The following is a 55,937-nucleotide window of genomic DNA, read 5'->3' as shown; positions in this document are numbered from 1 at the left end:
GGCGTCGCATCAGCCAAGCCAGAGCCCGCGCCAGTCACTACAAACAACGACATCACAAACTGTCGTTGCAGTATTAGGTGTCGCACCACGAGCGCCACCCGACTGAACAGATCACCCCGCCGGTCGTACACCGGAACGTCGAAGCTGAACTGACCCTCGGTCTCGTGTGGATCGCCCGTCTCGGAGGCCGCCCACACCTGCGGGTGCAGACGCTCGGCGTCGAGCATCAGGGCGGGCAGGGCCGCACCCCCGTACGCGCGGGCGGCGGCGTCCGCGCGACCTGCCTCATCAGTGGTGAGGGTGTCGTACGTCGAGATCCAGTCGGCGACGCGGAATCCTCCCCCGTCGGGCCACCAACTCAGCGCGTGGATGGTCTCGGTCGCGGCGTCGTCACCGTCGGCGGTGACCGTGAACGGAGCGGAGAAGGTCAGGTGGCCCTGCGTGTACGGCGGCTTCACGGCCTGCACACCGAGCGCCGCGGCGTCGTCACTGGTCAGCGCCTGTGCGGCAGCGATTGCGACCGCACCTGCGGCCGGTGAGGCGATGAGCAGCGGCATCTCGGCCAGTCGATCGGCGCGATCGGTCAGCCACTGGCCGACCATCGGCATCTCCGCGCCGGCAGCGAGGTCGCCGGTGGGCACGGCGGCGACGTAGCCGTAGGCGTGAGCGAGCCAGGCCGCCAAGCGCACACCGGTGGACTGCAGATCCGGATTCCAGGCCGCGGCCAGGTCCACCTCGACATGGGAGCGGAGCGCGGCTGCAAGGCGGTTCCGCAGCCACGCGACCGCTTCGGCGTGGTCGGTGACCGCGCTGGCGGCGGCGAGTCGGGCGTCCCAGGTGGGAAGCGCGTGCATGGTCATCGTGGGTGAGCTCCTCGATTCGGAGGTTGGACAGCGTCCGGGACGGCCGGACACCTGAGCAGGGGGAGTGTTGTGCCGGTGGCGAGGATGCGGCGCTGGCGGGTGATGTCTCGAGTGCTCGCTTGGTGGGCAAGCACTACTGCGGCGGCGAGAGCCGCGAACAGCACGGTGAAGGCACCGACGACGAGCGCCACCATGGTGAACGGGAAGCTGGCGTCGGTCCACGTGAGGGACCAGGCTGGATCCCCGGCACCATCTGGTGCGGCGAGGCGGTCGAGGCGGTAGGCCACGCGCATGAGGATCCATCCGACTGTGGCTCCGGTGAGGGCGGCCGCGGCGATGGCTGTGGCGGCGACAGCGTGTGGGGAGGCAGGACGCAGGGCGGTCATGGTGGCGGCGACGGTAGCTGGCGGGTTCACCGCTTCACCGCGTCGGTCGCTGCCTCCCGGATCGGCTACTGGCCCGCCGGTCCGAACCGGTGTGTCACGTAGTTTCCGCCACCGCCTTCGTAGGTGGTGTCTCGGTTGTATTCGTCGTTGCCGACGATCACGCCGCCGGTACCGCGGGTCCAGGTGACGTCGTTGAGATATGTCAGTGCAGCCTGATACAAGCCGGTGACGGCGGCGTGGTCTCGGGCGTGGTTGTTCTGGGGGACTTCCCAGTGGAGGGTGCGTCCTTCGAGTGTCAGGCCGAACTCGCTCTCCCCCCATTCGCGGGTCCGAGCGTTGGGGATGGGAAACGCGGCGGCGATGACCGCCCTAGTCGGCTTGCGTCCGCCGTTGGATTTGACGATGGACTGTGCGCGCATCCGGGCATCGGCACGGCGATGCGTGTGCACGTCGTCGTACGACACCGGAATCGACACTCCGTAGGGGATCGCGGCAACCCGCTTGGCCAGGGGCAGGGTCTTGCCGTCGTTCCACACAGCGTCGATTTCAGCCACGACGAGTGCCCTGTAGGTGATCGCGGAGGCGTTGAGTGCCTTGCGTAGACCGGGCACCGCGGCCGCTGGCAGGGCGATCGTCCCAGCCTCCGATTCGTAGCAGCTAATCTCTCGAAATCCTTTCGTGCGCTGGCAGATCGGACTTCTCGATCGTCTCGATAGAGGAAACCGGTGTTGCAAACCGTGGTCGCCACACGAGACGCCGGCACCGGTCGGGCATGACGACGGACAGCACTGCGCTCGCCGACACCGCACTGCAACACCGCCACCACAGTCTCCGAACGATCGCTGGTGTCACCGCACATCGACCTGGGAGGTTTCCCGTGACCCCGTTGACGATCAGCTACGAGCGTTGCGTGCTCAACGCGCTGCTCGATGACCCCGACTCCTCGTTCGCCGAGCAGTTCGCGAACCTCGACTTCCACGACGCCGAAGACGAGCGCACATGCCTGGAATATCTGCGGTCGCTGCTCGAGTCGCTCACCGAGTACGCGGCATGGAAGTCCAGCACCGAGGCGCGTGTGAGCGTCTACGGCGAGTTCACCTGCGACGGCGAGGGGTTCCCTACAGGAAACGGCCTGACGATGCAGGTCTTCCTCGATAGCTTCGGCATCTGCGATGTCGGGATCGACTCGGTATGGCAATTGCCGCTGCGCGAGGAGTTCACTGTCTTCGATCTGATCGACGGCACCGTCGCCTACTTCAACGAGTTGGTCCGCAGGTTGACCGGGCTGCTGTGTCCACCCCCGGCGCGGTCGCTCGCACTGTCGGTGTTCCCGCCCGATGTCGTGCGCAGCGAAGCCACCGAGGATCCTCACCTCAGCGACATCGAGCGTGCCCGGCTGCGCGCGGCGACCGATGAACAGATCGCCAACGCGATCAACCAGGCGTGGCCTGCCGTGGAGGACCGTTGGTACGCGATCCATGACGAGCTGCAGCACGCGGCGGTGCGCGCCCTCGTGCACGAGTAGAACACGCCCCTTAGGCGGGAGGGCGGGGCCAACGGGCGACGTCCTCCCACCCGGGGGTCAGCGTCGGCTCGGCCGGTCGAGGTCGAGATACTGGCGTCTGGCTTCCTCGACCAGCCAAGGGTAGGCCCGCGCAATCTCCACGAGCACCCGCTTCTTGATGACGGTGCCGGCGATGTCGGACAGCTGTTGCCCGCCACTGCTGCGGACGCCGTTGCGGTGCGCGTCGTAGTTCGATCCGATGTGCCGCAGCCAATTCACGCACAGCCGTTTGAGGAACGCTTCGCTCGAGGTTGTCTCGGCCGGACGCTTGCCGGGCGCGAGGCGAGCGTTGTAGTGCGCGATCGCGCGGCGGACGAGCACCGGCGGCGCGAGCTGGACGACCTGCACATCGACTCGGGTGGCCGCGGTCATCGCCTTGGTGTGGTCGGGCGGGGTCATCGCGTGATCTCCGGGGCCGGATTGAATGCGACTGCTGCCTGCTGCGCGAGATGGTCTGCGGTGCCGGAGTCCTCGGCGGTCGCGCAGGAGCGTTTGAGGACCACGCCATCGATGTCGAGGACGCAGGTGACGTGCATGTCGGTGCCGGTCCCTGACACGCTCGCCGGGGTGAGACCGCGCCAAGCCTGCCGTTGGGTACTCATGGTCACTCCCCCCTGCGGTGCCCGCGTGGTGCTCGTCGGTGGGGTGGTCGGGGTTCGGGACGTCGAGGCCACCGGTATCTCCTGGGCGTAGCTCGGCGGCCCGGGGTCGGGTCCGGTCTGGGGAATGACAACGATGGTCCGCACCAGGTCATCCTTGGTGGACGGGCAGCGCTGGTTGCTCGCGCTGATGTCCTGCCACACCGATTCGCGGTCGTCGCGACCGACAATCGCTGCGGTGACGATCACGTTCGTGGTGGCGGAGGGGTCGAAGTTGTCCCAGGACGTTGCCTTCGCGCCGGCTCCGGCATCGGCGGTGGTGTCGTCGGAGACGAAGATCCGCGAGGACTGCCACCGCATCCCGTCCGCCTCGGCGCCGGCCGCCGGCCGGGTGCCACCGCACGCCAACGATCGCGCATCGGCGGCGGACAGGCTTCGGGTGGTCGCGTCGGTGGCATCAGCACCGTCCGTCCACGACCGAAGGCTCACGCCGGGGATCGACTGGTTGGCCGGAAGGACCGATGCGGCGACGTTCGGCAGCTCCTGCTCGCGAAAGTCCGGTGCGCCGGTCATCGCTGCCGACAGCGCCAGCCCGCCTGCGACGGCGATGACCACCACGCTCGCGCCGACACCACCGAAGAGTGCGAGGGTGCGTTTGGAGATTCCGCCGGGCGCGGGTTCGTCGTCCGCGTCGGTGTCGGTGATAGGGCGGGGTCCCGGATCGTCGGTGCTGTCGATCGCTGCAGCGGCGAAGGTGAGGGCACCGCGGCACAGCACGTGCTGGGGATGAGCCATGACCTTCACGAGGCCGTGAACCCGCGCAGCGGCGGGTACGGCCGGGTCGTAGGCCAGTCCACCGCTCAGCATCAGTCGGTGACTGATCGGTTCGGTGGCGTTCTCGTCGAGCCGCGTCAGCAGCTCGCTGAATCGGTGGGCGAAGTACTGTGCGCCGGTCGCGTCAACGTCCTGTTCGGACAGCGTGATCCGTCCGACGGGCCGGGGCAGATGGACGGTGACGGCGTCGCTGTCCGCGAGCGCTTCTCGGGCAGCGCGTACCCGGGGGACGCCGGCGAAGCCCCATCGGGCATCTAGGGCCTGGTCCGGGAAGCCGGCGTCGGTGAGTGCGTTGGCGAGGAGGAATCGGTCGAAGATGTCTCCGCCGCTGTCTGATTGGGCACGTCCGATGATCCGTGGGCCGCGCTCACCACCGACGACGGCGATCGCTGACAGGTCGGTGGCTCCGCAGTCCACGGCAACGATCCCGGCCCCGACCGGCAGCGCGGGGAGGGCGTAGGCGAGGGCCTTGTCGGAGGGGATGAGGGTGACGGTGCGGGTCAGTGCAGCATGCACGATCCGTTGGAAACGGCGCCGCAGTTCAGGGGTCCACGTCGAGGGCACGACGAGCACGATCTTCGGGGTCGTCCCGAGCTGGGCGATGGCCGTCTCCAGCACCGGGCGCAGCAGCAACCCGGTCAGGGACTCGATCGACCAAGACACTCCGTCGATGACGAGAGACGGCACGTCGAGGCGGTCGACCAGCGGTCCGAGCTGCGCCAGCGTCACCGGGTCACCATCGCGGGCTGGCCGAGGTTGCCCGGCCTGCACGACCAGCCGTGCCGGCGGGGTGGTGGTGCCACCGATCGCGAGCGGGGTCACACGGCCGCTGGTGTCACGGACGGCCGCGGAGAGAGTGCACGCTCCGACATCGATGGCCAGGACAGGGTTGGGCATGCGGCCGATGATCGCGGTTCGCTTCTCCAGCTCAGTGGTACTCGATCTCACGCGCGCTGATCAGGGTGACAGCGGACTGGAGCGGCACGTCGAGGCGTTGGCCCGGGCGCGACGCGTGTTCGTCGGTCGCGATGCCGAACTCGAGATCGTTCGCTCCGCACTGGACTCCCCCGAACCCTCGATCGCCGTGCTGTACCTGTACGGTCCGGGAGGCATCGGCAAGACCTGCTTGCTCGGCGCGATCTCCGATCTTGCGGAACGGAGCCATCGCGCGGTGACTGTGATCGACGGGCGCAACACGGATGCGTCGCCCGGCTCGGTCCTCGCGTCGGTGGATCGCCACATCGGCGACCGGCCGAGGGTGCTCCTCCTGGACTCGTACGAGCGGCTACGCGTGCTCGACGACTGGATCCGAACCGATTTTCTTCCCGGCCTTCCTGCGACGACGCTGACGGTGATCGCCGATAGGTCACCGCCCTCCGCGGGATGGCGCACCGATCCGGGTTGGGGTGATCTGCTCCGGATCGTGTCTCTCAGGAATTTCGACCCCGCTACGAGCGCTGCCTACCTCACCCCTGCGCGGGTTCCCGAGGAACTGCACGACGAGATCATCGGGGCAACGCACGGACATCCGCTCGGGCTCGGTCTGCTCACGGATGTCTTCGTCCGAGGAGGCGATGTACGTGTGCCGTGGCCTCCGGATCTCGTCGGGATGTTGCTTCGACGGTTTCTCGATACCGAGCCGGGGATCGCACATCGCCGCGCCCTGGAAGTGTGTGCGCTCGCCCGGGTGACCACCGAGGCCCTGCTGCGTGACGCCCTCGAGCTCACCGATGCACACGCCGAGTTCGAATGGCTCCGTGAGCTGTCGTTCGTCGAAGCAGGACCGGACGGATTGTTTCCCCACGATCTGGCACGCGATGTCCTCGACGCCGATCTGCGCTGGCGCGATCCCGATGCCTACCGGTACACCTTCCACCGCGTGTGGAAGGGCATTCGCCGCGGTCTCGATTCTGCAGGAGAATGCGAACAGCAGCAGGCCATCGTGGACCTGAAATTCGTGTTCCGCAATCTCCCCGGTGTGCTGTCGCCGGTGGATTGGCAGTCGTGGGGAAGCGCGCAACCCGAACGTGCGGAGCAGGCCGATCACTCCGCGATCGTCGATCTCGTGCGGACGTCGGAGGGAGACGAATCCGCGGTGCACGCGCGACGATGGCTCGAGCGACAACCCGAGGGTTTCTTCGTGTTGCGCGACACCGACGGATCGATACGTGGTGTGCTCGGTCTGTTGGAACTCTCGCGAGCGTCACCCGAGGATGTCCGTGCCGACCCGGCGACGCGAGCCGCGTGGGATTTCGCCCGGCGGACAGCGCCTTCCCGTCCCGGCGAGTGTGTCGCGATCACACGCATCGTCATCGACCGCGCTGACTACCAGAATCCTTCTCCGACAATGAACTCGGTTCCGGTGCTCACCTTCCAGCGCTATTTCACCCTGCCGCATCTGTCGTGGGACTTCCTGGCGCTGGCGGAGCCCGACCGGTGGAACGAGTACTTCGCGGTCGCAGATCTCCCCCGTGCCGAAGGAGCGGATTTCACGGTCGGCGATCGTCACTACGGACTGTTCGCTCACGACTTCCGCCGTCGGGATGTCGACGAGTGGCTCACCGTCGTAACCGATCGTGCTCTGGCTCAGGGGCACAGCGGTCCCGAGCCCACGATGTCCCTGCCTCTCGCGCTGTCGGAGAAAGAATTCGCGGAGGCGGTCCGAAATGCGCTGCACGACCTCCGTCGGCCCGATCTCCTCTCTCGTAATCCCCTGTTGCACACGAGGGTCCTCCACAAACGGTCCTCTCCCGACGATCCCGATCCGGTGGTGCTGCGCGCGCTCCTTCGTGAGGCGATCGATTCCTTGGCGAGCGACCCTCGGGACGACAAGCTCTTCCGCGCGGTGGACCGCACGTACGTGCGCGGCGCAGCAACACAGGAAGCAGCGGCAGCCAGACTCGGGCTGCCGTTCAGTACGTACCGCCGACATCTGACCCGCGGCGTCACCCGCGTCGTCGGATGGCTGTGGGATCTGGAGGTGTACGGCGAGGCACCGTCCGGCCGTGAGCACATGTGAGCAGGTTCCGGCCTGTCGACCGAGCACCTTCCGCAGCGACGATCGATTCCGAGGAGGAGGTGTGATCATGTCGATCGGAGAGCGCGCCGTGGTTCTCGGCGCGAGCATGAGCGGATTGTCGGCGGCCCGTGTCCTGTCGGACAGGTTCGCCGAGGTGACGGTGATCGATCGTGACCGGCTGCCGTCCACGGACGAACCACGCCGTGGGGTGCCCCAGGGACGGCACATCCACGTGCTGATCTCACGGGGACAGCAACTCCTCGAGGAGATGTTCCCCGGGTTGTCACAGGAGCTGACCGCTGCAGGCGTTCCCACCCTCGACCACCTGGGCGACGTACGGTGGATTCTCAGTGGTCACCGGATTCGTCAGGGGCCGAGCGGTCTTCGAGTACTGGCAGCCGGCCGTTCGCTGCTGGAGCGCCGGATTCGTGACCGTGTGGCCGCGTTGGCGAACGTCGAGATCGTCGAACGGTGTGATGCCGCGGGTCTCGTCGCGACCGCGGACCGCAGCCGGGTGGTCGGTGCGCGGATCATCCGCCATGCCGACGGAAGCGCCGAGCAGGTGCTCGATGCCGACCTCGTCGTCGATGCGACCGGACGCGGATCCCGCGCCTCCGAATGGCTCGGGAGACAGGGCTGCCCGCAGCCCCGGGTCGACACCGTCGAACTCGATGTCGGCTACGCCACCGCGGTGTTCCGTGCGTCTTCGGTTGCACTCGGCAGCGACCGGGGCATCGTCATGGCGCCCACGCCCGAACATCCACGCGGTGCCGCCCTGCTCACCCTCGAATCAGATCGGTGCATGGTGGCCCTGATCGGGGTCCGCGGCGAAACCGTGCCGGCGACCCGGAGGGACTATCTCGAATTCGCACGGTCCCTGAGGTACCCGGACGTGTACGACGCGATCGCGGATGCCGAATGGGTCGAGGATGTCGTCCGGTATCGCTTCCGGGCGAGCACGTGGCATCGCTACGACCTTCTCGACCGATTTCCCGACGGATTCCTCGTCCTCGGCGACGCGTTCTGCAGTTTCGATCCGATCTATGCCCAGGGGATGACGGTCGCCGCCCTCGAAGCCACCGCAATGGGCCGCCTCCTCAACGACCACGGGCCGTCCGCTGCCGTTCAGCGGAAGCTCGCACGTGTCGTCGACGATGCCTGGGCGATGTCCACCGGTGGCGATCTCGCGTTCCCCGGTGTCGAGGGCCGGCGGGATCCGAAGACGAGGATCGGCAATGCATACGTACCGATGGTGCACGCGGCAGCCGCATACGACACGAAGGTGGGCACAGCGTTCGCCCGGGTGTCCGGACTGCTGGATCCCCCATCGGCATTGATGCGCCCAGGAATCATGGCACGTGTTGTCCGACAGAACATTTCGCATTCGGTCGCGTGGCCGTGGCGCCGAGCCGACGGATCCGCGATGCCGCCTCGCCGGTCGTCTCCGGGACCCGCCGGTCCGGCGGCACGATCTTCGTCCCTCTCGCGGGCCGGGCGCATGCACACGTAGTCGTCGGAGTGGGTATGCATCGTCCGTGACGAAGAAGACGCGCGATCGCAGGAAACCGGGGCGGCAACGGCACCGGCCGCCGAGCACCGCGCCCCCACCGCCGGCGCGATACGTCGAGGATCCGACGCTGCCGGCGGCCTGGCTCGTCGACATCGACGGAACGCTCGCGCACATGAGCGACCGGAGTCCCTTCCACTGGCACAGGGTGGGCGAGGACACCGTCTCCCCGGCGGTCGAGGCCGCGGTGCGCGCGTTCGCCGCCGCACCCGACAGGGCTGTGATCGTGCTGCTCTCGGGACGCGACGGCGTGTGCCGACCGGAAACCGAGGAGTGGCTCGCCCGGCACGACATCCCCTACGACGAGCTGTACATGCGTCCGGCCGGCGACAACCGGAAGGATTCGATCGTCAAGGCCGAGCTGTTCGACCGTCACATCCGGCACCGCTATCGCATCATCGCGGTGCTCGACGATCGCGATCAGGTGGTGCGCATGTGGCGACGGATGGGACTGGTGTGCTTCCAGGTCGCCGAGGGCGACTTCTGACGAGCACCGGCGCATACCCGGTTCTCGAACGATGTTTCAATCATGCTGGGACACTTCGGCACTCAGCGTGGACGGTGGAACGAACGGGGCCGCGCCGAGATCGACACGCCGAGTCCCGCACCCGACACAGCGCACGTACAGCACCTGTCCGATCGACGTGGCGTGGCTCGACTCCACACTCCATGCGTGTTCGTGAGGACGGGTCGAGGTCGGGCATTCCTGTGGGTTCCGAGCTTCGATGGCGGCCATGCCCACCACCATGATGTAATGCCCTTATGCATCTCAACCCTTACGGCGAGTATGCGGTCCTCCTCGCGGCCTCACTGGCCGGCGACTGGCCCGACGATCGGGCCGGCATCATGGCCCGTACCCGCGAGGTGGGCATGACCATGGACTTCCCGACCGCGCCCGACGACCATCCACGCACCCGTGAGGTCATAGACGACTGGCTCGCCGTCGTCGACGCGTCCGACCCCAGGGAACGTGCGCGCCTGTTCAACGAGCAGATGGCCGCCGCAGCGGCTTATCCCCGGCTGACCGATCACGACGGCGAGGGGTGGCACCTGCACTACCGCGACGAGGTCCAACCGCTCCCCGACGTACTGCGCGCGGTGATCAGCGTCGGCACGGCACTGCACCTCACCACTCGTGGAATGCACCGCCTCCACCGGTGCGCCGCAGCGGACATCCCGACCAACCCGTGCTCGGCCGTGGTCGTCGACATCACCCGCAACGGCCGCCAGCAGTACTGCTCCGTGCGCTGCGCGAACCGCGCTGCAGTGCGCCGGCACCGAGCGCGAGCGGCCCACCAGCGTCGACCCGCATAGCCCGAGTAGCACATCGCAATCGGGAACGGGCCTGTCCCCCACGTTCCCGCGAACCCGACGGGTTGGGAAGCTGGACCGCAGACACCCCACCGATCCGGAGGCCCCGAGAACCATGGCTGCTCGTTCCACCACCCGCCCGCCGAGGATCGACGCCCCGGACCTCGGCGTCCTCACCGACGCGGACGGCGACGAGTTGCTCGCGCACGGAATCTTCGAGAACAGCCGCTACACCGACACCGACCTGACGGGTCGTGATCTGGCCGGGATCATCCTGTCCGAATGTTCGCTCGTCGCACCGATCGTCGCCGACAGCGACCTCACGAGCGCACGCCTGCGAGATACTCTGGTCGAGCGCATGCAGGCACCGAATCTGTTCGCGCCGCGCAGCGGCCTGCACCGCGTGCACATCCGGGACAACCGGCTCGGTGCGCTGGACCTCCTCGACGCGGATCTGCGCAGCGTCACGATCGCGGATTCGAAACTCGGCCTGGTCAATCTGCGGGCCGCCACGGGACGCGACGTGCTCTTCCGCGGCTGCATCCTCGACGAACTGGATCTGGGAAGCGGCACGTTCACCCGCGTCGCCTTCGAGGACTGTTCCGTCGGCGTCCTCGACGTCGACCGCGCAACCCTCGACCAGGTGGATCTGCGCGCCTGCGGATCGACACGATCCGCAACATGGGCGGGATGAAGGGCGCGACGATCGACGCCCACCAGGCCGTAGCCCTGGCAGGGCAGTTCGCCTCCCACCTGGGCCTGCGCATCGAGGACCTCCCCTGAGCACTGCGTCTCAGCGGTCGGTCAGATCCCGCACCTCCGCGTAACGCTCCCGCACGTGCGGGGCCGGGTCGGCTTCGTAGTGGCGGCTCGGTTCGGGTTCCCAGGTGGGAGGCTCGTCGCCTCCGCGCAGCACCCACGCCGCCTGCCTGGCGGCGCCCCGCGCCACATACTCCCCCGGTTCGGGAACGTCGACAGGCATGCCCAGCACCGCCGGCGCCATCTCGCACACCGCCTGCGAGCGCGCCCCACCGCCGACGAGCAGCACCCGCCGGACCTCGGTGCCCTGCGCCCGGATGTGGTCGATGCCGTCGGCCAGCGAACACAGCAGGCCCTCGAACGCCGCGCGGGCGACATGCGCGGGCGTCGCCGTTCCGAGCCGCAGCCCGTGCAGGGCGCCCGTCGCGCCGGGACGGTTCGGGGTACGCTCCCCTTCCAGATACGGGACCAGCACGAGTCCGTCGCTGCCCGCCGGCGCCGAGAATGCGAGCCGCGTGAGCTCGGTGTGGTCGACCCCGAGCATCGTCGCGGTGGCGTCCAGTACCCGGGCCCCGTTGAGCGTGCACACCAGTGGCAGATGCCGGCCGGTCGCGTCGGCGAATCCCGCGACGTAACCGTCCGCATCGCGTGCCGGTGTCGTGGACACGGCGCACACCACGCCCGACGTGCCGATCGAGACGACCACGTCGCCCTCACGGACGTCGAGGGCCAGCGCACTCGCCGCATTGTCGCCGGCTCCCGGACCGAGCAGGGCACCGGCGACCGTCTCCCCGACACTCTCGGCCGGCCCGGCGACCCGAGGGAGGAATGGGCTCGGCCGGCGCAGGGCCTGTTCGAGCAGATCGTGTCGGTAGGTGTCGGTGGATGCGTCGAAGTAGCCGGTGCCGCTCGCGTCACTGCGATCGGTGGCGAGCCGGTCGAGGTCGCGGTCGGTGCGCATCGTCCACGTCAGCCAGTCGTGCGGCAGGCACAACGCCGCCGTGCGGTCGGCATTGCCGGGTTCGTGGTCGGCGAGCCAGCGTGCCTTCGCGACGGTGATCGCGGCGAGCGGGACCACCCCCACGGCCTCGGCCCACGCGCCCGCGCCACCGGCCTCGTCGACGAGATCGGTCGCTGCCGCTGCGGATCTCGTGTCGTTCCACAACAACGCGTCGCGGACCACGTCGCCGCGCTCGTCGAGGCACACCATGCCGTGCTGCTGCGCTCCCACCGAGATCGCCGAGACGTCGTCGAGTCCGCCCGCTTCCGAACACGCCCGCTCGAAGGCAGCACGCCACTCCAGCGGGTCGACCGCGGTGCCGGACGGATGGGGAGCGCGACCCTCGCGCACGACGGCCCCGGTGTCGGCGTCGCACACGACGACCTTGCAGGACTGGGTGGACGAATCGATCCCGGCGACGAGCGTCATCGCGCCGCCTCCCGGGCCGCGGTGCGGTCGGCCAGCGTGGGCAGGTCGGCACCGGCGCGGGCCACCGTCAGACCGGACGTCCACGCGGCGATGTCGAACACATCGCGCACATCGTCGATCCCAATGCCACGCAGCCGTTCCCGACGGTCGGCCCCGAGGAGACCGCAGGTCCACAATCCGTCGAGCAGACCGGTGGTGAAGGCGTCGCCGGCGCCGACCGTGTCGACCACCTCGACCCGCACGGCGGGTACCTCGACAGTCCCGGCCGCGCACAGCGCCACCGCACCTTGTTCTCCACGGGTCACCGCAACGATCGCCGGCCCTCGCGAGAGCCAATCCCGCGCGGTGTCGAGGGGATCACGATCGGGCGCGAACCACGTCAGGTCCTCGTCGCTGGCCTTGACCACGTCGGCGAGCGAGACCAGACGTTCGATCCGTTCCCGTCCGCGCGCCGGGTCGTCGATCAGCGCCGGTCGGACGTTCGGATCGAAGCTCACCGTGGATGTTCCCGCCTGCTGCGCAACGAGTTCGGCGACGAGATCGCAGCCGGGTTCGAGCACCGTCGCGATGGACCCGGTGTGCACGAGCACGGCGTCCACCGACGGCGGCGGCTCGACAGGATCCCAGACGATGTCGAATTCGTACGTCGCGGAACCCTTCTCGTCGATCTCTGCCTGCGCGGTCGCCGTGCGCTCGGCTGCTGCGCTCCCCGGCGTCAGCGACACCCCGGAGGCCGCGAGGTGATCGACGATCCGCCGTCCGCGGGCGTCGGTGCCGACGCGTGTCGTGAACTGCACGGGCCGGCCGAGCCGGCCCAGACCGAGCGCGACGTTGAGCGGACTCCCGCCCACGTGCTCGACGGGTTCGGCGCCGCCGCGGTGGACGATGTCGACGAGGGCTTCTCCGACGACGAGGGCGTGGCCGTTCATTCCGGCTCCCCCGGAAGTTCCTTCAGGGTGGCGCGTGCGCCGTCGCTGTGCAGGGCGTTGAGCGCCCAGGTGTAGGCGTCGACGAAACGGTGGTTCTGCGCGAGATCACCGAAGACCTCGGCGTTCTCGATGAAGGCGGTGGGATGCGTGAGTTGTCCTCGCGCGATCGGGACGAGCGTGTCGGCGAGCCGGTCGACCACCTCGATCGGTTGTCCCTGTTCGTCGATACCTTCGGCATAGCGCGCCCACGAAGCGACGATCGCCGCGGACAACCGCACGTGCCCATTGGCGGCAAGGTTCTCCCGGATCACGGGCACCAGCCACTTCGGAATGCGATCGGACGACTCGGCGCACAGGCGTGCGATCGTGTCCCGGATCTCGGGGTTCGCGAACCTCTCGATCAGGGTGGTCTTGTACTCGTCGAGATCGATGCCCGGCACCGGTTTCAGGGTCGGTGTCGCTTCGGTGTCCATGTACGCACGGACGAATCCGGCGAGGAGCGGATCCTGCGCGGCCTCGTGGACGAGGCGGTATCCCATGAGATACGCGAAATAGCAGAGTCCCTGGTGACCGGCGTTGAGCAGACGCAACTTCATCAGCTCGTAGGGAGCGACGTCGTCGACGATCTGGACTCCCGCATCCTCGAAGGGCGGTCGCCCGTCGGCGAAGTCCTCCTCGAGCACCCAGGAGGTGAAGGGTTCGGCGGCGACCGGCCAGCGGTCCTGCACGTCGAAGCGTTCGGAGAGCGCCGAGACCACCTCGTCGGTGGTCACCGGGGTGATCCGGTCGACCATCGAGTTGGGGAAACGGACGTGCTCGGTGATCCATTCTGCGAGATCAGGATTCAGAAGGCGCGCGTATTCGGTGAAGACGCGACGCGCGACGGTTCCGTTGCCCTCGATGTTGTCGCACGACATCACTGTCGGAGCGCGCAGCCCCCGCTCCCGGCGCCGGGCGAGAGCCTCGGTGACGAGACCGAAGACGGTGGCCGGGGGTTCGCCGGACCGCAGATCGTGTTGCACGGCCGGATCGTCGACGTCGAACTCACCGGTGTCGTGACGGATGTTGTAACCGCCCTCGGTGACGGTCAGCGAGATGATCCGGGTGGTCGGGGCCGCGAGGAGCTCGATGACCGCCTCGGGATCGTCTGGGGCGTAACGATAGTCGACGATGGAGCCGATCACCCGCGGCTCCCAGGTGCCGTCGGGGTGGGTGAGCACCAGCGTGTACAGGTGGTCCTGGACGGCGAGCGCCTCCTGCATACGGCGATCACCGGGGAGCACCCCGACGCCGCAGATACCCCATTCCTTTGCCTTCCCCTGTTCGAGGAGCCGGTCTACGTACATCGCCTGGTGCGCGCGGTGGAATCCGCCCACACCGAAGTGCACGATGCCGACGGAGACGTCGTCCCGACGGTAGGTCGGGACGGGCACACCCAACTCGGGAAGCGTCTGCTCGTTCACGTGCATGGATCTTCAGTCCTTTCCCGCCGGATCGGTCACGTCCACGACGGCCTTGATGTTTCCGGGTGTCCGATCGGATTCGAGTGCGTCGGCGGTCTTGTCGAGGGGGAACCGGGCGGTGACCATCGAGTCGAGATCGACCCGTCCCGCCCCGAGGAGCGCGAGCGCGGTCGGCCACGTGTTCGCGTAGCGGAACACGCCGGTCAGGATCAGTTCGCGGTTCTGGACCCACTGCACCGGCAGGGTCATCGTCTCGGCGCCGGATCCGACGAGGACGACAGTGCCGCCGGGACGGACCGCGCGGATGCCCGAATCGACGGCGGAGGGGGCGCCGGACGCGTCGACGTAGGCGTCCACACGCAGGGCCGACGGGTCGTCGACGCGGGGATCGAGCGCAGCGCTCGCCCCGAACGACAGTGCGGTCTCGCGTCGTCGCTCGTCGAGGTCGGTGACGACGACCTCGACCGCACCGAAGGCGCGCGCGACCTGTGCGACGACGATGCCGACGGGCCCGGCACCGGTGACGAGGACTCGTGAGCCGGCGGTGACACGGGCCTTCCGGACGGCCGCGATACCGACCGACAGCGGCTCGCACAGGGCGGCGGCATCGTCGGACACGGTGTCCGGAACGGGATGCGCGAAGGCCGCCCCGATGGTGACGTACTCGCACAGCGCGCCGTCGACGGGCGGTGTGGCGTAGAAGCGCATGTGCGGGCACAGGTTGTAGTCGCCGCGGCGCGTCTCCTCGGTGAGCGGGTCGGGGCGTTGCGGTTCGATCGAGACCCGCTCGCCGATCCGGCTCTGCGGAACACCGTCCCCGACCGCGACCACGACCCCGGACGCCTCGTGGCCGAGCACGATCGGATCGGTCACGACGAACTCGCCGATACGTCCTTCGCGGTAGTAGTGCGCGTCCGAACCGCACACCCCTACGGTGGTCACCCGGACGAGGACGTCGCCGGGCTCCGGTGCAGGTAGTGGCCTTTCCTGCATCTCGATGCGGCCCGGTTCGAGAAGTACGGCGGCACGCATCGTGTCCGGGAGCGGCGGGCGAACTGTTGTGTGGGTCACACTGTGATGCTAACGTACTGAGCAGATGCACGCACCCCTGAGCAGATGCTCACGAAGCGTCCGAATACTGCTCACACCAAGGAGAGCTCGTGACCGCCCCCGGCCCCACCAACATCCCCGACACGGAGAGCCCGGTATCCACCGATGATCTCCGTCTCGCCGTGCGGGCCGCGACGCTCTACTACCTCGACGGACTCACGCAGGCCGAGGTGGCGCAGCGTCTCGGCGTCTCCCGTCCCACCGCCGGCCGGCTCGTCGCGCGCGCTCGCGCCCAGGGCCTGGTGCGCATCGAGGTCACCGTGCCACCCGCCTGGCGCGACGACCTGCACGCCGAGACCGAACGGGCACTCGAGGAGCGCTACGGGCTCGTCGAGGCCGTGGTGGTCGGGCGCCGGGTCGACGACGCGGGTCCGATCGAGGACTCCGCAAGCTTCACCGCCCTCGGGCGCGCCGCCGCCGGCCTGCTCACCCGCCGTCTCCGCCCCTCCGACACCCTCGGATTCACGTGGGGTCCGGAGACCGTCGCCGTGGCACAGGCCATCCCGTCGGGTGTCGCCAGTTGCGCCACGATCGTCCAACTCGACGGCTCCCTCTCCACGAGCACCTACCAGACCGGCACCGAGTTCGTCCTCGGCCGCTGCGCCGAACAGCTTCGGGCGCAACCGCTCCGGCTTCCCACACCGCTGTACGCCGATCCGTCCACGGTCGCGTCGATGCGCGCCGACTCGTTGATCTCCCGCACGCTCGAGGTCGGGCGCCGCGCGGAGGCGATGATCTTCGGTGTGGGCGCCGTGTCGACCTCGACCACCCTGTTCGAGGGCAGCTTCCTCGACACCACGATGCTCCACGAACTCGACGGCCTCGGTGCGGTCGGTGAGATCGGCGGCCGGTTCTTCCGTGCCGACGGCACCGCCGTGCACGGCGAACTCGAAAGCCGCACCATGTCGGTACCTCTCGACGACGTCCGCGACTGCCCCGCCACGATTCTCGTCACCGGCGGACAGTCCAAGCACCGCGCTGTACTCGGTGCTCTCCGAGGCGGTCTCGCGAACATGCTCGTCTGCGACATCGCGTGCGCCCAGTACCTGCTCGACCATCCCGACCAACGCCCTCGAGAACGGCACCCCGAAGGACGAGGCACCACCGAAATGAGGTAGACCATCGTGCCTACAGCAAGAAGATCCATCCGCGCGGCCGCGGCAGGAGCCGTGGCCCTGAGCGTCGCACTGACCGGTTGTGCCGGTGCAGGATCAATCGGTACGTCCGGCCGCACCGTCACCATCGCGATGGTGTCGAACTCCCAGATGCAGGACGCACAGCAACTCGCGTCGCAGTTCGAGGCCGAGAACCCGGAGATCGACCTGAAGTTCGTCACCCTCTCCGAGAACCAGGCCCGCGCCAAGATCACCGCGTCCACGGCGATGGGCGGTGGCGAGTTCGACGTCGTGATGATCAGCAACTACGAGACTCCCCAGTGGGCGGAGTACGGCTGGCTCACGAATCTGTCACCGTACATCGAGCAGACCGACGGCTACGACGCCGACGACATCATTCCCTCGCTGCGCGAAGCACTCTCGTACGAGGGCGATCTGTACTCGGTGCCCTTCTACGGCGAATCGTCGTTCCTCATGTATCGCAAGGACCTGTTCGAACAGGCCGGCATCACGCTGTCCGACCCGCCGACCTGGACCGAGGTCGCCGAGGCCGCAGCGCAACTCGACAGCCCCGACATCAACGGCATCTGCCTGCGCGGCAAGCCCGGCTGGGGTGAGCTGCTCGCACCGCTCGACACCGTCATCAACACCTTCGGCGGACGGTGGTTCGACGAGAACTGGAACGCACAGCTGAACAGTCCCGAGGTACGCGAAGCGGTGCAGTTCTATGTCGACCTCGTCCGCGAGTACGGTCAGCCCGGTGCCGCGACGAGCGGATTCAGCGAGTGCGCCACGCAACTCGCGCAGGGCCGGGTCGCCATGTGGTACGACTCCACCTCCGCCGTCTCGACCCTCGAGGATCCCGCGTCGAGCAACGTCGTCGGGAAGATCGGCTACGCGGCCGCGCCCGTCCAGGAGAAGGGCCCCTCGGGCTGGCTCTACACCTGGTCGCTCGGCATCCCCGCGAGCAGCGAACACACCGAGGACGCCTGGAAGTTCATCTCGTGGATGACCGACCAGCAGTACCTGCGCACCGTCGGCGAGCAACTCGGCTGGGAGCGGGTGCCGCCGGGCAGCCGACTGTCGACCTACGAGATCCCCGAATACGCCGAGGCTGCCGCGGCCTACGGCCCGATCACTCTCGAATCCATCGAGGGAGCCGACCAGCAGAACCCCACGGTCGACCCCGTCCCGTACACGGGCATCCAGTTCGTGGCCATCCCCGAGTTCCAGGATCTCGGCACCCGGGTCAGCCAGCAGATCAGCGCCGCCATCGCCGGACGGCAGAGCGTCGAGGACGCCCTCGACCAGGCACAGAAGTACGCCGAGGCCGTCGGCGCGACCTACCGGGAGAAGACGTCATGACCGCACCTGCAGCGCAGCGTCCCGCACCGGACGCCGACGAGCGCATCCGCGCCGTACGGGAAGCGAAGGAGGAGCAGATCTCCCGCGCCGAGGGATGGCGCCGGCGCGGCCCCCTGCTCCCGGCCCTGATCTTCACGATCGTTGTCACACAGATCCCGTTCCTGTTCACGCTGTACTACTCGACCCAGTCCTGGAACCTCGTCAGCCCCGGCTCCCGCCGGTTCGTCGGACTCCAGAACTACGTCGACGTCTTCCAGGACAGCCAGTTCTGGCAGGTCACCCTGAACACGGTGATCCTCATCGTCGGCACGGTCCTTATCTCCGTGATACTCGGGCTGCTTCTTGCGCTCCTGCTCGACCGGGCGTTCCTCGGCCGCGGTATCGCACGGACCCTGCTCATCACGCCGTTCCTCGTCACCCCGGTCGCCAGTGCACTGATCTGGAAGACGTCGATGTTCGATCCCGTTTTCGGCATCGTCAACTTCGTTCTCTCCCCCTTCGGATTGGGAGAGGTGGACTGGATCAGCCGGTTCCCGCTCCCGGCCGTGATGGTCGCGCTGGTGTGGCAGTGGACGCCGTTCATGATGCTGCTCATCCTCGCCGGCCTGCAGTCGATGCCCCGCGACATCCTCGAGGCCGGCCGCGTCGACGGCGCCGGAGCCTTCGCACTGTTCCGCGAACTGACGCTGCCGCATCTGCGCCGGTTCATCGAACTCGGCACCGTTCTCGGCGCGATCTACCTGGTGAACACGTTCGACGCGATCTACATGATGACCCAGGGCGGACCCGGCACGGCCAGCTCCAACCTGCCGTTCTACATCTACCAGCGCGCGTTCCTCGGCTTCGACATCGGCCAGGCCGCGGCAATGGGTGTCGTGGTCGTCATCGGCACGATCGTCATCGCCACCTTCGCGCTGCGCCTGATCTTCACATCGTTCACCGGCAAGGAGGAAGCGGCATGAGCACCACGGCCACGCAGCCGCAGGCTTCGGACACCACGGCACCCACCGGCCGTGTCATGCGCACGGCCCGGAAGCGCAAGAACCGCAAGTTCAATCCCTGGGGTGTGGTCGCGTGGATCGCCGCCATCGGATTCTTCTTCCCGGTCTTCTGGATGGTGCTCACCGCCTTCAAGCAGGAGGCCGACGCCTACTCCGACCCACCGAAGTTCTTCTTCACCCCCACCCTCGACCAGTTCCGGGCGGTGTTCGAGACCGGAGTGGGCACGGCCCTGCTCAACTCGGCCTTCGCCACGATCGTCTCGACGGTGCTGGTCCTGCTGCTCGGCGTGCCGGCGGCCTTCGCGCTGTCGCTGCGGCCGGTGAAGAAGACCAAGGACGTGCTGTTCTTCTTCATCAGCACGAAGATGCTGCCCATCGTCGCGGCGATCATCCCGCTGTACGTGATCGTCGCGAACGTCGGCCTGCTCGACAACATCTGGGCACTGATCATCCTGTACACGGCGATGAACCTGCCCATCGCGGTGTGGATGATGCGGTCGTTCTTCCTCGAGGTCCCGGGCGAGCTACTCGAGGCGGCGAGCATGGACGGCGCGAGCCTGTGGACGGCGGTGCGCGAGCTGATCCTGCCGCTCGTCTCCCCCGGCATCGCTGCGACCGCCCTGATCTGCGTGATCTTCTCGTGGAACGAGTTCTTCTTCGCCGTCAACCTGACCGCTGTTCAGGCGCAGACAATTCCCGTCTTCCTCGTCGGCTTCATCACCGGTGAGGGCCTGTACTGGGCCCGGCTGTCCGCCGCCGCGACGATGGCGGCGCTGCCCGTCGTGCTCGCGGGCTGGCTCGCCCAGAACAAGCTCGTGCGCGGCCTGTCGTTCGGCGCCATCAAGTAGACCCGATTCCCTTTACCAGCAAGGACTTCCATCATGGCCGACATCACCTACCGCAACGCCTCGTGCATCTACGAGAACTCCGACACCTTCGCGGTCGATTCGTTGAACCTCGACATCGAGAACGGTGAGTTCGTGGTCCTCGTCGGACCGTCCGGATCCGGCAAGAGCACCGCGCTGCGCATGCTCGCCGGGCTCGAGGACATCGACGAGGGGTCGATCTCCATCGGCGGCAAGGACATGACCGGTGTGCCGTCGAAGGACCGCGACATCGCGATGGTCTTCCAGAACTACGCGCTGTACCCGAACAAGACGGTCGCCGAGAACATGGGCTTCGCTCTGAAGATGCGCGGTGTGAGCGCTGACGAGCGGCGCCGCAAGGTCGAGGAAGCGGCGAAGATCCTGGACCTGACCCAGTTCCTCGACCGCAAGCCCGCCAAGCTGTCCGGTGGTCAGCGCCAGCGCGTCGCGATGGGACGCGCGATCGTGCGCGAGCCACAGGTGTTCTGCATGGACGAGCCGTTGTCGAACCTCGATGCGAAGCTGCGCGTGCAGACTCGCACCGAGATCGCGGCGCTGCAACGCCGTCTCGGCACCACCACCGTCTACGTCACCCACGACCAGGTCGAGGCGATGACGATGGGCGATCGCGTCGCCGTCCTGAAGAACGGAGTGCTGCAGCAGTTCTCCAGCCCCACCGAACTCTACGACCGTCCCGCCAACGCGTTCGTCGCCGGTTTCATCGGCTCACCGTCGATGAACCTGCTCCGCGCGAAGGTCGTCGACGACGGAGTCGTCGTGGGCAGCACCGTCATCCCCGTCGAACGCGACCGCATCGCGCGACTGCACTCCGCAGGCATCGAGGAGGTCACCGCCGGGATCCGGCCGGAGGACTTCGAGATCGCCGACGAGGGCGTCGAAGCCGTCGTCGAACTCGTCGAGGAACTCGGCAGCGAGTCGTACCTGTACACGCGGGTGCCCGGCACCGGCAATCAGGTGGTCGCGCGGGCCCTCGTCCGCACCCCCGCACGCCTCGCCGACACCGTGCACCTGCGCAAGCGCGAAGGTACGGTGCACCTGTTCCACGTCGACAGCGGAGAGCGAGTGGGCGACTGACCCGGCGACGGAAGGATCCTCAGTGGGCGAGCAGAAGGAACGGATGCTGGCCGGCGAACTCTACATCGCCGACGACCCCGAACTCGCCGCCGACGCGCTGCGGGCAGCGCTGCTGACCGAGAAGTACAACGCGTCGAGTGCAGCGGATACGGATGCGCGTCGCGCACTCCTCGAGGAGTTGTTCGACTCGATCGGTGACGACGTGGAGATCCGGCCGCCACTGCAGGTGGACTACGGGTATCGGATCACCGTGGGGGACGGGACATTCGTCAACTTCGGCGCGATCATGCTCGACGTCGCGCCGATCACGATCGGCTCGGACGTGCAGATCGGCCCGAACGTGCAACTCCTCACCCCCACTCATCCCCTCGATCCCGATCTCCGCCGCGCGAAGTGGGAATCGGCGCAACCCATCACGATCGGCGACAACGTGTGGCTCGGCGGTGGCGCAATCGTCGGACCGGGCGTCACGATCGGCGAGAATACGGTCGTGGGAGCCGGCGCGGTGGTCACCCGCGACCTGCCGCCGAACATCGTGGCGACGGGCGTACCCGCTCGGGTGACGCGCCGGCTCTGAGCCGATCGAAGCCACCGCCTCCGAGTCGATCGGAGCGGAACTTGCGTCGATCCCGACGCTCGCTATGCTGCCCCGCATGATCAGTCGCCGCGCACGCCTCGTCAGCTTCGTCGTCGTCGCGGGTGCGGCACTCGTCGCGGCAGGGTGTTCGCGCAGCGTGGAGGGTGAGGCCACCGCATCCGAAGCACCCCCCGAGCCGTCGAGCACCACGGCGACCTCGTCGGCGCCGACCACGACCGCGATCGCCACGGCCGCACCGAAGCCGGTCGACCCCGACGACTACGCGGCGACCAGCGAGGGCGTGTACTACTTCGCCTCGCCGGGCGGGCAGTTCGGATGCGCCATCCTCGTCCACACCGCCCCCCTGACGGGCTGCCAGGGCACGATGCCGGCGAGTGCACCCCGGGTCCCCGGCAGCGGCGCGCCCGACGTGCTGGTGCCCGCGAACGCCCTGATGCTCGAAGGGGACGGCCCCGGAGAGTGGGTCAGCATCGGCGACATCGCGTTCACGGATCTCGGAGGTGCCCCGAATACGCTGCCCCACGGCAGCACTCTCACCGTTGATCCGTTCACGTGCACCGTCGACGAGAAGACCGCTGTCACGTGCGAGACGGACACCCATGGCTTCACCGTGTCGGAGACCGGTGGCGAGGTGTGGTGACCGCATCGGCGATCAAGGAGCGCGGTCAGGGCAGGTCGTCCCGCGCCATCGGCATCATGAAATCGCCGATCTCGTCCCGCATCCACCACTGGCGCGTCGCGCGTCGTTCGGCGCGCGTGGCGAAGCGGTAGCGGAACAGGCGGGCCCGCACCAGACGGGGCGGTTCGTCCGGGAACGGGTTGTGCCGGAGCAACTTCACGGTGGCCGGATCGTTCTCCAGCAGTTTTCCCGCGAACCGCGGGAACCACCCCGCGGCGTAGTCGCGCGAGATCCCCGCGAACCACATCAACCAGTCCAGACGCAGGTGGTACGGCGCGTACTGACGAGGCCTGCGATACACGTCGCCCGGTTTGCCCTTGAACTCGTACTCGCGCCACTCCGTCGCCGGTGTCACCACCGCATCGGTGGTGCCTTCGACGATCACTTCCCGCCGGGTGCGTGTGACGGTGCCGAACGCGCCGTAGGTGTTCACGAAGTGCCACTTGTTGAACGAGGCGTTCATCGCCTGCCGATGCGACATCAGATTCGACACCGGCCAGTAGCTGAGCACCGCGACCAGCACGGTCAGCGCCACCACGGCGACGGTGAACGCGATCGGTGTCGGACCGTAGGTCGTGGTGGAGTCGATCAGCAACCCGTAGAAGCTGTCGGGCACCACCGACAGCGCGATGACGATGGTGATCCAGTTGAGCCACGCGAAATTGCCGCTCGTCACCAGCCACAACTGCGTGACGATCATGATCAGTGCGGCGATCCCGGCGACCGGTTGCGGCAGGAACAATCCGAACGGCACGACGAGCTGGGTGAAGTGGTTACCCGCCACCTCCACCCTGTGCAGCGGCCGCGGGATCAGGTGGAAGTAGCGGCTGAGCGGGCCGGGCATCGGCTGGGTTTCGTGGTGGTAGTACAGGCACGTCAGATCGCGCCAGCACCGGTCGCCACGCATCTTGATCAGTCCGGCACCGAACTCCAGGCGAAACAGCAACCAGCGCAGCAGAATCAGCACGAGCAGCGGGGGCGCGGTATCGGCGTTGCCCAGGAAGATCGCGAGCACACCGCCCTCGAGCAGCAGCGACTCCCAGCCGAACGAGTACCAGACCTGGCAGACGTTGACGATCGACAGGTACAGCAGCCACATCACGAACCACACGAGCATGCAGACCACGAGCGGCAACTGCTCGGTGACACCGAGCACCGTCACCACCGACAACACGAGACCCACCGCGGCAACCGCGGTGAACAGAGCGTCGGAGTATCTCCAGTGGAACAGGCTCGGCGACTGCCGGAACGATGTGAGCGCCAGGAAGCGCGGGGCGGGAAGGATGCCGCGTTCGCCGATCAGCGCCCGGAACTGCAGCAGGGCCGCGAGGAAAGCCACGGCATACAGCACCGCGAGTCCACGGGTGACCAGCAGCCGCCCGATCGTGTACCCGTCCGCGTCCAACCAGTCCATCGCTCGGCTCGTTCGTCGTCTGTCGTGCGCGCCATCTCGAGCATGCCACGTCCGGTTCGCCGACGGAGACAGTGTTGCGACGATGGGTCGACGGGATCGGGCCTCGTCCTCACTCGATACGGGTGAGGAGACCGACCGGCTACACGCGGATCTCCCGCCGCAGCCCACTCGCTCGGAGCACCTGCCGTGCCACGCCCGCGCGTACCGCATCCTCGGTCCCGATGATCCGCACGTGCGACCGCGCACGCGTGATCGCGGTGTACAGCAGTTCGCGGGTAAGCAGCGCCGATCCGGAATCGGGCAGCACCACCGAGACGGTGCCGTACTGACTGCCCTGGCTGCGGTGGATCGTCATCGCGTAGACGGTGCTCACCGCCGGGAGCTGACTCGGGCGCAGTTCGAACGGCGTCTCGCCGCGTGCGAACGCCGCGACGAGTTCGTCGCCGCGCCGCACGACCACGCCGGTGTCGCCGTTGTAGATCTGCATGTCATGGTCGTTCGCGGTGACGAGCAACGGCCGGCCCGGATACCAGCTCTCGGGATCGAGTCGCTGCCCCGCGGCCTCCCCGATCCACTCGGCGGCCTGCCGCGCCCACCACTGCACGCCGGCCGGGCCGTCGCGGTGCGCGCACAGCAACCGATGTTCCTCGAACCGCTTCAGCGCCGTCTCGACGTCCCCCGTCTCGGCGGACTTGGTGACCTCGGCGGCGGAGCGGACGATGTCGTCGCGTAGGGCGTCGAGGTCGGAGGGGGCCACGAACGAGACCTCCGGGTCGCCCCTGCGCAGGATGTCGAGCACCTCGTCGCCGGCGCCCTTACGGACGGCCACCGCCAGCTCGGCGATCGCACCACCGAAGCGGCGGCCGCGACTCAGCCGCACGACACCGCCACCGAGCCGGGCGCGTTGGGCCGGAGTGAAGGCCGCCTCGGCGGGGTCGTCGGCGGCCGCCACATCGCGGGCGACGACCCGTTCGAAGACCGGATCGAGGGTGCCGCTGACCGGGCGCCCCACGAGGTCGGCAAGCACCGCACCGGCGTCGACCGAGGCGAGCTGGTCGGGGTCGCCCACGAGGACGAGCCGGGTGTCGGGCCGCACCGCCTCGAGCAGGCGGCACATCATCGTCAGCGACACCATCGACGTCTCGTCGACGACGATCACGTCGTACGGCAGGTGGTTGCCCGCGTGGTAGCGGAAGCGGGTGCGGCCGCGCTGCCAGCCGAGCATCCGGTGCACGGTCATGGCGGTGAGATTCGGCGGCAGACCCAGCTCGGTCTCCTGCTCGCGCACCGATTCCTGGAGGCGCGCAGCGGCCTTGCCGGTGGGAGCGGCCAGGCCGATGCGCAGTTCGTGTCCGTACAGGCGGGTGAGCAGCGCGAGGATCCGCGCCACGGTGTGGGTCTTGCCGGTGCCCGGCCCGCCCGCGATCACCGTGGTCGGTCGGGTGGCGGCGAGTGCCGCCGCGACGCGCTGACGATCGGGTGCCGGCGCGGGCCGGGAGGGATCGTCGGGATGGTGGAACAGCTCGTCGAGTGTCGCCGCGATGCGCTCCTCGTCGAGGTCGGGGAACGTCGCCGTGCGCTCGGCGAGCACCCGGCGGATCGTCTGCTCCTGCCGGAAGTACCGGTCGAGATACAGCAGCGGACCTTCCGCGGTATCGACGAGACGCAGCGGACGCAGAGGTCCGCGGTCGCCACCGACCACGAGGGGGCTGCGACGCAGCGCCGCGAGCACGTCCTCGTCGCGAGGCCACGGCAGGCTCGCGGGGTCGACGACGGGATGGCCATCCGCGTCCTCGTCGACCGTGACCTCGCGGAAACGGGTGAGGTCGAGGCACACCGACCCGGATCGCACGGCACGCACTGCCAGCGCGGTGGCGAGATGCACGTGCGGGTCGTCCTCGCCGCCGAGCGCCGCGAGTCGCAGGGCGACGTGCACGTCGGCGGCGGAGAGTGCGCCCACCTCGTTGAACTGCCGCAGAGCGCCCTTGCCGCGCTGGGCGATCCGAACGTCGGTCATGGACTCGATCACGAAATCATGGCCTTTCCGGCGAGGAGGTCGGACAGGTCGGTGACGAGATCGGCCGGCGGATGCCAGTCGAACACGCCGCTGCCGGGTGGACTGTCCGGTCCGGCCATGCCGCGGACGAACAGGTACTGCACACCACCGAGGTGGGCGTGCGGGTCGTAGTCGCGCATCCGCCACCGCAGATAACGGTGCAGGGCAACGGAATAGAGCAGAGCCTGCATCGGATAGTGCGCGCGGAGCATCTCCGCCGCCATCGACTCGCGGGTGTAGTGGGCGGTGGTCAGTTCGTCGACGGGCGCGAGCCGGTTGGTCTTGTAGTCGACGACGACGAATCGCGGACCGTCGGTGCGCAGCACGGCGTCGATACTGCCGTTGAGGTAACCCCGCAGCGGCACGGACTCGAGGGTGCGCACCAGATCGGCGTAGGTCGCCATCGGATCGTCGGCGGGCAGGTGCCGGCGCAGCAACCCACCGACCGCGTCGAGGGTGACGGTGACGGGCACCGGGCTGTCGCCTCCGGTGAGCGGCAACTCGAAGTCGAGTTCGGAGAGCCGGTCGGACGGCGTGAAGTCGGCGAGGGTCCGGCCGAGTGGCCCGAGCGGGGTGCGCATCACCGGGAGCAACGCCGCCGCGAGCTGGACGGGGTCGATCGGCGACATCTGGCGTCGCACCGTCTCGTGGCAGCAGTCGAGTAGTTCGGCCTCGAGGTCGGCGGCGGAGGTGTCGACGACCTCGAGGACGGCGTGCACCAGCGTGCCGAAGATCGTGCCGCCGGGCAGTCCGTTCATCGGTGACGGAATGCCTTCGCGCGCCGCTTCCGGTGCGCTCAGCGGAGGCTCGGCAGGCTCGTCGGTCGTCACCGGTTCCTCCACCTCACCGCTCACCACGGGCGCATCGTGCACCGAGGCGGTGAGCGCCGAATAGGAGGTCCTGCGCCAGTTCTCGTCGACGACCCGATCGAAGCGCGCGGCGGCGAGTGGGCCGGTCTCCACGCGGGGGCGGGTCCAGCGCAACACCGGAATCGGGTGCGGCCCGACCGCTTCGGCGGCGATGACCCCGTCGGCGCGCGCGGCCCACCGGTCGAATTCCTCGGCCATGGCCTCGTCGTGGCCGATCCGGCCTTCCGCGGAGACCTCTGCCGAACCGGGATCGCGGGCGAACAGCAACCGGTGCAGCGGAGACCGCGAGGTGGGGGTGGACGGCGCCCACCAGAGGGTGAGCGCACACTGCGCGCGCGTCACCGCCACGTACAGCAGGCGCAGTTCCTCTCCCGCCTCCTCGAGTTCGTGCTGACGCCGCCGCGCGACATAACCGGGACCGCTCTTGCCGCCCACATCGAGGATGCGTCGGCCGTTCTCGTGCAGCAGCAGCTTGTCGGGCTCGGGGTTCTTCGCGGCATCCCACCCGTAAGGGACGTGGACGACGGGGAATTCGAGTCCCTTGCTGCCGTGCACGGTGAGGATCTGGACCGCCGCGGCGTCGCTGTCGAGGCGCCGGATCCGGTCGGCTCCACCTCGGTCGGGGTCGTTGATGCGATCCTCGAGCCAGCGGGTGAGTGCGGCCAGCCCCAGCGACTGTGCCGAGGCGACGTCCTCGAGCAGCTGTGCGACGTGCCGGATGTCTGTGAGGGTGCGTTCCCCGGACGGCTGATCGAGGAGGCGGGCCTCGACCGAACCGAAGGACGCGAGGCGTTCGAAGACGGCGGCGAAGCCGGTGCGGGCGTAGACGTCGTTCAGTTCGCGGAGCAGTCCGCCGACCTCCACGACCAGCGCTTCGCCCTCCGAATCGATGTCGGTCATCGTGCGGCCGAGCAGCGGGGTGAGCGCGGCGAGCCGGACGCGATCGGCGCGATGGGGCTGCTCGAGCGCATAGAGAACCCACAGCCAGTGCTGTGCGGACGGTGTGGCGAACACACTCGTGCCCCCGGCGACCACGCACGGCACGTTCGCCTTCGTCAGCGCGTCGTGGACGAGCGTCACCTGTTTGTGTTTGCGCACGAGGACCGCGATGTGCCCGGGTTGCACACGCTCGGGCCCGGAACCGAGGTCGACGGTGACGTTCTCGTCGTCGAGCAGGCGCACGATGTCGGCCGCCACGTCGCGAGCGACCCGCCCACGTAAGCCGTCGAGGTTCTGCGGGAAACCCCAGTCGTTGAGCGGACCGGCACCGGCGCGGGGCAGGTGACGCACCCGCAGGGACGCGATACCCGAAAGCCGGGAATCGGCGGCTGCCGCCTTCACCGGGTTCACCACGATGCGGGGATCACCGAGAGCCGCACCGAGATGGACGTGTTCGAGCGCCCGGACGAGATCGCCGTCGCTACGCCAATTGGTGGTCAGCTCGCAGTAGGTGTCGGATTCGGAGACGGCGTCGAGATAGCTGAGCACCTCCGCGCCGCGGAAGGCGTAGATCGCCTGTTTCGGGTCGCCGACGAGCACGAGCGTGCTGTGCCCGTGGAACGCCCGGCGCAGGATCTCCCACTGCTTGGGGTCGGTGTCCTGGAACTCGTCGACGAGGACGACGGAGAAGCGCGCACGCATCCGCCGGCAGGCGGCGTCGCCGTGCTCCGGATCGCCGAGCACCGCGTGCAGTAGGGACAACTGGTCGTCGAAGTCGCGCAGTCCGAGCCGGCGCTTGCGCCGTTCGACCTCCTCGCGGACCGCACGCGCGAATTCCACACGCTCGCCTGCCGCGGTGCCGTCGGCGTCGTTCGGTGCGAGTTCGGCCTGCGGGTCGAAGATCGCCTCCTTCGCGGCGACGGCCGCCTCGGCGTAGGTGATGGGGGCCTGTCCCCTGCCGTAGCGCCGCAGGTAGAGATCGTCGACGACCTCCACCCGCAGGTCGTCGACGTCCTCGACAACCGTGACGTCGGGTTCGCGTTCACCGGCGATCCCGAGTTCGTCGAGCATGCGGCGGCAGAAGCCGTGCGTGGTGGAAATGGTGCCGGAGTCGAAGTCGGACAACGCCTGTCGTAGGCGGGCCCGCCGCGCGTCGACGTCCTCGCTCGCGAGATGACGGACGAGCATGTCGGTGCTCGCCCGCGCGCTCTCGGGATCGGCGAGGGCGGTGGCGACCTGCGCGAACCGGTTCCGGGTACGTTCGCGCAGTTCCTGCGTCGCAGCCCGGCTGAAGGTGACGAGCAGCAGATCCGACAGGTGGGCGCGCCCTTCGGCGACGAACCGGGTGGCGAGCCCGACGATCGCGTACGTCTTCCCCGTTCCCGCGCTGGCCTCGAGAACGGTGGTGCCGCTCGGGAGCCGGCCGAGCAGATCGAAGCCTGCCGGCGGCGGACCGCCCGCGGCGCGCGGATCGGTGATGGCGGTATCGGGCACGCTGCGTCCTTCTCTCACGGGCGTCCCTGGTTCTCGGAGGCGAGCAGGGGTTCCCACAACCGTCGGGCGAGCACACCGAAACGGGTGGGGTCGTCGAACCAGCCGGCCTCGACACCCTCCGGTGCGTCGGCGGTGAGCTGCCCGAACGTGACGTCGGGCCCGTACAGATACTGCACGTGACGGTCCTTGCCGTCGCCGAACGCGCCACCGAACGCCTTCCCGGCGGCCGACAGTGCCATCTCCACGGAATCACCGCGGTGGCGGCGATCGGCGTACTCGGCCGACGCGCCCGTCACGAGCGGCAGCGGCCGGCACAGTCCACGATCGCGCAGATCGACGAGTGCGGCGAGCAGCGCGACGGGATCGGCGGGAGCCAGAAGGGTCGAGCGCCAGGCCGGATACGAGCGCGAACGGCTGCGCCCCGTGGTCACCGCACGCCACTGTCCGGGATGACCCGAGGCGACGACGGCGAGCAACCGGATCCATGCTTCCAGCCGGTGTTTCGGGGACAGCTTGGAATAGGTGCTGCGGGCCAGTACCTCGCCGTGTACACCTCCGACGGTGCCGGTGAGCCGACGACCGTCGCCGAGATCGACGCGGATGTCGACGGTGCGGGCCTGCCCGGTGTGCACACCGGCGCAGGCGTGCACGAGGCGGTCGACGTTGTCGCTCACCGCGTCGAGGGTCCTGCGGCCGAGCGCGAACGGCGGGAGCGTGCCGCGACGCCATTCCGCGTCCTGGAAGGCACCCGCGGACATGCCCGCCAATCGCGCTTCGAGCATGCGGTCGCCCAGTTGCCACTGGGCGAGACCGTCGAGTTCGACGTCGAGTGCGTCGGCGATGCCCTCGTCGGTGTCGGGGATCCGCAGACCGAGTCGCTGCCGGAGGAATCCCTGCGTCGGATGTGTCAGGAAGGAAACGAGTTCGTCGAGATCGACATCGGTGCGTGCCGGGGCCGGAAGGTCGTCGACGAGGAGCGCACCCGACCGGTCGCGCTCCACCGAACCTCCTTGTCCGGCACGGGCTCCCGCGAGTGCGGTGACACCGAACCCGAACGGGTCGTCGGCCCGGAAATTGCGCGGATCGAAGGGCTGCAGGGGATGTCTCCGCACGATGCGCTCGTCGTCGACGTCGACTCCCGTCATCGTCGACACCACGTCGCGCACCTCGGTGAGCGGAATCGCCGGTGGGCGCAGTGCTCCGGTGACGGCGTCGGCGCCGGTGTGGAACAACAGCACACGCTCCTCCGCGGCCATCAGCGCGTCGAGCAGCAGCTGCCGGTCCTCGCTGCGCGGATCACGCTCTCCCACACAGGGATTCTGGGTCAGGACATCGTCGCCGTCGATGTGGGCCGTGCGGGGGAAGACGTCGTCGTCGAGACCGAGGAGAACTACCACGCGATGGGGCACCGAGCGCATCGGCACCATCGTGCACACGGTCAGTTCGCCGGTACGGAAGTTCGAGCGCGACGGACGCCCGGCGAGCCGGGAGGAGAGCATGGACCGGACGTCGCTCAGGGACAACTGCGTGTCGCCGGCGTGCTCGACGGCGTCGCCGATCTCGCGCCGCGCGCGGGTGAGCTGCCATGTATCGGCGGCGGGAACGTCGGCGAGCAGATCGATGCCGTAACCGAGTTCGTCCGACCACCGCCCCGCCGGGTGCGGGCCGCGCAGCCGGAGCAGCACCACCGTCAGCCGGTCGATGAACTCGGCGAACCGCCCGGCGAGGTCGATGTCGTTGCTGTCGACGTCGTCGAGGGGCAGCGACAGGGACAGCCACTCCCCGTCCGCGCCGTCTGCGGCGACACCGAGCAGGATACGGTCGAGTGCCGCACCGAAAGTGTTCTGCATGAAGTCGCCGAGACCGAAACTCTTGCGCTGCCACGGGCCGAGACCCCAACGGGCACCGGTCTCGGTGGTCCACTCCTGCAGGCGCTCGAGTTGATCGTCGTCGAATCCGAACTTGCGGCGCACCGGGGCGGAGGCGGCGAGATCGAGGACTTCGCTGGCGGTGACCCGGCCGTCGGCGAGCGCGAGCAGTTCGGACACCACCGCAAGGATCGGATCGGTGCGGCGCAGGCCGCGATCGGCGAGACGGACCCGCAGCGTGTGGCCGGGATGCTCGCCGACCCCGGCACCGAAGGCGGCATGGACGAGCGGCGCGTACGTCTCGACGTCGGGGCACATGACGACGACGTCGCGCGGTTCGAGCGTGGGGTCATCGCGGAACAGGTGCAGCAGGCACTCTCGGAGCACCTCGACCTGCCGGGTGGGGCCGTGGCAGGCATGGATCATCACGGTCCCGTCGGGCGCGGCCGATCCGTGTGCGGGGGCGCGGTCGTCGCGGAGATCGGCCTGCAACCGGCCGAGGAGCGTCGCCGGCGGCCGGGGTGAGGGATGCGGAAGGTCGGTGCACTCGAGGCCGGAGAGCCGGCTCTGAAGTTCGCGCACGTCGCGGCCGAGCGCGGCCAGCAGCGGGTGCTGCACCCCGAGAGCGCTGTGGTCGTCGGCGCGACGCATCGACTCCGGACGCCGGGTCAGTCCGTCCCACATCACCGGGCTCGGATGCGGAAGCCAGATGTGCACGTCGCGGTGGTGCCCGAGCGCGGTCAGCACCTCGACGAGGACGGTGTCGAGGCGGGTGGGACCGAAGATCGAGAGTCGTTCGGGCAGGTCGACGACGTCGGGGTCGTCTCGCAGCCGGCCGCACAGTTCGTCGAGTCGCTGCGACGGGCTGTCGACGCCGATGCGGGCGCGCAGCCGTCGCCACAGCTCGGCTTGCCAACGCAGATGGTCGTCGAGAGGCGCACCCGTGCCGTCGGTGTCGTTCCCCGCCGCCCACTGGGAGATCATCCCGGGGCGCTGGAGTCCGTAACTGCGGAGAAGGCCGGTGAGATGCGCTGCGGTGGCGTACCGGCGTCCGGCCCGGTGGTCGTCGGCGCCGTGACCGAGATGCCGCGCGAGGGTGGCGCACCACGGTTCGCCGACGCACTCGTCGATCACCCCGAGCAGCGACCACAACATGCGGGAGGGATGCCACGGATCGTCGTCGGCGGTGATGCCGGAGGCCGCGGCGAGCGCTTCGTCGACGAGGCGGGACGGGGACGGGAAATCGATGTTGGCGGCCACCCCGTCGCCGGCGGAGGAACCGAGCGTTCCCGACAACCGCTGGGTGAGCCATCTTTCGACACCGCGCGCGGGCACCGCGACGACCTCCCGCGCGAACGGATCGTCGAGGGGCTCGGCGAGCACCTCGGCCAGCGCATCCGCCAGGATGCCGGTGCGCTCGGCACGGTGCAGTATCAGCACGCGTCGCTCCCCCTCGTCGTCGCTCGTTCCCGTCCGGTACGGCTTATCACACCGCCCGGACAGGCGACTGCGTCGCAGGTCGCGAGTGCTCCGTGCCGGAGGTTGCGGGCGCTCCGTGCGACGGACGAGCTACAGGACGGGACGAACCCCGCCGGGAGAGACGCCGAAGACCGCCATCGATCGCGTACCCGCGATCGAGACGACGTCCCCGGCACGAAGTGGAGTACGGGGACTGCGGACCTGGCGATGATTGACGCGGACGAGACCTTCCATGAGCAGCGCCGCCGCTTCACCGCCCGAGCCGGCCAGTCCGCTCTCCTGGAGGAAACCGAACAGGGAGTCGCGCACGAGTGCCTCCATGACACCTACGGTCCCCTCCGGAGGCGACGATGCCTCCTCACACGGGGTCCGTGCGGGTGCACATCCGATGAACACACGGCGAACACCGGCGGCCGGGATTCAGGTCTCGGTCGAGATGTCGAACAACGACAACTGGTTCCTCGTCATCTCGGCAGTGATATCCGCGCGGTAGCGCTCCCCCAGATTCTGTGCGACATGGGCAGGGCAACCGAGTTCGCTGCCGATCTGCTCCCAGGTGTATCCGGCCTCGCGGCGTTCCCACGCGTAGCCGCCGTCCTCGTCCCACGGCATCGACATGATCCGATGGTGGCCTGGGTCACACCCCTCTTCAACGACCTGACCCGGTGTGTCGCCGACGAATCCGGCGGGAACGACGATGCCGCCGTACCTCGGAAGAGGAACGACGGCATCGGACCAGGTGATCCGTCGATCGGAAGCCGATCGATCGGGCGCCCCTGCGAATCAGTTCTCCGTGAGCCACTTGTCGAGGTCGGTCCGATCGTTCTGGACGATGTTCTCGACGAGCTGGACGATCAGGCCCTCGATCTGCCCACCGACGACAGGAACCTTGACGGTGGCCTCGCCACGCACCTCGATCTCGGTACCGCCGTCCGCGTTGCCACGAAGCTCCGAACGGGCCGCGATCGTGATCGGCAGCCCCGACGTGCTGCCGGCGAGGGTTCCCTGCGCCGTACCGCCCCCGAGTCCGCCCCATTCGTCGGTGCGCTCGATGATCAGAGGTCCTCGCACCACGCCCCGGACGACCGCGGGCAGCGCGGAGGTGTCGATCTGGTCGGAGACCTTCGCGCGGAAGGTCCCGGGACCGGAGCCGACCTCGAGCTGCGCCACGCCGGTCTGGCTCGCAGCCAGTCGGCTGTTCCAGAAGTCCTCGCTGGTCAAAGCGCCGTGGACGCGTTCGACGCTGTGGTCGAGCGTGGACGTGAAAACGAATTCCTTGGACATGACCGGAGACGATATCCTCCCGCTCGGATCTGGACGAAACGGGCCTACCGGTGTCGTTCTGCCACGTCAGAGAACAGCGACGAGGGTCGCCGCCGCTCCTCCGACGACACCCACCAGAGCGAGCCCGGCCGCCAGGGATCCTGCGACCACCGCGGCGGCTGCGAATCCGCAGACGGCGAGGACGACGAACATCAGCATGCCCGCGATCGGGTGCTCGAGCAGGGCCGGCATCTCCTCCGTCGCCGGAGGTTCCACCTCCCTCGACGCCACGGCGGCCGACGGCGGGGCCTCGACGGACCGCGCGCCGATCGTCTGCGCCGGAATGTCGGCCGACTGCGACGGAGCAACCGTCGCCGGAGCGGTGATCACGTCCGTGGGCATGACGGGTGCTGCCGTGGTCATCGTGTCGTCCCCGCTTTCCTTTGTGCTGCTTGCGGCCGTCTCACGGTCGCCGATCACCTGAGGAGTCAGGCGGACCGCGTCTCGTCCCGGCCTCGATCTCTCACGTCAAGGTGTGCTCCGAAGTTTCCCCGCGAGTCACCGGCTCAAACCGAGACCCGTGCGACTCGCGTGCGCAGAGTGGTCACTGCAGCAACGAACCCGACCAGAGGGTGTGTTATGGATCACATAGACGTTAGCAGTTACGGGGGTCGGGTAGCCGACAGTTGTCACGTCATTTCTCGATGGATGTGAATTCGTCGGTAGATCACCGACTCTTCCAGTGCGAAGGAGGCGAACGCACGATGACCGAGAACCGAACTCCCGCGTTGCTCACCCAGTTGCGCACTCTCCACGAACTGACCCATGCAGAGACCCAGGTCGCCGAAACGCGTGTCGCGCAGGCCCGAACCGAAGCGGTACGCAAGGAGCTGACCGAGAACGCCGAGAACTGCCGCATCCGTGCGGTGGCGATCGAAGAGGCGATCCGCGATCTGGGCGGACTTCCCGATGTGGTCGGGCCGTTCATCGGCCGCGCCGCCATCATGGTGAAGACCCTCACCGAGCAGGCGCAGCCGTTCGACGAAGCACTGCTGTCGGACCTCGCCCTCGAACATCAGCTCCTCGACCGTGCCCGCTACGTGAAGGCACTGGCCATCGCGGGCGGACACAAGTCGATCGTGTCGCTGGCGGACCGTCTGATCACGGCTCACACGGCGACGGTCGAGTGGCTCACCACCGTCATCGCGGAGGAGGCGCTCGGTGGTCCTGCCGCTCTGCGTCGCACTCCCCTGCAGGCCGCGGCCGGCGCAGCGGTGCGCCTGGTCAACACGCCGGTCACCTGGTCGGCGCGCAGCATCGATCGAGCGATCGATGTCGCCCGCTCGACGCGTCCCCGCATCGAGTCGCTGCTCTCGCGCGGCGCGCATGCCGGTGACGTCGCAGCCAAGACCATCGGTGCCTCGCGCGATGCGGCTCTCGAGACGGCCGAGCGCGTGAGCCGTCGTGAAGGCGCCGACGGCACCGCCGACGCTCTGCACAAGGCACGCAGCGCCTCGGGTGTCCTCACCGAGGAGGAGTTGCCGATCCGGAACTACGACGATCTCACCGTCCCGAAGGCCGTGGCGGCGGTCAAGGAACTGACCGAGCCCGCGGACATCCGGGCGATCGTCGCCTACGAGGAAGCGCACAAGGCACGACACGGTGTTATCTCCGCGGCCCAGACCCGTCTGGCCGCCATCGCGCAGGAGGTGGTCGGCATCTGATCCGCCGCACCCCAGTCACGTCACACGATCGCCGGGTCCCTCGTGGGCCCGGCGATCGTCGTCACTGTCGCGGGCCCGGCGACCGTCGTCACTGTCGCGGACCCGGCGACCGTCGTCACTGTCGCGGACCCGGCGACCCATCGTCACCGCCGGTGTCGGTCCCGCTCACAGCGGGTACCCGGCCTCTGCGTTCATCAGAGAGGACACACCATGACCCGCATCCTGTTCGTCGTCAGCTCCGCCGATCATTGGACGTTGCAGGACGGCACCCGCCATCCCACGGGCTTCTGGGCGGAGGAACTCGTCGAGCCGTACACCGTCTTCGACGAAGCCGGCTACGACATCACCGTTGCCACTCCGGGCGGCCGCACGCCCGTCGTGGACCAGGCCAGCCTCGAACCCGACGCCGCAGGCGGTGAGGACCGCGTGGCCGAGTTGAAGTCGTCGCTCGAGAAGCTGCAGCCGGTGCTCACCGGTGCGGCGGTGCTCGAGGACCAGCGGGCCGAGGACTTCGACCTGCTGTTCGTGCCCGGTGGCCACGCCCCGATGGAGGATCTGGCCGTCGACGAGCGGTTCGGTGAACTCGTCCGGCACTTCGTCGAGGCCGACAAAGTGGTCGCGATGGTGTGCCACGCCCCGGCTGCCCTGCTTCCCGCCCACGAGTCCGGCGGTCGCTGGTTGTTCGAGGGTTACAGCCTGACGGCGTTCACGAACGTCGAGGAGGTCCAGGCGGGACTGGCCGACAAGGCACCCTGGTTGCTGCAGGACCGCCTGCAGGAGGCCGGGGCCGTCTTCTCGTCCACGGACGCCTGGCAGCCGCACGTGGTGGTCGACCGCGTCCTGTACACGGGCCAGAACCCGGCCTCCTCGCGGCCGCTCGCCGAACGCATCGTCGCCGATATCCCCGCGCGCGCTACGTCGTGACCTTGCGGACGAAATCGATCGTCCGCTCGAGCGCGGCACGCGCATCCGGTGTCGACAGATCGAACTGGTACTCGTGTGCCAGTTCCGGTGTGTGGTCGTCCGGATAGAACAACGCATCCACCTGCACACCCAGTCCGGTGAGCCGCTGCGCGAGCCTCTCGGACTGGGTGGCGGTGAGCGGATCGGCGTTGCCACCGGAGATGTAGGTGGCCGGGAAGTTCTCGGTGACCGAGTTCAATACCGACATCTGGCCCGCCGCATCCGAAGTGGCGAACTCCCGGGCGCCGGTGTAGGCCCACATCGCCTGCTCCACGCCCCATCCGGTCAGCCCGCCGCTCCCACCGATCGCGGACAGGTCGTAGATGCCGCAGTTGAGCACGACACCGCGAACGTTCTCCCGAGTGAACGCCGGGTCGACACCGAGGGTCGCGGCGTAGTCGGGGTCGGTGATCGCCGCGGCGATCTGCGCGGACAGTTGCGCCCCGGCCGAGTCACCGGCGAGCACGATCCGCTCGGTGTCGATGTGCAGTTCGTCGGCGTGCTCGAGCAAGTAGCGCTGTGCATCGACGAGTTGCCGCACCGGGGTCGGATAGCGGTGGCCCGGTGCGAGCGAGTAGCCGACCGACACCACGGTGAATCCGGCGGCCGCGAGACGCCGGTAGTAGCCCGCGTAGTTGGTGCGGTTACCCGACAACCACGCGCCACCGTGCGTCCACACGATCGTCGGCAGCGCCTCGGTGGTCCCCGGCGGTGTGTACACGTCGAGATAGGCGTCCGGGTCGTCCTCCCGATAGTGGAGGTCGGCGACGAAGTCCGTCTCCGGAGCGTCCACCGCGAGCTTCGCGGTCTGCTCCCGCGCGTCGCGTTCGAACACCTTCCGCACCACCAGTGATCCCGGCACGGGGGTGAGGACGAACGCCGCCGCCACGACGACGAGCACCACGACGAAGACGATCAGGATCCATCGACCGACGCGCCGACGCGGCGCTCTGTCCGTACTGCCCTCCGACACCTGTCACTCCTACCCGGGTCACGACGCGCCCGGGCGGATCCGGACCGAACGATCATGTCAAACAGTGCGGCGGGATGCGGGTTCTCGGGCGGGGCGTCCGCGCCGCGGACCGTCAGGGTTGTTCGCTCAGCGCCTGCAATCGGGTCTCCTCGAGGTCGAGGCGGCGCTGGGCCGCACCGAGCGTCTGCGAACTGTAGGTACCGCGCGCCCGGCCCTCGAGCAGGGCCCCGCGTTCGGCCGCGATGGTGAGCAGCCGCAGTGGTCACGACGACGAGAAGGACCCCGAGTCCGCTGATGGCCTTGAAGTTCCGGCGGAAGTCCTGGGCCGGCATGCTCAGCGCGGCCGAGTACAGCCGCGATGCTCACGGTGCCGGCGATGCCGACCACTGCCATGAGGGCCAGTTCCATTCGGATCATTGTGCTCGCTCATGACCCCTCGGCCGCGGAGCGGTGCACGTGGTGTTCGTCGTGCGTAGACGGATATCGCGGGCTTTCTCGTTGAATGAGAAGAATCGATCCTACGAGCCGTCATCGCTCCCACACTCGTGGAACACATCGGTGTCCCACGCGCGCGGGACGGCGACGACCACGCTGAGGAGAACCCTATGGCCTTGCTCGACGAAGCCCTGTGGACGGGAAAGATCCATCTCGACGGCTGGCGCCCCGGCAACGGCGGCACCACGAAGGTCACCAACCCCGCGACCGGGGAACAAATCGCCGAGATCGGCCTGGCCGACCCCGATGACGTCTACGCCGCCGCCCGCGCCGCCGCCGCCGCGCAGAAGTCCTGGGCCGCCACGGCGCCGTCCGAGCGTGCGGAGATCCTCCGTCGCGCCGGCGAGAAGTTCCGTGAGCACGCCGACGAACTCATCGGCTGGGGACTCCGCGAGGCCGGGTCCATTCCGGACAAGGCCGCCATGGAGGTGTTCGGTTCCGCCACCGAGTGCTTCGAGGCGTCGGCGCTGCCCACCCATCCGCACGGTGAGTACCTGCCCTCGGACAACGGTCACTGGTCCATCGCGCGCCGCCTGCCCGCCGGCGTCGTCTCGGTGATCGCGCCGTTCAACTTCCCGTTGCTGCTCGCGATGCGCTCGGTTGCCCCGGCTCTCGCCCTCGGCAATGCGGTGCTGCTCAAGCCGGATCCGCGGACCACCGTCATCGGTGGTGTCGCCGTGGCCCGGATCTTCGAGGAGGCCGGACTACCCGCCGGTGTGCTGCAGGTGCTGCCCGGTGGTGGTGACGTCGGCGCCGCGACCGTCGATGCTCCCGAGGTGCGGGTGGTCTCGTTCACCGGATCCACCGCCGCCGGACGCCACGTCGGCAAGGCCGGCGCGGAACATCTCAAGCGCACCCACCTCGAACTCGGCGGCAACAACGCGATGATCGTGCTCCCCGGCGCCGACGTCGATCTCGCTGCCGGTGTCGGAGCGATGGGATCGTTCTTCCACCAGGGCCAGATCTGCATGACCACCGGCCGGCACCTGGTGCACGAGTCCGTCTACGACGACTACGTGCGTGCCCTCGCCGCGAAGGCGGATGCGCTCGTCGTCGGCGATCCCGCAGGCGGCCCGGTTCACCTGGGCCCGATCATCGACGAGCGTCAGCTGGCGAACATCGACACGATCGTGCAGGACACCGTCGCCGCGGGCGGCACTCTCGCTGCCGGAGGCACGCACGAGGGGTTGTTCTACCGGCCCACCGTCCTGACCGATCTGACCACCGAGATGCCCGCCTGGGGCCAGGAGATCTTCGGTCCCGTCGCGCCGGTGCTGAAGTTCTCCGACTCGGACGAGGCCGTCGAACTGGCCAATGCGTCCGAGTACGGCCTGTCGGTGAGCATCGTCGGCGACGTGGGACAAGCGATGAAGATCGCCGACCGGATCCACTCGGGCAAGATCCACATCAACGAGATGACCGTCGCCGACGAGGCCAACGCTCCCTTCGGCGGGGTCGGGGCATCCGGTACCGGTTCCCGTTTCGGCGGTCCGGCCGCGAACATCGAGGCGTTCACCGAGACCCAGTGGGTCACGGTGCGTCCCGACATCGCGCCCTACCCGTTCTGACGCAGATCGCGAATCGGCCGGGCGAGCGTGTGCTCGCCCGGCCGTTCTCGTATGCCCGACAGGACTATTCGGCGAAGGTGAGTCCGCGGGCGGCTCGTTCCTCCACCGCCGCGGCCGTCTCCTCCGCGATCAGGTCGGCGTTCACGGCCGCCCCTGTCATCACGCCGGCGCCTGCAGCGACCACGACCACCGCGGAGAGGTCGGCGGAGTTGCCCGCCGCCCACACGCCGGGCAGAGCGGTCTTCCCCGTCGGATCGGTCTCGATGAGGGTCCCTACGGGATGGTCGGTGACCGTTCCGCCGAGCTGCTCGTACAGGTCGGCGCGGGCGACGAAACGCGGTGCGACCACCACGGCGTCGACCTCGACCTCGGTGCCGTCCTCGAGCACCACGGCACGGACCTCCTCGCCGTCCGCTCGCAGTTCCGCGACGGTGCCGTCGACGATCCGCACGTCGCGTGCCTCGAGCTGGTCGCGGGCCTCGCTCTCCAGGGCGGGCGCCGAGTGGGTGAAGAAGGTGACGTCGTCGCTGAGCTGACGGAACAACAGGGTCTGGTGCACGCTCATCGGCCCCGACGAGATCACGCCGACGCGCCGGTCCCGAACCTCCCAGCCGTGACAGTACGGGCAGTGCAGGACACTCTTCCCCCACAGTTCGCGAACTCCGGGCAGGTCGGGCAGCTCGTCGACCAGTCCCGTCGCGAGGATCAGTCGACGTGCCTGCACGGTGGTGCCGCCGGAGAGACCGATCTCGAATCCCGTGTCGCTGCGACGAGCGGATTCTGCTCGTGCGGACAGGATTTCGGCGCCGTATCCGGCGGCCTCCTTCCGTCCGAGAGCCAGCAGTTCGGTCGGCGCGATGCCTTCGTGTCCGATCACGTTGTGCGCGGCCGCGGCAGGGGCGTTGCGCGGTTCTCCGGCATCGACGACAAGCACCGAGCGGCGTGAGCGTGCCAGCGCTGTGGCGGCACTCAGTCCGGCGGAGCCGCCGCCGATCACGACGACGTCGTAACCGTCTTGTGTGGGGTTCTCCTGGGTGTTCATCGGTTCTCCTCCTTGATTACCTGTGCGATCCACACGGTTCGGGATCCACGCACCACCAGATCTGCCCGGTGCAGCACCGAGTCGGGACCGTCGCCGACGAGTCGATCGAGCGTGTCGAGATCCTCGTCGGACACGGCGTTGTCGAGGCCGGTCCGCATCCGGCTCAGCACCGCGTGGGCGTATCGGCGTGCGGTGTCGTCGACGTCGGCACCGAGTTCGTCGCGGCGCATCTCGACCATCCCGAACCCGGCGCAACGCAGGTTGTCGCTCCAGTCGGGCCACCTGTTCCACCCCCGGGACGCCGCGGCCTCGTGACATCTCGCTTCGAGTCCCGGCGTACCGATACCGATGTCGTCGGGCAGGAATCGTGGTTGCGACTCCATCTCGGTGACGACCACCGTCCCCCCGGGTGCCATCGCCTCGGCGAGTTGCCGGAGCGTTGCATCCGGATCCTCGATGTGGTGCAGGGACAGCGCCGCCCAGGCGAGGTCGATCGCACCGACTGCCGGAAGTCCTGCATCGAGGTCGGCCTCGACGGTCCGGATCCGATCACCGAACCCGTTGTACGCGGCGGTCTTCCGGAGTCGTTCGAGCATCCCGGCGGACCGGTCGAGAGCGACGAGCTGCGCGTGGGGGAACCGGCGCGCCAGGGCGAGTGTGCCTGTTCCTGTGCCGGCGCCGATGTCGACGACGGTGCGCGGTTCGCGCTCGAGCTGTCCGGCGACCCGGTCGAGCAACGACTCGAAGTAGGGCCGGTTCATCGCGGCGTCGAGGTCGAGCACCTCGGCCATCGACTCGTCGTGCGCGTGGTCGTGCGGTGCGTGGTGGGCGTGGTGGTGCATGACTCCACGTTAGGACGCGTCATCCAGTTTCGGCATACACTATTGCCTATGGAGCAAGAATCGTCCGATCTGGACCAACTCATCCGTCAGCGCATCCGCAGCCTGCGGCTCGCGCGGGGGTGGACCCTCGACACTCTCGCAGGCCGGTGCCACATCAGCCCGTCCAACCTGAGCCGCATCGAGACGGGCCGTCGCAGGATCGCACTCGACCAGCTCGTTCCCATCGCGCGGGCACTCGACACCACGATCGACCAGCTCGTCGAATCCGGCGAGGACCAGGACGTGGTGATCAGGCCCCAGGCGTGCGACACCCCGGGGTACACGACCTGGCTGTTGTCGCGGGAACGATCACTGGGCGGCGTCACCATCGCCAAGATGCGGATCACGAAGCAGGAGCCGGTGCCGGCCGACACGCTCCCCGTGCACCCGGGGCACGAATGGTTCACCGTCCTGACCGGCACCGCCCGGCTCCAACTCGGCGAACGGACGATCCTCATCCAGGAGGGCAACGCCGCCGAGTTCTCGACGATGACACCGCACGCCATCAGCGCGCACGACGGACCGGTGGAGATCCTCACGATCCTCGATCAGAACGGGGAGCGTGCGCACCTGCGCAACCCCGCATCGCACTGAAAGGGCCGGGTTCGCCCGTCAGGCGTACAGGCGATCGACGAACGCGCCGAGATTCTCGCGGACGCGCTCGGCCTTCTCCTCCGGCTCGAGATCCTCGCGGTACCGGCTGCCCAGTGCGGGCTTCTTCTTGCCGCGCGCGTACAGCGAGCACTGCAGGTCGATGCACATGTAGGTTCCGACCGCGTTGCCCGCTCGACCCGCATCGCCGACCTTGTTCGCCGTCATCAAAGCGATGCCACCCCGGGTGTGGGTGGTGAGGCAGATCGTGCACATCTGCGTCTTGCCCGAGCCCTGCTGTTCGAACCGCATGGCGACACCCACGAGTTCGCCGTCGCGGGGGACCACGATGTAGCCGCGACCGGGGAACGACGGGTCGGTCCAGCCGAGGAAGTCGAGTTCGTCCCACGGCCGGTCGTCGAGATCGCGCGGCACCGGAAGCCGCTTCGCATCACCCTTGGAGCAGTTGACGAAGGATGTTCGAATGTCCCGTTCGGTGAGCGGGTCCATGGCGGGGACCACCTTTCGTTCGCGTATGTACCGATCCGAGGACGGTACGCGCACCGCTCACACCGGGCAAACGATTTTCGCGGCCCTCACGCCGACGAACGCGGTGCTCCGATACCCGGATCGATCGTCACCGGACCGGATGCGGTGGGCGCGACCGGGAAGTCGAAGATCGCCGTCGGAAGATACACCGTGGCACACGAATTCGGGATGTCCACGACACCCGACAAACGTCCCTCGATGGGTGCAGCCCCGAGCAGGAGATACGCCTGCTCGGGGCTGTAGCCGAATTTCGTCAGATAGTCGATGGCGTGCAGACACGCCCGCTGGTACGCCAATTGCGAATCCAGATACCGCTGTTCGCCGTCGAGCGTCACGGACGTGCCGGAGAACGCGAGCCACTCGGAATACTGCGGGTCGGTGTTGCCCGGCATGAAGATGGCGTTCTCGCTCACCCCATAGGTCTCCATACCGCCGGGGATCAGATCGACGCGCAGGTCGATGAACCCGCCCATTTCGATGGCACCGCAGAAGGTGATCTCGCCGTCACCCTGCGAGAAGTGCAGGTCGCCGACCGACAGATTCGCGCCGTCGACGAAGACCGGATAGAAGATCCGGCTTCCCTTCGTGAGGTTCTTGATGTCCTGGTTGCCGCCGTTCTCCCGCGGTGGAGCGGTGCGCGCCGCTTCGGCCGCGACCCGGTCGAAATCGGCGCCCGACAGGCTGCCGAGAATCGCGCCGTTCGGCTCGGGCGGCAGCGCCAGCGCCGGCTCGCGGTCGGGATCCGTCGCGATCAAAGCAGCTTCCCGAGTGTTCCACGTCGACAACAGTTCGTGCGACGGCGCCGTCCCCATCAGGCCGGGATGCACGATGCCGGTGAACGACACGTGGGGCACGTGGCGGCTCGTCGCCTTCTGCCCGGAGAAGTCCCAGATCGCCTTGTAGGCGTCGGGGAACTGGTCGGTGAGGAATCCCCCGCCGTTCGTCTTCGCGAAGATGCCCGTGTAGCCCCAGCCCTGCCCGGCGAGCGGACCCGAGTCCTCCTGCGGAATCGGGCCGAGGTCGAGGATGTCGACGATCAGCAGGTCGCCGGGCTTGGCACCCTCCACCGCGAACGGTCCCGACAACGCGTGCACGATGTGCAGCGGGGCATTGCGGATGTCGTCGGCGGAGTCGTCGTTGTGGATCTCGCCGTCGAACCATTCGCGGCAGTGCACGCGGAAGGAATCCCCCGGTTTCAGCATCGCGACGGGCGGGATGTCCGGGTGCCAACGGTTGTGGCCGATCTTGTCCTGATCGGTGAACCGGCGGGTCGAATCGAGCGGGAACACGACGTCGGGCACGGGACCTCCTGGAGCGGTGTCTGATTACGGGCGGTGTCGGATCACGGGCGGTGTCGGATCACGGGCGGTGTCGGATCACGGGCGGGGCAACGTTCGATGTCGGGGATCGGTCGTGACCGGCCGCGACGGACGCCTCGACACGCCTGGGAGGGAACCCGAGACGACGTCGGGCTCGGAAGCGGTACGGGCCGTCGCGTCGTGCAGGCGCATCGCTGCCGAATCTCCCCGACCGAGACGCGGTGGGGTGAGAGAGCGACGAGACTGTTGCTCGCACCGCGGGCACGGAGCCGATGCGGAGACTTCGCTCATGGGAACGGAGACGTCGAAGGGCCCGCAGTCGGCACATCGGAACTCGTACAGCGGCATCTGCATCGCCTCTCGCGCGTCGGTGCACCGACCATAACGGACCGAGCGGAAACCCGCGTGTCTACTCCGAATCTTCCTGCAGTCCGGATCTATTCGGTGACGCGCTCCCGTTTCGTCAGCACCAGCGGTTCACCTTCGGTGATCGCGATCGTGTGTTCGCTGTGCGCGGTACGCGAGCCGTCGGCGGAGCGGATGGTCCAGCCGTCCGGGTCGTAGACGATCTTGTCCGTCCCCGCCGCGAACCACGGTTCGAGGGCGAGCGTCAAGCCGGGACGCAGCACGAGCCCACGCCCCTTACGCCCGGCGTTCGCCACGTGCGGATCCTCGTGCATGGTGCGGCCGAGACCGTGACCACCGAATTCGGTGTTGACGGGATAGCCGTACTCGGCGGCGACGGCGCCGATCGCCGCGGAGATGTCGCCCAGGCGGTTGCCGGGGAGCGCGACGGCGATACCCGCGGCCAGCGCCACCTCGGTCGCCTCGACGAGATGCCGGTCCTCGGGACGCTCCGCGCCGACGATGATGCTGCGCGCCGAATCGGCGACCCAGCCGTCGATCGAGACCGCGATGTCCATGCTGAGCAGGTCGCCGTCCCGGAGCACGTAGTCGTGCGGGAGTCCGTGCAGCACTGCGTCGTTGACGGACAGGCAGATGACGTTGCGGAACGGTCCGCTCCCGAACGACGGCGCGTAATCCCAGTAGCACGAGACCGCGCCACGTTCCTCGATCATGTCCCGTGCGCGCTGTTCGAGGTCGAGCAGGTTCACGCCGGGACGGGCGCGGCCCGTCAGGTCGTCGAGCAACTCGGCGATGAACGTACCGGTCACATCCATTGCCGCGATCTCACCGGGGGTCTTCAGTTCCAACACGTGGGCACTCCTCAGGATCACGAGACGGTATTTAAATACCACCCTATCGCGACGATCGGTATTTTCATACCGACGCGGTTAGACTGCGGGTCATGGTGCGACTCCCCCTGACCCCGGAACAGCTGGCCGCCGGCAAACGCCTGGGTGGACGGCTGCGCGATGCCCGAGGCAGCAGGACGCTCACCGAGGTGGCTCAGGCCGCCGACATCTCGCCGGAGACCCTTCGGAAGATCGAGACCGGACGACTGGCGACGCCGGCCTTCGCGACGATCGCCGCCCTCGCACGGGTGCTGCCCGTCTCCCTCGACGATCTGGCCGAACTGACCCTTCCCTGTGACGACCTGCAGCAAACCGGGTGATCCCACCCCGCATGACGTAACAGCAGCAGACATCGGCAGCGATATCAGGAGGCGTAACACCGCGACAGCGAAGGGACCCGAATGTCGATGCAGCCTCCGCCGGACGGATACGGCTACGGCTACGGCGCTCCCCCGCCACCCTGGCCCACCCCGACCCCGCCGCGACGACCGAAGTGGCCGTGGCTCGTGGGCGGTGCCCTGCTCGTCGCCGTCGTCGCCGCAGTCGCCGCCCTGGTCGTCGTCCTGACCCGCTCGTCCGATCCGGGATCGGAGAGCGCCGTCGCCGCGAGCCCGTCCCCGTCGACCGTGACGGTCACCGTGTCGCCGTCCGCAGCCCCGCAGACCGAGGCGGATCCGCCCACCCCGCGAGCGCAGACGAGCCGGCCTGCCACCCCGAGCGGCTTCCCGACCAACGGCACCCTGAAGGTCGGAGTCGACATCACCCCCGGCGAATACGCGCTACGCCCGACGGATTCGCTCGGCGGCTACTGGGAACGGCTGTCGTGCCTCACGGGCGACTTCGAGTGCATCACGGCCAACAGCATCGTGCAGGGCAACAGCTACGTCACCGTGCTGCCGGGCGACCTGGCCCTGCGGATCGAGGATCTCGAACTCACAGCAACCGGCAATCCCGCGCCCGCGACCGGACCCGCACGTCCACTACTGCCCGTGTCGGCCTCCGAGGACACCGACCCCCAGGGTTTCGTCGGCATCCCCGAGGCGCGGTGCAACCACACGAATCCCGCCGTCGCCATCGGCCAGACGGCCGACTCGCTCGTCGTGGTGTGCGAGACCGGGGCCGGCCGGTACTACTACAAGGGCGTTCGTACGAACGACGGTGCGGCGATCGAGATCGACGACCCCGTGCCCTCGGGCGACGGTTTCACCGCCACGAACGCCGGTGTGCAGTACAGCATCTCGTCGCGTGCTCTCGTCATCTCCGAGGGGTCGACGGTGCTCGCCGAGGAGCCGATGCTGCAGTACTGGTCGCAGTGATCGGCGGTACCGGTGATCACCGGGGACGCGAGGCCGCCCGCCCCGCGCCGCTCTGCCACACACCGTGCACCCCGCTCGGCCCGATGCCTCGATCAAGAGCGAGCAGCAGGACGGCACATCCGATTCCCGACAGCACCAGGCTCGTGCCGAACAGCGCGGGATAACCGAACACGTCTCCGACCACACCGGCGGTGAAGCCCGCGATGCCCTGCACCACGACGATCGCGCACGCGAGCAGGGTGTAGTCGCTGCCGGCGTGGTCCCTGTCCGCGGCGTCCATCATGAGCGTGAACACCGCGACCGTCGCGGCGCCGCCGAGGACGTGTTCGGCCAGGCTCGCGGAGACGATGAGCCCGAACCCGCCGTAGCCGAGCGACGCGACGACGTACAAGGCGAGGCTCGCCGTCTGGGTCACGCCACCGATCAGCAGGGCTTGCCGACGACCGCGACGGAAGCACAGCCACCCACCGAGGGCGGCACCGCCGAGAGCGCCTGCCGAGGACAGCACACCCTTGACCAGCGCGATCTGCCCGAGGGTGAGTCCCGAGTCGGACATGAACGGACCGACCATCGCCGAGCCCATCGAGTCACCGAACTTGAAGCCGCCGATGAGCAGGATGAACGCGAGCATCCCGGGGCGGCGCAGACGCGTCCACCACGCGACCGTCATGCGGGTCGCGCTTCGCGGTTCCCGATCCGTCGTGGCCGGTCGCTCCGTGCGCGGCAGTCGCCACACCGGGATCGTCGTCAGCACCAGCAGGAATGCCATCGCGAGGAACAGGCTGCGCCAACCGGCGAGGGAGAACACCCACAGCAGCGCTCCTCCGCCGACGATCATGCCGATGCGATACGCGCCGACCTGGATGCCGTTCCCCAGCCCGCGCTGTGTCGGTCCGAGCAGTTGCACGGCCAGACCGTCGGTCGCGACGTCCTGCGTTGCCGAGAGGGCGTTGACCACCGCGATGCCGACGAGCAGCCACCGCAGCGTCGACGACAGGTCGAGGCACGCCAGGATCAACGACACCGCCGACGCCGCGAGCTGGAGCGAGAGCAACCACTGCCGCCGGGTCCCGTAGTGGTCGACGTACGGCGCCCACAGGAACTTCAGCCCCCACGGCGCGAAGAGCACACCCGTCGCGCTGATCGCGATCAGCGAGAAACCGGACTCGCGGAGTACCACCGGAAGCGCTTGGGTGAAGAACCCGTACGGCAGACCCTGCGCGAAGTACAGGGCGGCCAGCAGCGCGAGCGTGCCGGTCGGGATGCCGAGCCGGGCCGGTGCAGTCATGCGGACATGGTGGCAGAACGGTGTCGCCCGTCCCCGACGAGCATCTGTGAACCGCGCCTCGCTCTCCGATCGCGCCACCGCCGATCACCCGAGGCGCCGCTCACGTTGCAGCCGATGGGAGGATGGTGCCCGTGCCGATGCCCTCACCCTTGCCCGTCAGGAACGGGGTCGGGCCCACGCGACTGCGTGTTCCGACCTCCGGTCCGTGGTCGACGGTCGCCGAGTACGTCGTCGCACGCTTCGACCATCTCGACGCCGAGGATCTCTACCGCCGATTCGACGACGGCGAGATCGTGGGCATCGACGGAGAACCGATCGGTCGCAGCACCGAACTCGGAGCGCACCGGTTCGTCTGGTACTACCGCGATCTGCCCGTCGAGGACCCGGTGCCGTTCCACGAGGAAATCCTGCATATCGACGACGACCTCGTCGTGGTCGACAAACCGCACTTCCTGCCGACCACTCCGGGCGGGCGCTACCTACGCGAGTCCGCGCTGGTCCGGCTGCGGACCCGCCTCGACAACCCGGATCTGACACCCATCCACCGACTCGACCGGGCGACCGCCGGACTCGTGATGTTCTCGGCCCGGCCCGAGACACGCGGCGCCTACCAGTCGCTGTTCGAGAAGCGCCGGGTCTCCAAGGTGTACGAGGCGGTGTCCGCACTGCCGGCGGAGTGGGATCCGGCAGCGCCGGAGATCGCCGGACGTCCGGTCCCTGTGCTGTACCGCAATCACATAGAGGCGCGGCGCGGTGAGTTGCGCGTCGTCGTCGACGACACCCGCGAACCCAACTCGGAGACCCTGATCGAGGTGCTCGGCTCCGGGGTGAGCAGGTCGGGACGGGCCGTTCTGCACACCCTGCTGCGCCCGCATACGGGTCGGATGCATCAGCTGCGAGTACACCTGGCGGCGCTCGGTATCGGGATCCTCGGCGACCACTGGTATCCCGTCCTGCTGCCCGAGACACCGGACGACCATTCGCTCCCCCTCCAATTGCTCGCGCGGGAACTCGAATTCGTCGACCCCTTGTCGGGGGCTGAGCGTCGCTTCTCCACCCGACGCACCCTGGCCGAAGCACCGACCTCGCAGGACTGAGTGCGCCCGAGTGGATCCTGCTCGATCCTCCGAAAACTCCGACATGCCCGGCTTCACGAAATACGCTGGTAGGCATGACCAAGGTCGTCGACGGTTACCTCCGGTCGCCATTGTCGGGCATCGCACCGTGGATCCTCATGTCCGTCCTGTCGGCCCCGGGACGGTTCGAGGAAGCGGTGTGTTTCGCTCTCGGTCTCGTCCTGCTGACGATGTGGGTGGGCACGCGACGCGGCGTCAAGGTCCACGCCATCGACGTGTTCGGCGCGGCGTTCTTCGTCGTGCTGGCCGCGGTGGGCCTCATCGCGTCGGACGGGGTCATCGACTGGATGGAGATCTGGGCCGGTGAACTCACCAACATCGCGCTCGCGGTGTTCGTCTTCGCCACCCTGATCGCGCGCAGGCCGTTCACACTTCCCTACGCGAAAGAGGAAACGCCCCAGGAATACTGGACGTCTCCTCTGTTCATGAAGATCAATTACCTGATCTCCGCGGTCTGGGCCGGTGCGTTCACCTTCTCCGCCATCGTCGGATTCATCGGCGACGCCGTGATGCGCGACCCGGGCAACTTCTGGACCGGCTGGGTGCTCCAGCTCGCGGCGACCATCTTCGCGGTTTCCTTCACCGAGTTCTATCCGGACTACGCCGGTGCGAAGTTCGCGGCGGCGCAGGGCGAGTCCGAACCCGCCCCGTCGCTCCTGAAACTGATCGACTGGATACCGACGTTCGTGCTGGTCGCGGGCATCTTCGGGTGGGTCACCGACTCCATACCGGACGCGGTCGGGATCGGCATGATCGTCGTCGGCATCATCGGAAGCGCCGTGATCGGCAGACTCTCGTCGAAGACCGAGAAGGCCTCGAAGACATAGCGGACTCGGGAGCAGCAATTCGGTCGATCGGCGGACGGGGCCATTCGAGCCGGTGAGAATGGGGCGAACCCGACCGGCACCCGAAGGAGACCCTTGCGGCGCCCTCGAACGGCTGCGGCGATCCGGCAGGCGCTGGCGTGACCTCGGCGCACCCTACGAACGTGCCCGGGTACGAGTGCTGCAGGGTCGATGCTGCGCCGCACTCGGCGACGACGATGAGGCCCGCCTCGAATTCGACTCGGCAGCATCGATATTCCACGGCCTGCACGCGTTGCCGGATCTACGTGAGCTCCGCGTTCCCGAACTCGCCGACGCACCGAACGGACTGACGCCCCGGGAGGTCCAAGTGTTGCGCGCCGTCGCCACCGGCAGGACGAAATCGAGCCATCGCCCACGAGTTCGTCATCAGCGAAAAGACGGTAGCCCGGCACCCGAGCAACATATTCACCAAGCTCGACGTGTCCTCACGAGCAGCGGCGACGGCCTATGCGTACGAGCATCGCCTGCTCTGACTGGTAGAACCGCCCATACGCCGCCACCTTCGATTGCACGCTCCTCCCGACGCGGCCGACGGACCGCAGTAGCTAACGTCGTCGGTGTAGTTCCCTCACTTCGGGGAGTCGTCATGACCGTCCACAGCGCACCCCAACAGATCGACACCGTCGTCATCGGCGCAGGTCAGGCGGGCCTGTCCGCCGACTACCATCTGGCTCGTCGCGGCCGTCCGTTCCTCATCGTCGACACGAACCGACGCATCGGCGACAACTGGCGCTGCCATTGGAACTCGCTGCGCCTGTACAGTCCCGCCGGCTACGACGGACTGCCCAGCATGCCGTTCCCGGGCGACCCCACACCGCTCCCCCACCAAGGACGAGCTCGCTGACTACCTGGAGTCCTACGCCTCCCGATTCGACCTGCCCGTATTCGGTACAGGACACGCTACACGTCGAAGCGGAACTCCACCGCGTCGCCGTCGGCCACGACGTAGTCCTCGGCCATCGAGTCGGCCGACGTCAGAGCGCCCGCTCGAGTCCAGCCTGGGTGCAGCCGTAGCCGAGCCGCGCGCCGAACGCTCGGGCCTGCTCGTCGGCCGGGTCTATGGCGATCTGTGCGAGCGTGGCACCCCGGTTCCGGCCGTGATCGTGGGCCCACTCGAGCATGGCTGTGCCGATGCCTCGGGAACGTTCGGACGAGGCGACCCGGATTCCTTCGACGAGCAGGCGGGTGGCACCGCCACGGAACAGACCCGGCACGATCGTCAATTGCATTGTGCCGACGATCCGGCCGACCTCGTCGCGTACCACCGCGAGATAGTGCGAAGGGTCGCGAGCGACGGCGTCGTAGGCCTCTTCGTAACGGGCGAGTTCCACACCGTCGCAGGCGCTCTGCTCGTCGCCGGAGAGCAACCCGACGATCGCCGGTACGTCGGGTCGGCCGGCACGTTGCACCCGATAAGTCCTGTCGCCCAAGCGGATCAGCCCACCGACCGATTCACGGGCGCGTGCCTGCAGCCGGGCGACGAGCTGGTCCAGCCAGCCACCGACGTGCCGCCGGGCCTCGACGGTGTCGGGATAGCGGCACCGCAGGTGCAGTCCCGAGTCGTCGAGGATGAACCACAACATCACCCCATCGGTGCGGATGGTCGCGCCGACGTACTGTGCCTCGAGGCCCGTGGCGTCGACCCGGACAGGAAGCCTGCGCAGGTCCAGCCAGGAGATCGCGAACATGCCCGGGGCTTCCGGCATCCCACCCCACGGGCGCAGGATGTCCTCGAGCGGCCAGGATCCGAGCCGGACCGCCTCCTTGACCGCGTCCGCGGCCGCACGAGGTTCGGGGACGGACGATTCGAGCACCGAGTTGGTGATGAACCAGCCGACGGAGTCGTGCCAGGTGGCGTCGTACCGGCTGTGCACCGGGAACACCGCCCGTAACGGGGATCCGGCCAGTTCGAGGGTCACCTCGGTCATGGCCACGACCACCAACGCGAGAGTGGAGACCCCGTCGTCCTTGGCCTGGGCGGAGAAGGCGGCGCTGTCGTCGACGTCGAGCACGTCGCGCACCTCCACGCGTTCGCGTTGGAGGCTCGCCACTCCGAGGGAGAGCGGGAAGCGCGACATCACGTCGCCGCTGGCAGCGAGCACCTCTGCCCAGCGCTCGTGGACCTCGGCGGGTGCGGCCGGACGGTCCTGCAGTGCCCGGGTGTGTTCCGCGAAGGCCGGTGTCGGCGGCAGGGACGGTTCCCGTCCCGCGCGCACGGCGGCGAGGGCGGCGAGCAGGTCGCGGGCGATCACCAGCATGGACCACATGTCGACGTGCGAGTGATCGGCAGCCACCACGACGGTCGGTTCCGTAGCGGTCTCGAGCACGCACAGCCGGTGCGACGGCCGGTTGTAGGGCGAACATGCGCTGTCGAGGACGTCCCGGAGGGCGTCGTTGACGGACTGACCGGGACCGATCGGATGTTCGACCCAGCCGCCCGGGCGGATCTCGGCCTCGTGCAGGCGCGGCTCACCGTCGTCGCCGTGAGTGAACACCGAGCGCAGGGTGCCGTGCCGCGCAATCACCGCCAGCCATGCTGTCGCGAGGTCGTCGGGCGAGACCGGCTCGAACAGACGGAAGGACAGAGCCATCCAGGAGCCGGGACGATCACCCGCGCCGACGTGCCGCCGCTGGTCGAACGACACGGGCAGCGCCCGGCCGAGCCCCGCGACGGTGACGTCGTAGCCGAGCAGTCGGCCGAACGGCAGGCGCAGGTGCGCCACATTTGTCAGCCGCATGCCGGGTATCCTAGGCGCCTTCTCCAGCAACTGCTTTCCGACATCGGGAGACGACGTGCCGACCTTCAGTGTGCCGGGGGCCGAACTCGACGTGGAGCTGAGCGACGAGGGTGGTCACCCGGTCGTCCAGCTCCACGGACTGACCTCGAGCCGCCACCGCGACCGCCTCATGGACCTCGACCTGGGCCGCGGGCTCAGCGGCACCAGGCTGCTGCGCTACGACGCACGGGGGCACGGCCACTCGACCGGGCGTGCGGTGCCGGAGGACTACCGCTGGCCGGTGCTCGCCGACGACCTGCTGCGGCTGCTCGACCACTACTTCCCCGGCGAACGGGTCCACGGGGTCGGGCCGTCGATGGGCACCGGGACCCTGTTGCACGCGGCGGTGAAGGATCCGGAGCGGTTCAGCAGCCTCACGCTGCTGGTGCCGGCGACCGCTTGGGCCACCCGCGCCGCGAAGGCCGCCGAGTACCGGGCCGCCGCCGATCTCATCGAGCAGCAGGGACTGGCGGCGTTCCTCACACATGACCTGAATGCACCACGACCACCGGCCACCGTCGACGCGCCCGACACAGTCCCCGACGTCACCGAGGAACTGCTGCCGTCGTTGTTCCGGGGCGCCGCACTGAGCGACCTGCCCGATCCGGAGGCCGTGTCCGGCATCGACATTCCGGTGACGGTGCTGGCATGGATCGACGACCCCGCCCATCCGGTGTCCACAGCGGAGGCGCTGATGGGTCTGCTCCCCCACGCGAAGCTGGAGATCGCGTACACCCCGGCCGATCTCGCGCAGTGGCCGAGCATCCTCTGCGAGGACGTCGCCCGGCACGGTTGATTCCGTCGGCAGGCCGGGCAGTTCCTACCGCGGCTACGGAATGGGGAGCGCCGAAACGATTTCGGTGTTCCCGACCTCGATATACGGGGTCGAGAACACCGAAATGCGGATGGCTACGGAGGACCGCCCCGATGTCGTCCGTCAGACGTTGAAGCGGAACTCCACCACGTCGCCGTCGGCCATGACATAGTCCTTGCCCTCCATGCGGACCTTGCCCTTGGCCTTCGCCTCGGCCATCGAACCTGCCGCGTCGAGGTCGGCGAACGAGACGATCTCGGCCTTGATGAAGCCGCGCTCGAAGTCGGTGTGGATCACGCCGGCCGCCTTGGGAGCGGTGTCGCCCTTGCGGATGGTCCAGGCACGCGATTCCTTCGGACCCGCCGTCAGGTAGGTCTGCAGACCGAGAGTGTGGAAACCGGCGCGCGCGAGCTGCTTCAGACCGGCCTCGGTCTGACCGATGGATTCGAGCAGCTCCATCGCCTCGTCCTCGTCGAGCTCGAGGAGCTCGGACTCGACCTTGGCGTCGAGGAAGACGGCGTCGGCCGGTGCGACGGCCTTACGCAGCTCCTCCTTGCGCTCCTCGTTGGTGAGGACGGCCTCGTCGGCGTTGAAGACGTACAGGAACGGCTTGGCGGTGAGCAGGTGCAGGTCGCGCAGCAGCTCGCCCTTCACCTCGGCTTGGGCGGAGAAGATGGTGCGGCCGTCCTCGAGGATCGCCTGCGCCTTCTTCGTCTCCTCCAGCTGGGCGACGAGTTCCTTGTTCTTCCGGGACTCCTTCTCGAGCCGCGGCAGCGCCCGCTCGATCGTCTCCAGGTCGGCGAGGATCAGCTCGGTCGCGATGACCTCGATGTCGGCCATCGGGTCGACCTTGCCCTCGACGTGGACCACGTCGGGATCGTCGAACACGCGCACGACCTGACAGATGGCGTCCGCCTCACGGATGTTGGCGAGGAACTTGTTGCCCATGCCCTCACCGGCGGAGGCCCCCTTGACGATGCCGGCGATGTCGACGAACGACACCGTGGCCGGGAGGATGCGCTCGGAACCGAAGATCTCGGCGAGCCGGTTCAGTCGCGGATCGGGCAGTTCGACGACGCCGACATTGGGCTCGATGGTGGCGAACGGATAGTTCGCTGCCAGCACATCGTTCTTGGTCAGCGCATTGAACAGCGTCGACTTGCCGACGTTGGGAAGACCGACGATTCCGAGGGTAAGGCTCACGGAATCGGTATTCTACGCGGCCGTCCGCCGCTCATTTCACCCGCACGCCACCCGCACCAGTTGCGCGATGCGCGCTGCCTGGTCCTCGTCGGGCACGGTCGATCCGTTGGCCGCGACTTCCTGAACCTTCGCGTTCACTTCCTGGTCGGATGCACCATCGTCGATGAGAGGGCAGGTCTCGGTGACGATGGACTCGATGTCCTGCGTCTCCCGGTCGGCCGACAGCTGCGGGTAACCGGTGCGGAAGGCCGCGACGAAGACATCGAGCTTCGCCTTGTCGAAGATGTCGCCGGCCCGCTCGGCCGCGCTGGACGCGACGCTCTGCACCGACGAGATGGCGCCCTCTGCCTGCTCCTGAACGCTCGTGACCGCGACATCCGCCGAGGAGCGCACGTCCTCGTCGCTGGGAGTGTCGTCGGAGCTGCACGCGGTGAGCGCGAAGGCGGCGGCGATCGCCACAGTCGCAGCGGACACACGCAGGCGTCGGGTCGTGCTCGTTCGGTTCGTCACGTTTCGAGAATGCCACGACAGGGGACCCTTCAGCGCCGTTTCCGGCGTGTCGTCCGGACCACGCGCGGCGCTCGGTGACCGTAGATTGGCGACTGTCGATCGGTATCGAGCTCGATACATGTCGGAAGGACCGTCGTTGACCGAATCGAAGACCGCGCCCAGCGCAAACAGCAGTGGGAAGCCGTCGGCTGAACCCGACCGCGGGAGCCTGCTGGGCACGGGCGGAATCTGGCTCGCCAAGTGGTCGGCCTGCCTGGTCGTCATCGCCGCCGGTGCGGTGGTGATCGGCTGGATCATCGAGAAGATGTGGGTGATCGTGCTGCCGGTCGCCCTCGCGATCGTCGTCTCCACCATCCTGTGGCCGCCCACCCGCTTCATGACCAAACGCGGCGTTCCTCCGGCTGCTGCGGCCGGCCTGACCCTCGTGATGTTCTTCGCGATCGTCGGCGGCATCATCGCCGGCATCGTCCCGTCGGTGGTCTCCCAGATGCCCGACCTGGCCAACAAGGCCACCGAAGGCATCAACACCGTGCAGGAATGGGTGAAGGGACCCCCGATCAACCTGCGCGACGAACAACTCGACAACGCCGTCCACGCGGTGGTCGAACGAGTGCAGGGCAGTGCTGCCACCATCGCGGGCGGTGTCTTCTCCGGTGTGAGCACGGCGGGCTCGTTGCTCGTCACACTCGCTCTCGTCCTCGTGCTGACCTTCTTCTTCATCAAGGACGGCCC

At 68.3% G+C, this 55,937-nt stretch carries 52 protein-coding genes and 1 pseudogene; 25 read left to right on the top strand and 28 right to left on the bottom strand.

Going from position 1 to position 55,937, the window contains the following annotated elements; genetic code table 11:
* The 3 genes from NVV99_RS22865 to NVV99_RS22855 all read right to left on the bottom strand — a co-directional run.
* Positions 1–860, bottom strand: an 860-nt coding sequence (locus tag NVV99_RS22865; RefSeq protein ID WP_260783039.1) for a hypothetical protein, incomplete at its 3' end; no start/stop codon positions are given.
* The gene (locus NVV99_RS22860; protein WP_024103326.1) at positions 857–1,279 is read right to left on the bottom strand and encodes a hypothetical protein; all 423 of its coding nucleotides are present in this window, start codon (positions 1,277–1,279) and stop codon (positions 857–859) included. The genes NVV99_RS22865 and NVV99_RS22860, both read right to left, overlap by 4 nt.
* A 35-nt stretch (positions 1,280–1,314) precedes the next feature.
* Positions 1,315–1,803, bottom strand: coding sequence for a hypothetical protein (locus NVV99_RS22855; protein ID WP_144376973.1), 489 nt, complete (start codon positions 1,801–1,803; stop codon positions 1,315–1,317).
* Between the two features lie 323 nt (positions 1,804–2,126).
* Between NVV99_RS22855 and NVV99_RS22850 the strand changes: the two genes are divergently transcribed.
* The gene (locus NVV99_RS22850; RefSeq protein ID WP_024103324.1) at positions 2,127–2,774 is read left to right on the top strand and encodes a hypothetical protein; all 648 of its coding nucleotides are present in this window, start codon (positions 2,127–2,129) and stop codon (positions 2,772–2,774) included.
* A gap of 57 nt (positions 2,775–2,831) precedes the next feature.
* On the opposite strand, the gene NVV99_RS22845 is transcribed toward NVV99_RS22850, so the two are convergent.
* Complete coding sequence (locus NVV99_RS22845; protein ID WP_024103323.1) at positions 2,832–3,212, bottom strand: hypothetical protein; 381 nt, start codon at positions 3,210–3,212, stop codon at positions 2,832–2,834.
* Entirely contained in the window at positions 3,209–5,143 is a 1,935-nt protein-coding gene (locus NVV99_RS22840) for a hypothetical protein (protein WP_024103322.1), read from the bottom strand. Before NVV99_RS22840 ends, NVV99_RS22845 begins: the two co-directional genes overlap by 4 nt.
* On the opposite strand from NVV99_RS22840, the gene NVV99_RS22835 reads away from it, so the two are divergent.
* The 5 genes from NVV99_RS22835 (at position 5,142) to NVV99_RS22815 (ending at position 10,837) form a co-directional block, all read left to right on the top strand.
* On the top strand, positions 5,142–7,265 hold the full coding sequence (locus tag NVV99_RS22835) for an ATP-binding protein (protein ID WP_024103321.1): 2,124 nt from the start codon (positions 5,142–5,144) through the stop codon (positions 7,263–7,265). The genes NVV99_RS22840 and NVV99_RS22835 overlap by 2 nt on opposite strands.
* Before the next feature lie 67 nt (positions 7,266–7,332).
* The gene (locus NVV99_RS22830) at positions 7,333–8,775 is read left to right on the top strand and encodes an NAD(P)/FAD-dependent oxidoreductase (RefSeq protein WP_231911961.1); all 1,443 of its coding nucleotides are present in this window, start codon (positions 7,333–7,335) and stop codon (positions 8,773–8,775) included.
* 25 nt (positions 8,776–8,800) lie between these two features.
* Positions 8,801–9,319, top strand: a complete 519-nt coding sequence (locus NVV99_RS22825; protein ID WP_024103319.1) for a 5'-hydroxy kinase — start codon at positions 8,801–8,803, stop codon at positions 9,317–9,319.
* A 275-nt stretch (positions 9,320–9,594) separates the two neighbouring features.
* Entirely contained in the window at positions 9,595–10,146 is a 552-nt protein-coding gene (locus NVV99_RS22820; protein WP_024103317.1) for a CGNR zinc finger domain-containing protein, read from the top strand.
* 112 nt (positions 10,147–10,258) lie between these two features.
* The gene (locus NVV99_RS22815) at positions 10,259–10,837 is read left to right on the top strand and encodes a pentapeptide repeat-containing protein (RefSeq protein WP_231911960.1); all 579 of its coding nucleotides are present in this window, start codon (positions 10,259–10,261) and stop codon (positions 10,835–10,837) included.
* Positions 10,838–10,936: 99 nt separating this feature from the next.
* Here the strand turns inward: NVV99_RS22815 and NVV99_RS22810 are convergent, their stop codons facing one another.
* The 4 genes from NVV99_RS22810 to NVV99_RS22795 are packed head-to-tail and all read right to left on the bottom strand — an operon-like array spanning position 10,937 to position 15,755.
* Positions 10,937–12,331, bottom strand: a complete 1,395-nt coding sequence (locus tag NVV99_RS22810) for a xylulokinase (protein WP_024103316.1) — start codon at positions 12,329–12,331, stop codon at positions 10,937–10,939.
* Positions 12,328–13,260: a carbohydrate kinase gene (locus NVV99_RS22805; protein WP_006550635.1), complete on the bottom strand. Its 933-nt coding sequence runs from the start codon at positions 13,258–13,260 to the stop codon at positions 12,328–12,330. Before NVV99_RS22805 ends, NVV99_RS22810 begins: the two co-directional genes overlap by 4 nt.
* The gene (locus NVV99_RS22800) at positions 13,257–14,729 is read right to left on the bottom strand and encodes a mannitol dehydrogenase family protein (protein WP_006550636.1); all 1,473 of its coding nucleotides are present in this window, start codon (positions 14,727–14,729) and stop codon (positions 13,257–13,259) included. Before NVV99_RS22800 ends, NVV99_RS22805 begins: the two co-directional genes overlap by 4 nt.
* A gap of 6 nt (positions 14,730–14,735) precedes the next feature.
* Positions 14,736–15,755, bottom strand: a complete 1,020-nt coding sequence (locus NVV99_RS22795) for an NAD(P)-dependent alcohol dehydrogenase (protein WP_024103315.1) — start codon at positions 15,753–15,755, stop codon at positions 14,736–14,738.
* Positions 15,756–15,883: 128 nt separating this feature from the next.
* Between NVV99_RS22795 and NVV99_RS22790 the strand changes: the two genes are divergently transcribed.
* From NVV99_RS22790 to NVV99_RS22760, 7 genes are all read left to right on the top strand, one after another.
* A complete protein-coding gene (locus tag NVV99_RS22790; protein WP_024103314.1) occupies positions 15,884–16,951 on the top strand; it encodes a sugar-binding transcriptional regulator in 1,068 nt (355 codons plus the stop codon).
* 51 nt (positions 16,952–17,002) lie between these two features.
* Positions 17,003–18,313, top strand: a complete 1,311-nt coding sequence (locus NVV99_RS22785) for a sugar ABC transporter substrate-binding protein (protein ID WP_197481805.1) — start codon at positions 17,003–17,005, stop codon at positions 18,311–18,313.
* Complete coding sequence (locus NVV99_RS22780; RefSeq protein WP_006550640.1) at positions 18,310–19,275, top strand: carbohydrate ABC transporter permease; 966 nt, start codon at positions 18,310–18,312, stop codon at positions 19,273–19,275. Before NVV99_RS22785 ends, NVV99_RS22780 begins: the two co-directional genes overlap by 4 nt.
* Complete coding sequence (locus NVV99_RS22775) at positions 19,272–20,162, top strand: carbohydrate ABC transporter permease (RefSeq protein ID WP_006550641.1); 891 nt, start codon at positions 19,272–19,274, stop codon at positions 20,160–20,162. Before NVV99_RS22780 ends, NVV99_RS22775 begins: the two co-directional genes overlap by 4 nt.
* Before the next feature lie 33 nt (positions 20,163–20,195).
* On the top strand, positions 20,196–21,275 hold the full coding sequence (locus NVV99_RS22770) for an ABC transporter ATP-binding protein (protein WP_024103312.1): 1,080 nt from the start codon (positions 20,196–20,198) through the stop codon (positions 21,273–21,275).
* A gap of 22 nt (positions 21,276–21,297) precedes the next feature.
* Entirely contained in the window at positions 21,298–21,852 is a 555-nt protein-coding gene (locus tag NVV99_RS22765) for a sugar O-acetyltransferase (protein ID WP_024103311.1), read from the top strand.
* A 76-nt stretch (positions 21,853–21,928) separates the two neighbouring features.
* Positions 21,929–22,513, top strand: a complete 585-nt coding sequence (locus tag NVV99_RS22760) for a hypothetical protein (protein WP_242411693.1) — start codon at positions 21,929–21,931, stop codon at positions 22,511–22,513.
* A gap of 25 nt (positions 22,514–22,538) precedes the next feature.
* On the opposite strand, the gene NVV99_RS22755 is transcribed toward NVV99_RS22760, so the two are convergent.
* The 8 genes from NVV99_RS22755 to NVV99_RS22720 all read right to left on the bottom strand — a co-directional run bounded on the left by NVV99_RS22755 (position 22,539) and on the right by NVV99_RS22720 (position 34,357).
* Entirely contained in the window at positions 22,539–23,966 is a 1,428-nt protein-coding gene (locus tag NVV99_RS22755; RefSeq protein WP_024103309.1) for a lipase maturation factor family protein, read from the bottom strand.
* A gap of 139 nt (positions 23,967–24,105) precedes the next feature.
* On the bottom strand, positions 24,106–25,983 hold the full coding sequence (gene recD, locus NVV99_RS22750; RefSeq protein WP_024103308.1) for an exodeoxyribonuclease V subunit alpha: 1,878 nt from the start codon (positions 25,981–25,983) through the stop codon (positions 24,106–24,108).
* A gap of 8 nt (positions 25,984–25,991) precedes the next feature.
* Entirely contained in the window at positions 25,992–29,324 is a 3,333-nt protein-coding gene (locus NVV99_RS22745; RefSeq protein ID WP_024103307.1) for a UvrD-helicase domain-containing protein, read from the bottom strand.
* A 14-nt stretch (positions 29,325–29,338) separates the two neighbouring features.
* Positions 29,339–32,632 (bottom strand): exodeoxyribonuclease V subunit gamma, encoded by a 3,294-nt coding sequence (recC, locus tag NVV99_RS22740; protein WP_024103306.1) that lies wholly within the window; start codon positions 32,630–32,632, stop codon positions 29,339–29,341.
* A gap of 129 nt (positions 32,633–32,761) precedes the next feature.
* Positions 32,762–32,992, bottom strand: coding sequence for an RNA-binding S4 domain-containing protein (locus NVV99_RS22735; RefSeq protein ID WP_019287993.1), 231 nt, complete (start codon positions 32,990–32,992; stop codon positions 32,762–32,764).
* A 99-nt stretch (positions 32,993–33,091) separates the two neighbouring features.
* Complete coding sequence (locus NVV99_RS22730; protein ID WP_019287992.1) at positions 33,092–33,289, bottom strand: hypothetical protein; 198 nt, start codon at positions 33,287–33,289, stop codon at positions 33,092–33,094.
* A gap of 165 nt (positions 33,290–33,454) precedes the next feature.
* On the bottom strand, positions 33,455–33,955 hold the full coding sequence (locus NVV99_RS22725) for a DUF2505 domain-containing protein (protein ID WP_024103304.1): 501 nt from the start codon (positions 33,953–33,955) through the stop codon (positions 33,455–33,457).
* 66 nt (positions 33,956–34,021) lie between these two features.
* On the bottom strand, positions 34,022–34,357 hold the full coding sequence (locus NVV99_RS22720) for a hypothetical protein (RefSeq protein ID WP_041804008.1): 336 nt from the start codon (positions 34,355–34,357) through the stop codon (positions 34,022–34,024).
* 341 nt (positions 34,358–34,698) lie between these two features.
* Here NVV99_RS22720 and NVV99_RS22715 point away from each other — a divergent pair, with 341 nt between their 5' ends.
* Together NVV99_RS22715 and NVV99_RS22710 are read left to right on the top strand one after the other, a co-directional pair.
* Entirely contained in the window at positions 34,699–35,658 is a 960-nt protein-coding gene (locus NVV99_RS22715; protein WP_006550653.1) for a hypothetical protein, read from the top strand.
* Between the two features lie 210 nt (positions 35,659–35,868).
* Positions 35,869–36,582, top strand: coding sequence for a type 1 glutamine amidotransferase domain-containing protein (locus NVV99_RS22710; RefSeq protein WP_024103301.1), 714 nt, complete (start codon positions 35,869–35,871; stop codon positions 36,580–36,582).
* On the opposite strand, the gene NVV99_RS22705 is transcribed toward NVV99_RS22710, so the two are convergent.
* Positions 36,572–37,594, bottom strand: coding sequence for an alpha/beta hydrolase (locus NVV99_RS22705; protein WP_024103300.1), 1,023 nt, complete (start codon positions 37,592–37,594; stop codon positions 36,572–36,574). The two genes, NVV99_RS22710 and NVV99_RS22705, sit on opposite strands and share 11 nt — an antisense overlap.
* Before the next feature lie 605 nt (positions 37,595–38,199).
* Here NVV99_RS22705 and NVV99_RS22700 point away from each other — a divergent pair.
* Positions 38,200–39,657: a benzaldehyde dehydrogenase gene (locus NVV99_RS22700; protein WP_024103299.1), complete on the top strand. Its 1,458-nt coding sequence runs from the start codon at positions 38,200–38,202 to the stop codon at positions 39,655–39,657.
* A gap of 64 nt (positions 39,658–39,721) precedes the next feature.
* On the opposite strand, the gene NVV99_RS22695 is transcribed toward NVV99_RS22700, so the two are convergent.
* Together NVV99_RS22695 and NVV99_RS22690 are read right to left on the bottom strand one after the other, a co-directional pair.
* Complete coding sequence (locus NVV99_RS22695; protein ID WP_024103298.1) at positions 39,722–40,699, bottom strand: NAD(P)/FAD-dependent oxidoreductase; 978 nt, start codon at positions 40,697–40,699, stop codon at positions 39,722–39,724.
* Positions 40,696–41,541, bottom strand: coding sequence for a trans-aconitate 2-methyltransferase (locus NVV99_RS22690; protein WP_024103297.1), 846 nt, complete (start codon positions 41,539–41,541; stop codon positions 40,696–40,698). The genes NVV99_RS22695 and NVV99_RS22690 overlap by 4 nt, the downstream gene beginning before the upstream one ends.
* Before the next feature lie 48 nt (positions 41,542–41,589).
* Here NVV99_RS22690 and NVV99_RS22685 point away from each other — a divergent pair, with 48 nt between their 5' ends.
* Positions 41,590–42,174 (top strand): helix-turn-helix domain-containing protein, encoded by a 585-nt coding sequence (locus NVV99_RS22685; RefSeq protein ID WP_019287984.1) that lies wholly within the window; start codon positions 41,590–41,592, stop codon positions 42,172–42,174.
* Positions 42,175–42,192: 18 nt separating this feature from the next.
* Here NVV99_RS22685 and NVV99_RS22680 read toward each other — a convergent pair whose 3' ends face one another.
* The 4 genes from NVV99_RS22680 to map form a co-directional block, all read right to left on the bottom strand.
* On the bottom strand, positions 42,193–42,681 hold the full coding sequence (locus NVV99_RS22680; protein WP_006550660.1) for an FBP domain-containing protein: 489 nt from the start codon (positions 42,679–42,681) through the stop codon (positions 42,193–42,195).
* A gap of 86 nt (positions 42,682–42,767) precedes the next feature.
* On the bottom strand, positions 42,768–44,021 hold the full coding sequence (fmdA, locus tag NVV99_RS22675; protein WP_006550661.1) for a formamidase: 1,254 nt from the start codon (positions 44,019–44,021) through the stop codon (positions 42,768–42,770).
* Between the two features lie 75 nt (positions 44,022–44,096).
* A complete protein-coding gene (locus NVV99_RS22670; RefSeq protein WP_072740540.1) occupies positions 44,097–44,387 on the bottom strand; it encodes an FmdB family zinc ribbon protein in 291 nt (96 codons plus the stop codon).
* An 89-nt stretch (positions 44,388–44,476) separates the two neighbouring features.
* Positions 44,477–45,256 carry a type I methionyl aminopeptidase gene (gene map / locus NVV99_RS22665; RefSeq protein WP_019287982.1) on the bottom strand — a complete coding sequence of 260 codons (780 nt, stop codon included), beginning with the start codon at positions 45,254–45,256 and terminating at the stop codon, positions 44,477–44,479.
* A gap of 92 nt (positions 45,257–45,348) precedes the next feature.
* Between map and NVV99_RS22660 the strand changes: the two genes are divergently transcribed.
* Both NVV99_RS22660 and NVV99_RS22655 read left to right on the top strand, forming a co-directional pair.
* Positions 45,349–45,615 (top strand): helix-turn-helix domain-containing protein, encoded by a 267-nt coding sequence (locus NVV99_RS22660; RefSeq protein ID WP_006550664.1) that lies wholly within the window; start codon positions 45,349–45,351, stop codon positions 45,613–45,615.
* Positions 45,616–45,702: 87 nt separating this feature from the next.
* Positions 45,703–46,611 carry a hypothetical protein gene (locus tag NVV99_RS22655; RefSeq protein WP_144376972.1) on the top strand — a complete coding sequence of 303 codons (909 nt, stop codon included), beginning with the start codon at positions 45,703–45,705 and terminating at the stop codon, positions 46,609–46,611.
* Between the two features lie 16 nt (positions 46,612–46,627).
* On the opposite strand, the gene NVV99_RS22650 is transcribed toward NVV99_RS22655, so the two are convergent.
* The gene (locus NVV99_RS22650) at positions 46,628–47,899 is read right to left on the bottom strand and encodes an MFS transporter (protein WP_024103295.1); all 1,272 of its coding nucleotides are present in this window, start codon (positions 47,897–47,899) and stop codon (positions 46,628–46,630) included.
* A gap of 122 nt (positions 47,900–48,021) precedes the next feature.
* Here NVV99_RS22650 and NVV99_RS22645 point away from each other — a divergent pair, with 122 nt between their 5' ends.
* From NVV99_RS22645 to NVV99_RS22630, 4 genes and pseudogenes are all read left to right on the top strand, one after another.
* Positions 48,022–48,996, top strand: a complete 975-nt coding sequence (locus tag NVV99_RS22645; protein WP_041803570.1) for a pseudouridine synthase — start codon at positions 48,022–48,024, stop codon at positions 48,994–48,996.
* Positions 48,997–49,070: 74 nt separating this feature from the next.
* Positions 49,071–49,862, top strand: coding sequence for a hypothetical protein (locus NVV99_RS22640; RefSeq protein WP_024103293.1), 792 nt, complete (start codon positions 49,071–49,073; stop codon positions 49,860–49,862).
* Positions 49,863–50,248: 386 nt separating this feature from the next.
* Complete coding sequence (locus NVV99_RS22635; RefSeq protein WP_313906263.1) at positions 50,249–50,374, top strand: LuxR C-terminal-related transcriptional regulator; 126 nt, start codon at positions 50,249–50,251, stop codon at positions 50,372–50,374.
* A 113-nt stretch (positions 50,375–50,487) separates the two neighbouring features.
* Positions 50,488–50,785, top strand: a pseudogene (locus tag NVV99_RS22630) (NAD(P)-binding protein); the annotation flags it as partial.
* A 90-nt stretch (positions 50,786–50,875) separates the two neighbouring features.
* On the opposite strand, the gene NVV99_RS22625 reads toward NVV99_RS22630, so the two are convergent.
* Positions 50,876–52,639, bottom strand: a complete 1,764-nt coding sequence (locus NVV99_RS22625; RefSeq protein WP_024103290.1) for a GNAT family N-acetyltransferase — start codon at positions 52,637–52,639, stop codon at positions 50,876–50,878.
* Between the two features lie 55 nt (positions 52,640–52,694).
* Between NVV99_RS22625 and NVV99_RS22620 the strand changes: the two genes are divergently transcribed.
* Positions 52,695–53,474, top strand: a complete 780-nt coding sequence (locus NVV99_RS22620) for an alpha/beta fold hydrolase (protein WP_024103289.1) — start codon at positions 52,695–52,697, stop codon at positions 53,472–53,474.
* Positions 53,475–53,615: 141 nt separating this feature from the next.
* Here NVV99_RS22620 and ychF read toward each other — a convergent pair whose 3' ends face one another.
* Both ychF and NVV99_RS22610 read right to left on the bottom strand, forming a co-directional pair.
* Entirely contained in the window at positions 53,616–54,695 is a 1,080-nt protein-coding gene (ychF, locus tag NVV99_RS22615) for a redox-regulated ATPase YchF (protein WP_016693933.1), read from the bottom strand.
* 36 nt (positions 54,696–54,731) lie between these two features.
* Positions 54,732–55,169: a hypothetical protein gene (locus NVV99_RS22610; RefSeq protein WP_080678549.1), complete on the bottom strand. Its 438-nt coding sequence runs from the start codon at positions 55,167–55,169 to the stop codon at positions 54,732–54,734.
* Positions 55,170–55,323: 154 nt separating this feature from the next.
* Here NVV99_RS22610 and NVV99_RS22605 point away from each other — a divergent pair.
* Positions 55,324–55,937 (top strand): AI-2E family transporter (locus NVV99_RS22605; RefSeq protein WP_260783038.1); only part of this gene is annotated, 614 nt, incomplete at its 3' end.

Origin of the sequence: Rhodococcus sp. PAE-6 (assembly GCF_025290685.1) — a bacterium.
Lineage (GTDB): Bacteria > Actinomycetota > Actinomycetes > Mycobacteriales > Mycobacteriaceae > Rhodococcus > Rhodococcus pyridinivorans.
The sequence above is the reverse complement of the archived record's forward strand: the minus strand, read 5'-3'. Positions and strand labels throughout refer to the sequence as shown.

What these genes read in the sequence shown, in the direction of transcription:
- recD (WP_024103308.1), bottom strand. Translation starts at nt 25,983, where the DNA reads ATGACCGACGTTCGGATCGCCCAGCGCGGCAAGGGCGCTCTGCGGCAG.
- NVV99_RS22835 (WP_024103321.1), top strand. Translation starts at nt 5,142, where the DNA reads ATGCGGCCGATGATCGCGGTTCGCTTCTCCAGCTCAGTGGTACTCGAT.
- NVV99_RS22820 (WP_024103317.1), top strand. Translation starts at nt 9,595, where the DNA reads ATGCATCTCAACCCTTACGGCGAGTATGCGGTCCTCCTCGCGGCCTCA.
- NVV99_RS22670 (WP_072740540.1), bottom strand. Translation starts at nt 44,387, where the DNA reads ATGCCGCTGTACGAGTTCCGATGTGCCGACTGCGGGCCCTTCGACGTC.
- NVV99_RS22845 (WP_024103323.1), bottom strand. Translation starts at nt 3,212, where the DNA reads ATGACCCCGCCCGACCACACCAAGGCGATGACCGCGGCCACCCGAGTC.
- NVV99_RS22840 (WP_024103322.1), bottom strand. Translation starts at nt 5,143, where the DNA reads ATGCCCAACCCTGTCCTGGCCATCGATGTCGGAGCGTGCACTCTCTCC.
- NVV99_RS22770 (WP_024103312.1), top strand. Translation starts at nt 20,196, where the DNA reads ATGGCCGACATCACCTACCGCAACGCCTCGTGCATCTACGAGAACTCC.
- NVV99_RS22625 (WP_024103290.1), bottom strand. Translation starts at nt 52,639, where the DNA reads ATGCGGCTGACAAATGTGGCGCACCTGCGCCTGCCGTTCGGCCGACTG.
- NVV99_RS22755 (WP_024103309.1), bottom strand. Translation starts at nt 23,966, where the DNA reads ATGGACTGGTTGGACGCGGACGGGTACACGATCGGGCGGCTGCTGGTC.
- NVV99_RS22800 (WP_006550636.1), bottom strand. Translation starts at nt 14,729, where the DNA reads ATGCACGTGAACGAGCAGACGCTTCCCGAGTTGGGTGTGCCCGTCCCG.
- NVV99_RS22815 (WP_231911960.1), top strand. Translation starts at nt 10,259, where the DNA reads ATGGCTGCTCGTTCCACCACCCGCCCGCCGAGGATCGACGCCCCGGAC.
- NVV99_RS22710 (WP_024103301.1), top strand. Translation starts at nt 35,869, where the DNA reads ATGACCCGCATCCTGTTCGTCGTCAGCTCCGCCGATCATTGGACGTTG.
- NVV99_RS22795 (WP_024103315.1), bottom strand. Translation starts at nt 15,755, where the DNA reads ATGCGTGCCGCCGTACTTCTCGAACCGGGCCGCATCGAGATGCAGGAA.
- NVV99_RS22685 (WP_019287984.1), top strand. Translation starts at nt 41,590, where the DNA reads ATGGAGCAAGAATCGTCCGATCTGGACCAACTCATCCGTCAGCGCATC.
- NVV99_RS22690 (WP_024103297.1), bottom strand. Translation starts at nt 41,541, where the DNA reads ATGCACCACCACGCCCACCACGCACCGCACGACCACGCGCACGACGAG.
- NVV99_RS22660 (WP_006550664.1), top strand. Translation starts at nt 45,349, where the DNA reads ATGGTGCGACTCCCCCTGACCCCGGAACAGCTGGCCGCCGGCAAACGC.
- NVV99_RS22760 (WP_242411693.1), top strand. Translation starts at nt 21,929, where the DNA reads ATGATCAGTCGCCGCGCACGCCTCGTCAGCTTCGTCGTCGTCGCGGGT.
- NVV99_RS22680 (WP_006550660.1), bottom strand. Translation starts at nt 42,681, where the DNA reads ATGGACCCGCTCACCGAACGGGACATTCGAACATCCTTCGTCAACTGC.
- NVV99_RS22730 (WP_019287992.1), bottom strand. Translation starts at nt 33,289, where the DNA reads ATGTCGATGCCGTGGGACGAGGACGGCGGCTACGCGTGGGAACGCCGC.
- NVV99_RS22640 (WP_024103293.1), top strand. Translation starts at nt 49,071, where the DNA reads ATGACCAAGGTCGTCGACGGTTACCTCCGGTCGCCATTGTCGGGCATC.
- NVV99_RS22810 (WP_024103316.1), bottom strand. Translation starts at nt 12,331, where the DNA reads ATGACGCTCGTCGCCGGGATCGATTCGTCCACCCAGTCCTGCAAGGTC.
- NVV99_RS22735 (WP_019287993.1), bottom strand. Translation starts at nt 32,992, where the DNA reads ATGGAGGCACTCGTGCGCGACTCCCTGTTCGGTTTCCTCCAGGAGAGC.
- NVV99_RS22830 (WP_231911961.1), top strand. Translation starts at nt 7,333, where the DNA reads ATGTCGATCGGAGAGCGCGCCGTGGTTCTCGGCGCGAGCATGAGCGGA.
- NVV99_RS22775 (WP_006550641.1), top strand. Translation starts at nt 19,272, where the DNA reads ATGAGCACCACGGCCACGCAGCCGCAGGCTTCGGACACCACGGCACCC.
- NVV99_RS22725 (WP_024103304.1), bottom strand. Translation starts at nt 33,955, where the DNA reads ATGTCCAAGGAATTCGTTTTCACGTCCACGCTCGACCACAGCGTCGAA.
- NVV99_RS22720 (WP_041804008.1), bottom strand. Translation starts at nt 34,357, where the DNA reads ATGACCACGGCAGCACCCGTCATGCCCACGGACGTGATCACCGCTCCG.
- NVV99_RS22695 (WP_024103298.1), bottom strand. Translation starts at nt 40,699, where the DNA reads ATGAACACCCAGGAGAACCCCACACAAGACGGTTACGACGTCGTCGTG.
- NVV99_RS22645 (WP_041803570.1), top strand. Translation starts at nt 48,022, where the DNA reads ATGGTGCCCGTGCCGATGCCCTCACCCTTGCCCGTCAGGAACGGGGTC.
- NVV99_RS22700 (WP_024103299.1), top strand. Translation starts at nt 38,200, where the DNA reads ATGGCCTTGCTCGACGAAGCCCTGTGGACGGGAAAGATCCATCTCGAC.
- NVV99_RS22650 (WP_024103295.1), bottom strand. Translation starts at nt 47,899, where the DNA reads ATGACTGCACCGGCCCGGCTCGGCATCCCGACCGGCACGCTCGCGCTG.
- NVV99_RS22715 (WP_006550653.1), top strand. Translation starts at nt 34,699, where the DNA reads ATGACCGAGAACCGAACTCCCGCGTTGCTCACCCAGTTGCGCACTCTC.
- NVV99_RS22780 (WP_006550640.1), top strand. Translation starts at nt 18,310, where the DNA reads ATGACCGCACCTGCAGCGCAGCGTCCCGCACCGGACGCCGACGAGCGC.
- NVV99_RS22655 (WP_144376972.1), top strand. Translation starts at nt 45,703, where the DNA reads ATGCAGCCTCCGCCGGACGGATACGGCTACGGCTACGGCGCTCCCCCG.
- NVV99_RS22805 (WP_006550635.1), bottom strand. Translation starts at nt 13,260, where the DNA reads ATGAACGGCCACGCCCTCGTCGTCGGAGAAGCCCTCGTCGACATCGTC.